The 55,209-nt window shown below is 64.9% G+C and carries 55 protein-coding genes and 4 tRNA genes (1 of these 59 only partly in view); 35 read left to right on the top strand and 24 right to left on the bottom strand.

Annotated features, from left to right (window positions below; genetic code table 11):
• The 3 genes in view from MFF62_RS03865 to MFF62_RS03855 are tightly spaced (at most 45 nt apart) and all read left to right on the top strand, a layout consistent with a single transcriptional unit that may run on beyond the window.
• Positions 1-701, top strand: the 3' portion of a protein-coding gene (locus MFF62_RS03865; protein WP_238260287.1) for a DMT family transporter. It extends 211 nt beyond the left edge of the window; the window shows 701 of its 912 coding nt (coding positions 212-912); its start codon lies off the left edge, out of view; the stop codon is at positions 699-701.
• Positions 702-746: 45 nt separating this feature from the next.
• On the top strand, positions 747-1,535 hold the full coding sequence (locus tag MFF62_RS03860; RefSeq protein WP_238260285.1) for an SDR family oxidoreductase: 789 nt from the start codon (positions 747-749) through the stop codon (positions 1,533-1,535).
• Positions 1,535-1,942, top strand: coding sequence for a methylglyoxal synthase (locus MFF62_RS03855; RefSeq protein WP_238260283.1), 408 nt, complete (start codon positions 1,535-1,537; stop codon positions 1,940-1,942). Before MFF62_RS03860 ends, MFF62_RS03855 begins: the two co-directional genes overlap by 1 nt.
• Before the next feature lie 72 nt (positions 1,943-2,014).
• Here the strand turns inward: MFF62_RS03855 and MFF62_RS03850 are convergent, their stop codons facing one another.
• The 6 genes from MFF62_RS03850 to MFF62_RS03825 form a co-directional block, all read right to left on the bottom strand.
• The gene (locus MFF62_RS03850) at positions 2,015-2,308 is read right to left on the bottom strand and encodes a YkvA family protein (protein WP_238260281.1); all 294 of its coding nucleotides are present in this window, start codon (positions 2,306-2,308) and stop codon (positions 2,015-2,017) included.
• 325 nt (positions 2,309-2,633) lie between these two features.
• Positions 2,634-3,776, bottom strand: coding sequence for a BMP family ABC transporter substrate-binding protein (locus tag MFF62_RS03845; RefSeq protein WP_238260279.1), 1,143 nt, complete (start codon positions 3,774-3,776; stop codon positions 2,634-2,636).
• Between the two features lie 99 nt (positions 3,777-3,875).
• On the bottom strand, positions 3,876-4,796 hold the full coding sequence (locus MFF62_RS03840; RefSeq protein WP_238260276.1) for an ABC transporter permease: 921 nt from the start codon (positions 4,794-4,796) through the stop codon (positions 3,876-3,878).
• A 20-nt stretch (positions 4,797-4,816) separates the two neighbouring features.
• Positions 4,817-5,908, bottom strand: a complete 1,092-nt coding sequence (locus MFF62_RS03835; protein WP_238260275.1) for an ABC transporter permease — start codon at positions 5,906-5,908, stop codon at positions 4,817-4,819.
• Complete coding sequence (locus tag MFF62_RS03830) at positions 5,901-7,466, bottom strand: ABC transporter ATP-binding protein (RefSeq protein WP_238260273.1); 1,566 nt, start codon at positions 7,464-7,466, stop codon at positions 5,901-5,903. Before MFF62_RS03830 ends, MFF62_RS03835 begins: the two co-directional genes overlap by 8 nt.
• Before the next feature lie 299 nt (positions 7,467-7,765).
• Positions 7,766-8,671: a pirin family protein gene (locus MFF62_RS03825; protein WP_238260271.1), complete on the bottom strand. Its 906-nt coding sequence runs from the start codon at positions 8,669-8,671 to the stop codon at positions 7,766-7,768.
• Positions 8,672-9,349: 678 nt separating this feature from the next.
• Here MFF62_RS03825 and MFF62_RS03820 point away from each other — a divergent pair.
• The 4 genes from MFF62_RS03820 to MFF62_RS03805 are packed head-to-tail and all read left to right on the top strand — an operon-like array spanning position 9,350 to position 12,894.
• Complete coding sequence (locus tag MFF62_RS03820; protein WP_238260269.1) at positions 9,350-10,063, top strand: ABC transporter permease; 714 nt, start codon at positions 9,350-9,352, stop codon at positions 10,061-10,063.
• An 11-nt stretch (positions 10,064-10,074) separates the two neighbouring features.
• Positions 10,075-11,016, top strand: a complete 942-nt coding sequence (locus tag MFF62_RS03815) for a glycine betaine ABC transporter substrate-binding protein (protein ID WP_238260260.1) — start codon at positions 10,075-10,077, stop codon at positions 11,014-11,016.
• A gap of 10 nt (positions 11,017-11,026) precedes the next feature.
• The gene (locus MFF62_RS03810; RefSeq protein ID WP_238260258.1) at positions 11,027-11,677 is read left to right on the top strand and encodes an ABC transporter permease; all 651 of its coding nucleotides are present in this window, start codon (positions 11,027-11,029) and stop codon (positions 11,675-11,677) included.
• Entirely contained in the window at positions 11,674-12,894 is a 1,221-nt protein-coding gene (locus MFF62_RS03805) for an osmoprotectant ABC transporter ATP-binding protein OsmV (protein WP_238260257.1), read from the top strand. The genes MFF62_RS03810 and MFF62_RS03805 overlap by 4 nt, the downstream gene beginning before the upstream one ends.
• A 66-nt stretch (positions 12,895-12,960) precedes the next feature.
• On the opposite strand, the gene MFF62_RS03800 is transcribed toward MFF62_RS03805, so the two are convergent.
• Positions 12,961-14,538 carry an aldehyde dehydrogenase (NADP(+)) gene (locus tag MFF62_RS03800; protein ID WP_238260254.1) on the bottom strand — a complete coding sequence of 526 codons (1,578 nt, stop codon included), beginning with the start codon at positions 14,536-14,538 and terminating at the stop codon, positions 12,961-12,963.
• 212 nt (positions 14,539-14,750) lie between these two features.
• Positions 14,751-15,500, bottom strand: coding sequence for a FadR/GntR family transcriptional regulator (locus MFF62_RS03795; RefSeq protein ID WP_238260252.1), 750 nt, complete (start codon positions 15,498-15,500; stop codon positions 14,751-14,753).
• Positions 15,501-15,791: 291 nt separating this feature from the next.
• Between MFF62_RS03795 and gudD the strand changes: the two genes are divergently transcribed.
• The 5 genes from gudD to MFF62_RS03770 all read left to right on the top strand — a co-directional run bounded on the left by gudD (position 15,792) and on the right by MFF62_RS03770 (position 20,414).
• Entirely contained in the window at positions 15,792-17,141 is a 1,350-nt protein-coding gene (gudD, locus tag MFF62_RS03790) for a glucarate dehydratase (RefSeq protein ID WP_238260250.1), read from the top strand.
• 167 nt (positions 17,142-17,308) lie between these two features.
• Entirely contained in the window at positions 17,309-18,268 is a 960-nt protein-coding gene (locus tag MFF62_RS03785) for a Bug family tripartite tricarboxylate transporter substrate binding protein (protein WP_238261194.1), read from the top strand.
• A 370-nt stretch (positions 18,269-18,638) separates the two neighbouring features.
• The gene (locus tag MFF62_RS03780; protein ID WP_238261192.1) at positions 18,639-19,277 is read left to right on the top strand and encodes a CsgG/HfaB family protein; all 639 of its coding nucleotides are present in this window, start codon (positions 18,639-18,641) and stop codon (positions 19,275-19,277) included.
• Between the two features lie 58 nt (positions 19,278-19,335).
• Positions 19,336-19,761: a DUF4810 domain-containing protein gene (locus tag MFF62_RS03775; RefSeq protein ID WP_238260248.1), complete on the top strand. Its 426-nt coding sequence runs from the start codon at positions 19,336-19,338 to the stop codon at positions 19,759-19,761.
• The gene (locus MFF62_RS03770; protein WP_238260246.1) at positions 19,758-20,414 is read left to right on the top strand and encodes a DUF799 domain-containing protein; all 657 of its coding nucleotides are present in this window, start codon (positions 19,758-19,760) and stop codon (positions 20,412-20,414) included. The genes MFF62_RS03775 and MFF62_RS03770 overlap by 4 nt, the downstream gene beginning before the upstream one ends.
• Before the next feature lie 111 nt (positions 20,415-20,525).
• Here MFF62_RS03770 and MFF62_RS03765 read toward each other — a convergent pair.
• A tRNA-Ser gene (locus MFF62_RS03765) sits at positions 20,526-20,615 on the bottom strand.
• A 291-nt stretch (positions 20,616-20,906) separates the two neighbouring features.
• On the opposite strand from MFF62_RS03765, the gene MFF62_RS03760 reads away from it, so the two are divergent.
• Positions 20,907-21,437, top strand: a complete 531-nt coding sequence (locus MFF62_RS03760; protein WP_238260245.1) for an outer membrane lipoprotein — start codon at positions 20,907-20,909, stop codon at positions 21,435-21,437.
• An 86-nt stretch (positions 21,438-21,523) separates the two neighbouring features.
• Here MFF62_RS03760 and hemW read toward each other — a convergent pair whose 3' ends face one another.
• The 5 genes from hemW to MFF62_RS03735 all read right to left on the bottom strand — a co-directional run bounded on the left by hemW (position 21,524) and on the right by MFF62_RS03735 (position 26,248).
• Positions 21,524-22,780, bottom strand: coding sequence for a radical SAM family heme chaperone HemW (gene hemW / locus MFF62_RS03755; protein WP_238260244.1), 1,257 nt, complete (start codon positions 22,778-22,780; stop codon positions 21,524-21,526).
• Positions 22,777-23,391, bottom strand: coding sequence for an RdgB/HAM1 family non-canonical purine NTP pyrophosphatase (rdgB, locus tag MFF62_RS03750; protein WP_238260236.1), 615 nt, complete (start codon positions 23,389-23,391; stop codon positions 22,777-22,779). Before rdgB ends, hemW begins: the two co-directional genes overlap by 4 nt.
• Positions 23,392-23,411: 20 nt before the next feature.
• Positions 23,412-24,128, bottom strand: a complete 717-nt coding sequence (rph, locus tag MFF62_RS03745; protein ID WP_238260235.1) for a ribonuclease PH — start codon at positions 24,126-24,128, stop codon at positions 23,412-23,414.
• A gap of 86 nt (positions 24,129-24,214) precedes the next feature.
• Positions 24,215-25,129: a PP2C family protein-serine/threonine phosphatase gene (locus MFF62_RS03740; protein ID WP_238260233.1), complete on the bottom strand. Its 915-nt coding sequence runs from the start codon at positions 25,127-25,129 to the stop codon at positions 24,215-24,217.
• 27 nt (positions 25,130-25,156) lie between these two features.
• Positions 25,157-26,248, bottom strand: coding sequence for a serine/threonine protein kinase (locus MFF62_RS03735; RefSeq protein WP_238260230.1), 1,092 nt, complete (start codon positions 26,246-26,248; stop codon positions 25,157-25,159).
• A gap of 221 nt (positions 26,249-26,469) precedes the next feature.
• Between MFF62_RS03735 and MFF62_RS03730 the strand changes: the two genes are divergently transcribed.
• The 4 genes from MFF62_RS03730 (at position 26,470) to MFF62_RS03715 (ending at position 31,084) form a co-directional block, all read left to right on the top strand.
• Positions 26,470-27,405 (top strand): YicC/YloC family endoribonuclease, encoded by a 936-nt coding sequence (locus MFF62_RS03730; protein ID WP_238260228.1) that lies wholly within the window; start codon positions 26,470-26,472, stop codon positions 27,403-27,405.
• Between the two features lie 4 nt (positions 27,406-27,409).
• Positions 27,410-28,060, top strand: a complete 651-nt coding sequence (gene gmk / locus MFF62_RS03725) for a guanylate kinase (RefSeq protein WP_238260226.1) — start codon at positions 27,410-27,412, stop codon at positions 28,058-28,060.
• A gap of 85 nt (positions 28,061-28,145) precedes the next feature.
• Positions 28,146-28,349 carry a DNA-directed RNA polymerase subunit omega gene (gene rpoZ, locus MFF62_RS03720; protein ID WP_006578656.1) on the top strand — a complete coding sequence of 68 codons (204 nt, stop codon included), beginning with the start codon at positions 28,146-28,148 and terminating at the stop codon, positions 28,347-28,349.
• 314 nt (positions 28,350-28,663) lie between these two features.
• A complete protein-coding gene (locus MFF62_RS03715; RefSeq protein ID WP_238260224.1) occupies positions 28,664-31,084 on the top strand; it encodes a RelA/SpoT family protein in 2,421 nt (806 codons plus the stop codon).
• 58 nt (positions 31,085-31,142) lie between these two features.
• Here the strand turns inward: MFF62_RS03715 and greB are convergent, their stop codons facing one another.
• Positions 31,143-31,700: a transcription elongation factor GreB gene (greB, locus tag MFF62_RS03710; protein ID WP_238260222.1), complete on the bottom strand. Its 558-nt coding sequence runs from the start codon at positions 31,698-31,700 to the stop codon at positions 31,143-31,145.
• Between the two features lie 125 nt (positions 31,701-31,825).
• On the opposite strand from greB, the gene MFF62_RS03705 reads away from it, so the two are divergent.
• From MFF62_RS03705 to MFF62_RS03690, 4 genes are all read left to right on the top strand, one after another.
• Positions 31,826-31,902 (top strand) — tRNA-Arg (locus MFF62_RS03705).
• Between the two features lie 213 nt (positions 31,903-32,115).
• On the top strand, positions 32,116-32,394 hold the full coding sequence (locus MFF62_RS03700; RefSeq protein ID WP_238260213.1) for a hypothetical protein: 279 nt from the start codon (positions 32,116-32,118) through the stop codon (positions 32,392-32,394).
• 164 nt (positions 32,395-32,558) lie between these two features.
• Complete coding sequence (locus tag MFF62_RS03695; protein ID WP_238260211.1) at positions 32,559-32,804, top strand: hypothetical protein; 246 nt, start codon at positions 32,559-32,561, stop codon at positions 32,802-32,804.
• A gap of 123 nt (positions 32,805-32,927) precedes the next feature.
• Positions 32,928-33,004: transfer RNA gene (locus MFF62_RS03690), tRNA-Met, on the top strand.
• Between the two features lie 62 nt (positions 33,005-33,066).
• Here MFF62_RS03690 and MFF62_RS03685 read toward each other — a convergent pair.
• The 3 genes from MFF62_RS03685 to MFF62_RS03675 form a co-directional block, all read right to left on the bottom strand.
• Complete coding sequence (locus tag MFF62_RS03685) at positions 33,067-34,146, bottom strand: retropepsin-like aspartic protease (protein ID WP_238261191.1); 1,080 nt, start codon at positions 34,144-34,146, stop codon at positions 33,067-33,069.
• 166 nt (positions 34,147-34,312) lie between these two features.
• Positions 34,313-34,576, bottom strand: a complete 264-nt coding sequence (locus tag MFF62_RS03680) for a hypothetical protein (RefSeq protein ID WP_238260209.1) — start codon at positions 34,574-34,576, stop codon at positions 34,313-34,315.
• Between the two features lie 48 nt (positions 34,577-34,624).
• Entirely contained in the window at positions 34,625-34,912 is a 288-nt protein-coding gene (locus tag MFF62_RS03675) for a hypothetical protein (RefSeq protein ID WP_238260207.1), read from the bottom strand.
• Between the two features lie 254 nt (positions 34,913-35,166).
• Between MFF62_RS03675 and MFF62_RS03670 the strand changes: the two genes are divergently transcribed.
• The 3 genes from MFF62_RS03670 to lpxO all read left to right on the top strand — a co-directional run bounded on the left by MFF62_RS03670 (position 35,167) and on the right by lpxO (position 37,962).
• The gene (locus MFF62_RS03670) at positions 35,167-36,579 is read left to right on the top strand and encodes a DUF2252 domain-containing protein (RefSeq protein ID WP_238260205.1); all 1,413 of its coding nucleotides are present in this window, start codon (positions 35,167-35,169) and stop codon (positions 36,577-36,579) included.
• 36 nt (positions 36,580-36,615) lie between these two features.
• Positions 36,616-36,927, top strand: a complete 312-nt coding sequence (locus tag MFF62_RS03665; RefSeq protein WP_238260203.1) for a hypothetical protein — start codon at positions 36,616-36,618, stop codon at positions 36,925-36,927.
• Between the two features lie 132 nt (positions 36,928-37,059).
• Positions 37,060-37,962: a lipid A hydroxylase LpxO gene (lpxO, locus tag MFF62_RS03660; protein ID WP_238260201.1), complete on the top strand. Its 903-nt coding sequence runs from the start codon at positions 37,060-37,062 to the stop codon at positions 37,960-37,962.
• Positions 37,963-38,013: 51 nt separating this feature from the next.
• Here the strand turns inward: lpxO and MFF62_RS03655 are convergent, their stop codons facing one another.
• Positions 38,014-39,498 (bottom strand): sensor domain-containing diguanylate cyclase, encoded by a 1,485-nt coding sequence (locus tag MFF62_RS03655; RefSeq protein WP_238260191.1) that lies wholly within the window; start codon positions 39,496-39,498, stop codon positions 38,014-38,016.
• 135 nt (positions 39,499-39,633) lie between these two features.
• Positions 39,634-41,112, bottom strand: a complete 1,479-nt coding sequence (locus MFF62_RS03650; RefSeq protein WP_238260189.1) for an aminotransferase-like domain-containing protein — start codon at positions 41,110-41,112, stop codon at positions 39,634-39,636.
• 179 nt (positions 41,113-41,291) lie between these two features.
• On the opposite strand from MFF62_RS03650, the gene MFF62_RS03645 reads away from it, so the two are divergent.
• From MFF62_RS03645 to MFF62_RS03635, 3 genes are read left to right on the top strand one after another with little or no spacing between them, the layout of a single operon-like run.
• Positions 41,292-41,657, top strand: a complete 366-nt coding sequence (locus MFF62_RS03645; RefSeq protein ID WP_238260187.1) for a hypothetical protein — start codon at positions 41,292-41,294, stop codon at positions 41,655-41,657.
• Positions 41,658-41,667: 10 nt separating this feature from the next.
• On the top strand, positions 41,668-43,290 hold the full coding sequence (locus tag MFF62_RS03640; RefSeq protein ID WP_238260185.1) for an NAD(P)/FAD-dependent oxidoreductase: 1,623 nt from the start codon (positions 41,668-41,670) through the stop codon (positions 43,288-43,290).
• Between the two features lie 2 nt (positions 43,291-43,292).
• Complete coding sequence (locus MFF62_RS03635) at positions 43,293-43,883, top strand: DUF1415 domain-containing protein (protein WP_238260171.1); 591 nt, start codon at positions 43,293-43,295, stop codon at positions 43,881-43,883.
• Between the two features lie 20 nt (positions 43,884-43,903).
• On the opposite strand, the gene MFF62_RS03630 is transcribed toward MFF62_RS03635, so the two are convergent.
• Positions 43,904-44,734, bottom strand: coding sequence for a class I SAM-dependent methyltransferase (locus MFF62_RS03630; protein WP_238260169.1), 831 nt, complete (start codon positions 44,732-44,734; stop codon positions 43,904-43,906).
• Positions 44,735-44,945: 211 nt separating this feature from the next.
• Between MFF62_RS03630 and MFF62_RS03625 the strand changes: the two genes are divergently transcribed.
• Positions 44,946-46,559, top strand: a complete 1,614-nt coding sequence (locus tag MFF62_RS03625; protein ID WP_238260168.1) for a DUF342 domain-containing protein — start codon at positions 44,946-44,948, stop codon at positions 46,557-46,559.
• A gap of 250 nt (positions 46,560-46,809) precedes the next feature.
• Positions 46,810-47,241, top strand: a complete 432-nt coding sequence (locus tag MFF62_RS03620; RefSeq protein ID WP_238260161.1) for a DNA-binding response regulator — start codon at positions 46,810-46,812, stop codon at positions 47,239-47,241.
• Here the strand turns inward: MFF62_RS03620 and MFF62_RS03615 are convergent.
• Positions 47,217-47,711: a hypothetical protein gene (locus MFF62_RS03615; protein ID WP_238260160.1), complete on the bottom strand. Its 495-nt coding sequence runs from the start codon at positions 47,709-47,711 to the stop codon at positions 47,217-47,219. The two genes, MFF62_RS03620 and MFF62_RS03615, sit on opposite strands and share 25 nt — an antisense overlap.
• A gap of 41 nt (positions 47,712-47,752) precedes the next feature.
• Between MFF62_RS03615 and MFF62_RS03610 the strand changes: the two genes are divergently transcribed.
• On the top strand, positions 47,753-48,121 hold the full coding sequence (locus MFF62_RS03610; protein WP_238260158.1) for a hypothetical protein: 369 nt from the start codon (positions 47,753-47,755) through the stop codon (positions 48,119-48,121).
• Between the two features lie 103 nt (positions 48,122-48,224).
• Here the strand turns inward: MFF62_RS03610 and MFF62_RS03605 are convergent.
• Both MFF62_RS03605 and MFF62_RS03600 read right to left on the bottom strand, forming a co-directional pair.
• Positions 48,225-48,300: transfer RNA gene (locus MFF62_RS03605), tRNA-Thr, on the bottom strand.
• A gap of 330 nt (positions 48,301-48,630) precedes the next feature.
• Entirely contained in the window at positions 48,631-49,692 is a 1,062-nt protein-coding gene (locus MFF62_RS03600; RefSeq protein WP_238260156.1) for a porin, read from the bottom strand.
• Positions 49,693-50,378: 686 nt separating this feature from the next.
• Between MFF62_RS03600 and MFF62_RS03595 the strand changes: the two genes are divergently transcribed.
• The 5 genes from MFF62_RS03595 to MFF62_RS03575 all read left to right on the top strand — a co-directional run bounded on the left by MFF62_RS03595 (position 50,379) and on the right by MFF62_RS03575 (position 55,094).
• On the top strand, positions 50,379-51,215 hold the full coding sequence (locus MFF62_RS03595) for an NAD-dependent epimerase/dehydratase family protein (protein ID WP_238260154.1): 837 nt from the start codon (positions 50,379-50,381) through the stop codon (positions 51,213-51,215).
• Between the two features lie 5 nt (positions 51,216-51,220).
• Positions 51,221-52,108, top strand: a complete 888-nt coding sequence (locus MFF62_RS03590) for an SMP-30/gluconolactonase/LRE family protein (RefSeq protein ID WP_238260152.1) — start codon at positions 51,221-51,223, stop codon at positions 52,106-52,108.
• 98 nt (positions 52,109-52,206) lie between these two features.
• Complete coding sequence (locus MFF62_RS03585; protein WP_404990607.1) at positions 52,207-53,199, top strand: TRAP transporter substrate-binding protein; 993 nt, start codon at positions 52,207-52,209, stop codon at positions 53,197-53,199.
• Positions 53,200-53,247: 48 nt separating this feature from the next.
• The gene (locus MFF62_RS03580) at positions 53,248-53,820 is read left to right on the top strand and encodes a TRAP transporter small permease (RefSeq protein ID WP_238260150.1); all 573 of its coding nucleotides are present in this window, start codon (positions 53,248-53,250) and stop codon (positions 53,818-53,820) included.
• Positions 53,811-55,094 carry a TRAP transporter large permease gene (locus tag MFF62_RS03575; protein ID WP_238260148.1) on the top strand — a complete coding sequence of 428 codons (1,284 nt, stop codon included), beginning with the start codon at positions 53,811-53,813 and terminating at the stop codon, positions 55,092-55,094. Before MFF62_RS03580 ends, MFF62_RS03575 begins: the two co-directional genes overlap by 10 nt.
• The last annotated feature ends 115 nt before the right edge of the window (positions 55,095-55,209 follow it).

Here is a 55,209-nt window from a genome sequence, read left to right as displayed (position 1 = left end):
CGCCGCTGTCGTGGGCCGATCGCGGCCGCGTCGTGTTCCTGGGCATCATCGGCTACTACCTGTCGAGTTTTCTCGACTTCCTGGGCCTGCAATACATCACGGCCGGGCTGGAGCGGCTGATCCTGTTCTTGACGCCATCGTTCGTGCTGCTGTTCACGGCGCTGGGCCTGCGCCGGACCATTCACCCCCGCCAGTGGATGTCGCTGGCGCTGGCCTACGCCGGCATCGTGCTGGTGTTCGCGCATGACCTCGACGTCAGCGGCAACCAGGTATGGCTGGGCGGCGCGCTGGTGCTGGCCAGCGCGTTGTCGTATGGTGTGTACCTGATCCTGAGCGGCGAGCTGGTCAAGCGCGTGGGCTCGCTGCGGCTGGTGGCCTACGCGATGTGCGTGTCCACGCTGTGCTGCGTGATCCAGTACGTCGCGCTGGGCCGCCCGCTGGCGGAACTGGCGCAGCCGGCGCCGGTGCTCTGGCTGTCGGTCATCAATGCCGTGTTGTGCACGGTGCTGCCGGTGTCGCTGACGATGATCGCCGTGGCGCGCATCGGGGCGCCGATGGCGTCGCAAGCCGGCATGATCGGACCCGTGTCGACGTTGGCGCTGGCGTTCTGGCTGCTGGGCGAGCCCGTTACCGGCGTGCAACTGGCGGGCAGCGCGCTGGTGCTGGGTGGCATGTACCTGCTGTCGCGCCGCAAGACCTGAAGTACCTCATTCGAACAGAGTCAACCAAGCAAGGAGAGAGAGACCATGGATTTTGGACTGCGCGGTAAGCATGCGCTGGTGTGCGGCGCTAGCAAGGGGCTTGGGTTTGCGTGTGCCGAATCGCTCGCGGCCGAAGGCGTCGACGTGGTGATCGTGGCGCGCGGCGCCGAGGCGCTGGAAAAGGCCGCGGCCGAACTGCGCGCCCGCTATGGCCGTCGCGTGGTGCCCGTGGCCACCGACATCACCACGCCCGAAGGCCGCAAGCTGGCGCTGGACGCCGTGGCCAAGTTGGGCGACCTGGACATCCTGGTGAACAACGCTGGCGGCCCGCCGCCGGGCAATTTCCGCGACTGGGGCCGCGACGAGTGGCTGGCTGCGCTGGACGCCAACATGCTGACGCCGATCGAACTGATCAAGGCCACCATCGACGGCATGATCGCGCGCCGCTGGGGCCGCATCATCAACATCACCAGCGGTGCCGTGAAGGCCCCGATCGACGTGCTGGGCCTGTCGAATGGCGCCCGCTCGGGCCTGACCGGCTTTGTGGCCGGGCTGGCGCGCGAAGTGGCGCAGCACGGCGTGACCGTGAACAACCTGCTGCCGGGGCCGTTCGACACCGACCGTCTGAAGAAGACGATGGAAGGCGGCGCGCAGAAGGCCGGCATCAGCATCGAGGAAATGGCCAAGCGCCGTGCCGCCGCCAACCCGTCGCGCCGCTTCGGCGAGCCGGCCGAGTTTGGCGCGACGTGCGCGTTCCTGTGCAGCAAGCAGGCCGCGTACATGACCGGCCAGAACGTGCTGCTGGACGGCGGCGCCTTCCCGGGGACGTTCTGATGGGTGCAGTCGAGGCGCGGCCGCGCATTGCCCTGATTGCGCACGACCACAAGAAGGACGACATCGTCGCCTTTGCGGGACGGCATCGCGACTTCCTGGCGCGCTGCGAACTGATCGCCACGGGCACCACCGGTGGCCGCATCGCCGCCGAGACCGGCCTCGAAGTCCTGCGCATGCTGTCGGGCCCGTGGGGCGGCGACCTGCAGATCGGCGCGCAACTGGCAGTAGGAGAGATCACGGCCGTGATCTTCCTGCGCGACCCGATGACGCCGCAGCCGCACGAACCGGACATCAACGCGCTGGTACGCGCGTGCGACGTCCACAACGTGCCGTGCGCGACCAACCTGGCCACGGCCGAACTGATGGTCGTGGAACTGGCGCGTCACTGCTTCGAGCCGAAGTTGTAAGTGCTCCATCGCGAAAAGCGCCATAAAAAAACCGCTGCCTCGGCAGCGGTTTTTCTTTTTGCGCGATGGATGTCAGCGGGGTCTGACCGTCGTCGCGGCGGCGCGCATCTCAGCCTGGCGCAGGATGTGAGGCGGCAGGCGCTTCAGGATCAGGTGCACGGCCAGCGGAATGATCACCACGTCGTCGACGATGCCTAAGCCCGCCACCACATCGGGAATCAGATCGATCGGTGAGATCGCGTAGAACAACAGCCCGAACGCGGCCGGCTTGAGCCAGGGCGGCGCATCGGGGTGGCGCAGCGCGTACCAGAACAACCGGCCGTCACGCCGCACCAGCGTCCACAGGGCAGAAAATCGCTTCCACATGATGGGCCTCCTTGGTCACACGTTCAGCAATGCATGAACGAATAGCTTGGGCCGGTGGAGGGAGATTCAAGTTCCCCGTTTTGCTTCCTTGCGATGGTTTCCCCTCTCCTTTGGTTTTCTCCCCTCTCCCTCCGGGAGAGGGGCGGGGGTGAGGGCTGTGCGGTTCAAGCTGAGACAGGTCGCATTTTGAACTGCTGCGCCCTCACCCCCAACCCCTCTCCCGCGATGCGGGAGAGGGGAGCCAAACAGCAGCGGGAGAGGGGAGCCAAACAGCAGCGGGAGAGGGGAGCTTGGAGCGGCGGGAGAGCCGCTCTACCGCGCCGACTTAACCCGGCACGTTCCCTTCCACGCCTTCCACATAGAACTTCACGCCATGCAGGAAGTTGTCGTCGGCCACGGCGCCGCCGGCAACCTGTTCCTTGCCGGTGTTGTCCTTGATCGGACCCTTCCAGATCGGGGCGCTGCCGTCGGCGATGCCCTTCTTGCGCTCTTCGACCAGCGTCTTGACGTCGTCAGGCACCACGGCGTTGAAGCCCTTCAGGTCGATCATGCCTTCCTTGAGGCCCCACCAGATGGTGCTGTTCTTCCACTGGTTGTTCAGCACGTCTTCCACGACCTTGTTGTAGTAGACGCCCCAGGAGATGACCGACGCGGCCAGGTGGGCCTTTTCGCCAAAGCGGCTCATGTCGCTATCCCAGCCGAATGCGTACACGCCTTTTTCCTGCGCGGTCTGCACCACGGCGGCGGAGTCGGTGTTCTGCATCAGCATGTCCACGCCCTGGCCGATCAGCGTGGTGGCAGCCTCGCGTTCCTTGCCCGGATCGAACCACTTGTTGACCCACACCACCTTGACCGTGGCCTTCGGGTTGACCGAGCGCGCGCCCAGCGTGAACGAGTCGATGTTGCGGATCACCTCGGGAATCGGCACCGATGCCACCACGCCCATCTTGCCGCTCTTGCTCATCTTGCCGGCCACCACGCCAGCGAGGTACGCGCCTTCATAGGTGCGCACGTCGTACTGGGCCAGGTTGTCGGCGGTCTTGAAGCCGGTGGCGTGCTCGAACTTGACGTCCGGGAATTCCTTGGCCACCTTCAGCATCGACTCCATGTAGCCGAACGTGGTGCCGAAGATCAGCTTGTTGCCCTGGCTGGCCAGGTCGCGGAACACGCGCTCGGCATCGGCGGCAGACTCGGGCACGTTCTCGACGTACGTGGTCTTCACCTTGTCGCCAAACTTGGCTTCCACGGCCTTGCGGCCCGCGTCGTGGGCAAAGGTCCAGCCGGCGTCGCCGACCGGGCCGATGTAGACAAAGGCTACCTTCAGCGGCTCGGCTGCGGCGGCCGTGGGGGCCGATGCCGGGGCAGCGGTCTCGGCGGGCTTTTCGGCTTCCTTCTTGCCGCAGCCGGCCAGGGCCAGCACGGCGGTGGCGGCCAGGGCTGCCAGCGTGGTCCTGCGTGTCACGATCATTCGATCTCTCCTAGATAAGACGTCTTTGTGATGTTGCCTGGATACTGCTTTCTTGTTTTTGAAGCTTCGGTGATGCGTTCTTAATGCAGTTCGATACGGTCAGGCATTGCCCGGGCGGAACGGCTTGCCCAGCGATGCGGGCATGTTCAGGCGGATCCATGCCGGATTACGCGAGATCAGGGCCAGCACGACGATGGTGGCGGCATACGGCAGCATCGACAGGAATTGCGACGGCACCGATACACCAATGCCCTGCAGGTAGAACTGCAGGATCGTCACGCCGCCAAACAGCCATGCGCCGACCAGCACGCGGCCCGGACGCCAGGTGGCAAAGGTGGTCAGCGCCAGCGCGATCCAGCCGCGCCCGGCCACCAGGTTTTCCACCCACATCGGGGTGTACACCAGCGACAGATACGCGCCGGCCAGCCCGCAGCAGGCGCCGCCGAACAGCAGCGCGCCAAAGCGGATCCATCGCACCGGGTAGCCCAGTGCATGCGCCGATTCAGGCGACTCGCCGATGGCGCGCAGCGTCAGGCCGGCGCGCGTGCGGAACAGGAACCACATGATGGCGGCACACAGCAGCAGGCTGAAGTAGACCATCCAGTGATGCTGGAAGAAGGCCGGCCCGATAAACGGGATGTCGGCCAGGCCGGGAATCGCGCTGGCCTTGGCCGGCATGGCATGGCCCACGAAGCGCTGCGCCATGAACGCGGACAGGCCGGTGCCGAAGATCGACAGCGCCAGGCCAGTAGCTACCTGGTTGGTGGCCAGCACCAGCGCCAGCCACGAGAACAGCGTGGCCATCAGCATGCCGGCGCCGGCGCCGGCGATGAAGCCCAGCAGCGGCGATTGCGTCTGGTAGCCGATCATGAAGCCGAACGCGGCGGCCACCAGCATCATGCCTTCGGCGCCCAGGTTCAGTACGCCCGAGCGTTCGTTGATCAGCAGGCCCAGCGCGGCCAGCAGCAGCGGGGTGCCGGCGTTGATCGCGGTGGCGATCAGGGGAGCAAGTTGTTCCATGTTGTCGTGTGGCTCCGGGCTCAGGCGGCACGCGCGCGCCAGCGCAGGCGGTTGTCGATCAGCGTGTCGCACGCCAGCAGGAAGAACAGCAGCATGCCCTGGAACACCCAGCCCAGTGCCGACGGCATGCCCAGGCGCGACTGCGCCATTTCGCCGCCGATATAGAACAGCGACATCACGATGCCGCCGAACACGGCGCCCACCGGATGCAGGCGGCCCACGAAGGCGACGATGATGGCGGTAAAGCCATAGCCGGGCGAGATCGACGGCAGCAACTGGCCGATCGGGCCGGTCACCTCGAAGGCGCCCGCCAGGCCGGCGAACGCGCCCGAGATCATCAGCGCCGTCCACAGCGCGCTGCGCGACGAGAAGCCGGCGTAGCGCGCGGCCAGCGGCGCCGTGCCGCCTACCTGCAGCCGGAAGCCCGCGAAGCTGCGGAACACGAAGACCGTCATGATCACCACCAGCACCAGCATCACGGCAAAGCCCACGTGCAGGCGCGAACCCGGCAGCAGGTTGGGCAGCAGGAACATTGACGAGAACACCTTCGACTGCGGGAAGTTCATCCCGTTGGGGTCCTTCAGCGGCCCGTTGACCACCCACAGCAGCAACTGCTGGGCGATGTAGGTCAGCATCAGCGACACCAGGATCTCGTTGGCGTTGAAGCGGTCCTTGAGCAGCGCGGTGATCGACGCCCAGAGCATGCCGCCGATACAGCCCGCGATCGACGCCATCACCAGCACGGCCGGGCCGCTCCAGGTGGTGCCCGGGGTATCGAACCAGAGCACGGTGGCACCGGCCAGGATGCCGCCGGCAATCAGCTGGCCGTCGGCGCCGATGTTCCAGACGTTGGCGCGATAGCAGACCGAAAGCCCGAGCGCGCACAGCACCAGCGGCACGGTCTTGAGCAGGACTTCGCCGATGGCGCGCTTGTCCTTGAGTGGATCGAACAGAAAGACCTTGAGGCCCGCCGCCGGATCCTTGCCCAACGCCACGAACAGCAGGGCGCCGAACAGCAGCGTCAGGACCAGTGCGAACACCGGCGAGGCATAGGCCATCCGGCGCGACGGCACGCCGCGCGGCGCGAGTACCACGGGAGACAGGTTAGACATGGCTGGAATTCTCCGTGGCGTGATCGTGCTGGCTGGCCGGTCCGCCTTCCCAGAGGCCGCTCATCCACAGCCCGACTTGCTCGCGCGTGGCCACCTCCACCGGAATCGATGGCGACAGGTGGCCCTTGGCCAGTACATGAAGCCGGTCGCAGATCGCGAACAGTTCGTCGAGTTCTTCCGATACCACCAGGATGGCGCAGCCGGTGGCCTTGAGCGCCAGGATCTCGTTGTGGATCTGCGCGGCGGCGCCGACATCCACGCCCCACGTTGGTTGCGCCACGATCAGCACCTTGGGGCCGGCCTCGATCTCGCGGCCCACGATGAATTTCTGCAGGTTGCCGCCCGAAAGGCTCCGCGCCAGCGCCATCGGGCCGCTGGCCTTGACTCGGAAGCGGTTGATGATACTGGCGGCCAGCCCCTCGGCGGCCTTCGGCGACACCATGCCGCCGTGCACATACGGTGCGGTCTGGTGCGACAGCCAGACGTTCGATGCCAGGCTCATGCCCGGCACCGCGCCCCGGCCCAGCCGTTCCTCGGGCACGAAGGCCAGGCCCGCGCGGCGGCGGCCGCGTGCGTCGAGCCGGCCCACGGGCTTGCCATCCAGGTGTACGGCCGCGCCGCCGCCGCGGGCATCCTCGCCAGACAACGCCGCCAGCAGCTCCTGCTGGCCATTGCCCGACACGCCGGCGATGCCGACGATCTCGCCGGCATGCACGTCCAGCGCGATGCGCTGCAATTCCGTGGCGAACTGGTGCGCGCGCGGCATCGACAGGTCACGCACGGACAGCAGCACCGGCCCGCGTTCGGTGGTCACGCGCGCCTCGCGCGGCGGTTCGCCGCCGATCATCATGCGCGACAGCTCGGCCGCGCTTTGCTGGCGCGGGTCGCAGGTGCCGGTGACCCGGCCCATGCGCATCACAGTGGCCCGGTGGCACAGCGCGCGGATTTCGTCGAGCTTGTGGCTGATATAGAGAATGCTGGTGCCCTCGGCCGCCAGCTGGCGCAGCGTGACGAACAGCGTTTCCACGGCCTGTGGCGTCAGCACCGAGGTGGGTTCGTCCAGGATCAGCAGTTGCGGGTTGGCCAGCAGCGCGCGCACGATCTCCACGCGCTGGCGCTCGCCGACTGACAGCGTATGCACGTGGCGTTGCGGCTCCAGCGGCAAGCCATAGCGCTCGGCCGTGGCGCGGATGCGCTCGGACAGCTGCTTCATGTTGCCGACATCCTTGGGCGGCAGGCCCAGCGCGATGTTCTCGGCCACGGTCAGCGTGTCGAACAGCGAGAAATGCTGGAAGACCATGGCGATGCCCAGGTTGCGGGCGTCGTGCGGGCTGGCGATGGAAACCGGCGCCCCATTGAAGTGCACCTCGCCGGCGTCGGGTCGAACCGCGCCGAAGATGATCTTCATCAGGGTGGACTTGCCGGCGCCGTTTTCGCCAAGGACGGCGTGGATCTCGCCGGGGCCGACGCTCAGGCTGACGTCGTCGTTGGCGGTCACGCCGGGATAGCGCTTGGTGATGTGTGCAAGCGCCAGCCTGGATGGGGTTTGTAATGTCACTGAGGCGGCTCGAATTGTTGTGGCAGCAACGTTCTGTTCAGGCACGTGACAACGGCTGTGCGTGGCGCAGCATCGCCGCGCGGCAAGTCGTCATCATCATGACAGCGTGATGTCCGGAATTTGGAGTGGATTATATAAGTGCGTGGGGTCCGGGCGGACCAGTCTGACCCTCTAGCCGTGCCCCACAACCGATACCGGGAGGTTGCAAGTCGCGTGCCGGCCACACTGCCAAAGAAAAACCGCCGCGCTGCCGGCGAGGGCAGGGCGGCGGTCAGGGTTGACCTTGGTCAGTACGTGTGTCAGGCGGAACTGGCTGGAATCGCCGCGAAACGGCCTTCACGGAAATCGGCCAGCGTCTGGTAGATCTGTTCCTGCGTGTTCATCACGAACGGGCCGTACTGGGCGATGGGCTCGTTCAGAGGCTGTCCGGCGATCAGCAGGAAGCGGGCGTCCTCGTCGGCCGAGACGATCACGCCGTCGGACTGGCCCACGTTGTCCAGCACGCCCATGCGCTGGGCTTCCAGCACCGCGTCCCCCACCTTTACCGTGCCCCGGTACACGTACACGAAGGCGTTATGCCCGGCAGGCAGCGCCTGGGTGAACGACTGGCCGGCCGGCAAATGGACGTCCAGGTACAGCGGCTCGGTGACCGGCCGCGTGACCGCGCCGGCCACGCCGTGCGAAGCGCCGGCCAGCACGCGCACCGTGCCGCCCGAAGGCAGCGCCACGGTGGGAATGTCGGCCGCCGGCATGTCGCGATACCAGGGCGTGGCCATCTTGTCGGCCGCCGGCAGGTTCAGCCAGAGCTGGAAGCCTTCCATCCGGCCATCCTCCTGTTCGGGCAATTCCGAATGCACCACGCCCGATCCGGCCACCATCCACTGGGCGCCGCCGTTTTCCAGCAGGCCCTCGTGGCCGGCGCTGTCGCGATGGCGCATGCGCCCGGCCAGCATGTACGTGATGGTCTCGAAGCCCCGGTGCGGGTGATCTGGGAAGCCGCCGATGTAATCGTCCTTGTTGTCGGTGCCAAAGGCGTCGAGCATCAGGAACGGATCAAGCCGGCGCTGCAGGTTCTGCGTCAGCACGCGCGTCAGCTTGACGCCGGCGCCGTCGGACGTGGCAATGCCGCGCACCACACGGTCCACGGTGCGCGAGCGCTGCACGGTTTCCGTGGCGGTGGCCGGAACGGTGGAAATGCGGGTCATGAGAAATCTCCTGTTGGGGCGGCTGCGAGCTCTTGTTCGTGCCGCCGTGGCTACCCTGCCAATTTAAGGGTTTGGCGCCAAAGCGGTAGAGGTTGAGCCGGCAACAGATCGTTCTGACTGTGGAACGATTGGCAGGATATCTGGGCTATCTGCGCAACGATGCATCTGCCCGAAATTTCCCATCGGAAGCCGTTATTTCGTGGATAGAAATGGTCCGGCTGACATGATCGACGAAGTTGTGTATAATAGCGGTCTCTTTGTCATCCGTTGCCAATAATTGCGCTGGGTCGGCCTGCACCCCGAATCCGCGCAATCCGTTGTCTGGCAACGGCCGATTGACCGGCGGCGCCATACCGAAAGCGCGTTCCAACACGACATCAAGTCGCCGCCACTGGCCAACTCCATCGGACTATTTCCTTTGGGTTGCGCTGCTCCCGCGGGTTTGGGCTGACGCCTGAATCCCATCAGCCGGGTGATCCGCCAGCTTCCACGCTGGTGCCTCACCCAAAAGTCCGTCCGCTGGCAATCGTGCCGGTCATGGCGGCAAGACAATCTGAACCAGGGTTCCGGCGGGCACCCCCATCGACATTTCCGCTGGCCCTTTGTTTTCCGCATCCTGGATGTGGCGATTCGTGCATTTCACGATCGTTGCCGTGGCCGGGGTTGGAGAGGGGAAATATGTCCAAACGAACCATCCGGGCCATGGCCTGGGGTGGCGTCGTTGTCGTCGCGCTGGCCGGCCTGGTCGCGTGGATCGGCGTCGATGTCATCCGCCAGTACCACGACCGACTGCTCTACGACGTGGCCGACCACCTGCGGCTGGTGGCGATCTCGATGGCCATGGCGCTGCTGACCGGCGTGCCGGCCGGCATCGCGCTGAGCCGCCCGTGCATGCACCGCTGGGCCGACCGGCTCATGCAGGTCTTCAACATCGGCAACACCGTGCCGTCGCTGGCGGTGCTGGCCCTGGCGCTGGCCGTGCTGGGCATCGGCGAGCGTCCGGCCATCCTGGCGCTGTGGCTGGCGTCGCTGCTGCCGATCGTGCGCAACACCTACGAAGGGCTGCGCACCGTGTCGCCCGCGCTCAAGGAAGCGGCGCGCGGCATCGGCATGACGCCGTGCCAGCGCCTGGTGCGCGTGGAACTGCCGAACGCGCTGCCCGTGATCCTGGCGGGTGTGCGCATCAGCCTGGTGATCAACGTGGGCACCGTGCCGCTGTCGTTCCTGATCGGCGCGAACAGCCTGGGCGAACTGATCTTCCCGGGCATCTACCTGAACAACCAGCCGTTGCTGCTGCTGGGCGCCGCCGCTACCGCGCTGCTGGCCCTGACGCTGGACGCGCTGTTCGCCACCGCCGGCCACGTCTATCTGCGCCGCCGCGGGCTGGCGTAACGAGGGGTCGTATGAAACTGAAATCCGTGAATCGTCTGGTGGAAGGCCGTGCGTTCTGGCTGTTTGCCGCCGTGGGCGCCGTGCTGGCCGCGCTGCTGTTGAGCTCGGCTCCGGCGCGTGCGCAAGAAGGCGGCGGCCCCGTGCGCGTGGGCGGCAAGAACTTCACCGAACAACTGATCCTGTCGTCGATGACGACGCAATACCTGAAGGCCAAGGGTGTCGACGCCACGCTGACGTCGGGCCTGGGCAGCACGCTGATGCGCCAGGCGATGGAATCGAACCAGCTGGACGTGGTGTGGGACTACACCGGCACCGCGCTGATCGTGTTCAACAAGGTCGAGGAAAAGCTCGACGGCCCGGAAAGCTACAAGCGCGTGAAGGAACTCGACGCCGCGCGCGGACTGGTCTGGCTTGAACCGTCGCGGGTCAACAATACCTACGCGTTCGCCATGCCGAAGGAGCGTGCCGGCGATATCCGCACGCTGTCGGCCTACGCCGAGAAGATGCGCGCCGAAGGCGAGGACAAGAAGCACCCGCTGGCCGTGGACATGGAGTTCGCCGCGCGCCCCGACGGCCTGGAGCCGCTGAAGGCCGCGTACAAGCTGCCGTTCACGCGCAAGGACGTGATCCAGCTCGATCCGGGCCTGGTCTACACCGCGCTCAAGAACAACCAGGTGGACCTGGGCCTGGTCTACACGACCGATGGCCGCGTCAAGGGCTTCGACCTCGTGCTGCTGGAGGACGACCTGCACTACTTCCCGCCGTACAACGCGGTGCCCGTGGTGCGTCGCGCCGTGCTCGACGCCCATCCGGAACTGGAGGGCCTGCTCAACGCGCTGGCGGCCCAGCTCGACAACGCCGCCATGACCGACATGAACTACAAGGTCGACATCGACCAGCAGCCCGTGGACAAGGTGGCCGGCGACTTCCTGCGCGCCCACGGCCTGCTTTGAGGAGCCCCGCATGGATCTGCTGACTTACCTTCACCATAGCTGGCCCACGCTGTTGCGGCTGACTGGCGAGCACCTTGCGCTGGTGGGCTCCGCCGTCGGGCTGGCCATCGTCATCGGCGTGCCGCTGGGCATCCTGATCACGCGCCACCGCTTCCTGGCCACGCCGCTGCTGGCGCTAGCCACCGTGGTGCTGACGCTGCCCTCCATCGCGCTGTTCGGGCTGATGATCCCGATCTTCGCGCGCTTTGGCCACGCGCTGGGCTACGTGCCGGCCGTGACCGCGGTGTTCCTGTACTCGCTGCTGCCGATCATGCGCAATACGTACACCGCGCTGGTCAACGTCGACCCGGGCATCCAGGAAGCAGGGCGCGGCATCGGCATGACCACGTGGCAGCGCATGCGGCTGGTGGACCTGCCGCTGGCCGTGCCCGTGATCCTGGGCGGCGTGCGTACGGCAGTGGTCATGAACATCGGCGTGGCCACCATCGCGGCCATCATCGGCGCCGGTGGCCTGGGCGTGCTGATCCTGCAGGCGATCAGCCAGAGCAATATGAGCAAGCTGGCAGTGGGTGCTGTCCTCGTGAGCCTGCTGGCCATCGTGGCCGACGTCGCGCTGCAGGCCCTGCAGCGTGCGCTGACACCGAAAGGAATCCGACAATGATCGAACTCGACAAACTCACCAAGGCTTTCCCGCAGAAGGACGGCACCGAAGTGCGCGCCGTCAACGAGGTCAGCATGACCGTGCCGCGTGGCGAGATCTGCGTTTTCCTGGGGCCTTCGGGCTGCGGCAAGACCACCACGCTCAAGATGATCAACCGGCTGATCCAGCCGACGTCGGGCACCGTGCGCATCGACGGCGAGGATACGACTGGCATCGATGGCGTGGCGCTGCGCCGCAAGATCGGCTACGTGATCCAGCAGATCGGCCTGTTCCCGAACATGACCATCGAGGAAAACATTATGGTCGTGCCACGCCTGCTGGGCTGGGACAAGAAGCAATGCCGCGAGCGGGCGCGCGAGCTGATCCGCATGGTGCAGCTTGACCCGGACAAGATGCTCAAGCGCTATCCGCGCGAGCTGTCCGGCGGGCAGCAGCAGCGTATTGGCGTGATCCGCGCGCTGGCGGCCGACGCGCCCGTGCTGCTGATGGACGAGCCGTTCGGCGCGGTGGACCCGATCAACCGCGAGAGCATCCAGAACGAGTTTTTCCAGATGCAGCGCCAGCTTGGCAAGACCGTGATCATGGTGTCGCACGACATCGACGAGGCGATCAAGCTGGGCGACAAGGTGGCCGTGTTCCGTGGCGGCCGGCTCGTGCAGTTCGATCACCCGGACGCGCTGCTCGCGCATCCGGCGGATGATTTCGTGCAGGCATTCGTGGGCCACGACAACACGCTCAAGCGTCTGCTGCTGGTGCGTGCGGGCGACGCGGCCACACTGCCGCCGAGCTGCCGTCCCGACATGTCGCTGGCTGACGCCTTCGGCGTGATGGACGATGCCGATGTGCGGCACCTGCCCGTGGTGGACGACGCGCAGCGCGCGCTGGGCTATGTGACGCGTCGCGATGTGCGTAACGCGCTGGCCAAGGGCGGCACCTGCGCCGAGGTCATGCGCCAGTTCACGACGACGGCGGCGTTCGACGAGCACCTGCGCATCGTGCTGTCGCGCATGTACCAGCACAACACGAGCTGGCTGCCCGTGATCGACGGCGATGGCGTCTACCTGGGCGAGGTCACGCAGGAGTCGATTGCCGACTACCTGAGCTCGGGCCGCTCGCGCGGCACGGCGCCAGTGATCCAGCCGCCGGCCAGTTCGCCGGTTGCCACGCTGGCACCGGCCGCTGCGCCGACGCCTGCAAAGGAACGCGCCGCGGCTTGATCCGCGCTGCGCAATAAAAAAAAGGCCACCCTCGGGTGGCCTTTTTCATGGGAGCGCGTCAGCCGATCAGGCGTGGCCGAGCTCGCCGTCCTTCAGGCGCCAGGCCTTGAGCGGATTGCCATCCTTCAGCACTTCCGGCAGCAGGCCGGCCGGCACGTTCTGATAGCAGACCGGGCGCAGGAAGCGATCCAGCGCGGTGGTGCCCACCGACGTGGTGCGCGTATCCGACGTGGCCGGGAACGGGCCGCCGTGAACCATCGCGAAGCAGACTTCCACACCGGTCGGGTAGCCGTTGAACAGGATACGGCCAACCTTGCGTTCCAGCGCCGGCAGCAGCTTGGCGGCAACGGCGTGGTCGCCGGCATCGGCTTGCACCGTGGCCGTGAGCTGGCCTTCCAGGATGCGCGTGACTGCAACCAGTGCGTCGGCGTCCTTGCAGACGACCAGCACGGTCGACGGGCCGAAGACTTCGGCGTGCATGCGGTGGTCGGCCACGAACTTGTCGGCCGAGGTTTCGAAGAACACCGGGCGGGCCTGGTTCGGGCCGGTGGCGTCCACGCCGCAGGCGGCGCGCGTCAGGCCGGAGATTTCCGACAACTGGGCCACACCGCGTTCGAAGGCGGCATGGATGCCCGGCGTCAGCATCGTGGCGGCCGGCTTGCCGGTCAGCGCGGTGTGCGCCGTGGCGCGGAATTTTTCCAGCGCCGGGCCTTCGATGGCCAGCAGCAGGCCCGGGTTCGTGCAGAACTGACCCACGCCCATCACCAGCGAGTCGATCAGGTCACGGGCAATCTGCTCGCCGCGTGCGTTCAGCGCCTCGGGCAGCAGGTACACCGGGTTGATGCTGCTCATTTCCGCGTAGACGGGGATCGGCACCGCGCGGCTGTTGGCCACGTTCATCAGTGCCAGGCCGCCGGCGCGCGAACCCGTGAAGCCCACGGCCTGGATGACCGGATGAGCCACCAGCGCCGTGCCAATGGCGTTGCCCACGCCTTGCACCAGCGAGAACACGCCTTCGGGCAGGCCGGCATCAGCCACGGCCTTCTGGATCACGCGGCCCACCAGCTCGGACGTGCCGGGGTGCGCCGGGTGCGCCTTGGCGACGACCGGGCAACCGGCGGCCAGTGCCGACGCGGTATCGCCACCCGCCACCGAGAAGGCCAGCGGGAAGTTGCTGGCGCCGAACACGGCGACCGGACCCACGGCGATGCGTTGCATGCGCAGGTCGGGGCGCGGCGGCGTACGCTCGGGCAGGGCGCTGTCGAGCGTGGCGCCTTGCCAGCGGCCGTCGCGCAGCACGCGTGCGAATAGACGCAGCTGGCCGGCGGTGCGGCCGCGCTCGCCTTGCAGGCGGGCGATCGGCAGTGCGGTTTCCTGATGCGCGCGCTGGATCAGTTCGTCACCGAGGGCTTCGAGTCCGGTGGCAATCGCTTCCAGGAACGTGGCGCGCTGCTCGGGCGAGGTGGCGCGATAGGTGTCGAAGGCGGCTTCGGCCAGTGCGCAGGCACGGTCCACATCGGCCGCGGTGCTGCCCTGGTAGGCAGGCTCCAGCTTTTCGCCAGTGGCCGGGTTGATGCCATAAAAAGTGTCTTCGGTGCCGCGAGCGGCGGTGGCGCCGATCAGCATTTCGCCAGTCATCGTCATGATCTTGGGTCCTGCGGGAATGTGAAAGGGACGGCCAGAACACCGTCACGCAAGGCAAAAGGCAGCCAAGGGTGGCCGCCGGAGATTGCTGCTGCAGTGAGTCTCGCCCGGGATTTATCGTAGAACAACTTGTCGTAAGACATCATATGACATCGCGGGGCGGCTCGCAACCGCATCGCCCGCACGGGTATCAGTGGGGCGATGCATGGCCGTCAGGCGGGCGTTCCGGCCATGGCCGACGCCTTGCGCAGGCGTTCGCGGCTGTTGGTCAGGTGCATCCGCATCGCGGCCTTTGCGGCTTCCGGATCACGTCGCTCGATCGCATCGAAAATGCTCTCGTGCTCGAAATTCACGCGCTCCAGATACTGCTCGCGCTCGGGCTGGCTCACCTGGAGCCGGCTGCGCGGGATCACCATCGTACCCAGGTGACCCATGATGTCCGTGAAATAGCGGTTGCCGGTGGCGCGCGCAATCGACAGGTGGAATTCGAAGTCGGATGCCACCGCGTCGTTGCCTTCGGCGGCATTGCGCTTCATGTCGTCGAGCGCGCGGCGCATGGCGCGCAGCTGGTCGTCGCTGCGGCGCGTGGCAGCCAGGCTGGCGGCTTCGGCCTCAAGACTAACGCGGAATTCCAGCATCGCCAGCACGTCCATGGCGGTGACCATCGCGGACGGATCGATGCGGAACGGCGACTGGCTCTCGGCAGGGCGGTTCAGCACGAAGGTGCCGATGCCATGGCGCGTTTCCACCATGCCGCTGGCCTGCAGCCGCGACAGCGCTTCGCGCACCACGGTGCGGCTCACGCCAAGCGTGGCCATGATTTCGGATTCGGTCGGGAGCTTGTCGCCCGGCTTGAGCTGGCCCTGCTGGATGCTCTCGGACAGGTTGCCGACCACTTCTTCGGCAAGCGTGCGGCCACGGCGGCGCAGGGGAGCGGGCGAAGTCATCGAAGCGTTGGACATGGCGGGCAGGTGTTGGAACCAATGTGGGGATGACCCTGACGGCGGCATTGTTGACCGCGCAGGTATGCGCTCATTATACTGCGTCATAAGTCATACGACGACCGATAACGCACAGGAACTTGCAGGCGTTCAACCGTTGTGGCAGCACGACAGCAGCGCAAGCACTGGTCGACTAATATATTAGCGTATGAGCAGAAGACAGCAGGGCGCATTTCCGCACATTTTTGGGGGAGCGCGATCCCGGCCGCCTATATCGATACCCGGAACGGGCCAGGACTCGGAGACCATCCAATGAACGCAATTTCCCAAGCCGTGGGCGCGACGCCCGTCGTGACCGAACTGACCGTGGTGCCCGTGGCGGGCCACGACAGCATGCTGATGAACCTGTCGGGTGCGCATGGCCCTTATTTCACCCGCAACATCGTGATCCTCAAGGACAGCGCGGGCAATACCGGTGTGGGCGAAGTGCCCGGCGGCGAAAGTATCCGCCAGACGCTGGAAGACGCCCGTCCGCTGGTGGTGGGGCAGGGCATCGGCCAGTACCTGTCGATCCTGAACCGCGTGCGCGAGCAGTTTGCCAGCCGCGACGCCGGCGGCCGTGGCCTGCAGACGTTCGACCTGCGTATCACGATCCACGCCGTCACCGCGCTGGAAGCCGCGCTGCTGGACCTGCTGGGCAAACACCTGCAGGTGCCCGTGGCCGCGCTGCTGGGCGAAGGCCAGCAGCGCGACGCCGTGGAGATGCTGGGCTACCTGTTCTACGTGGGCGACCGCAACAAGACCACGCTCGGCTACCGCACCGAACCGGGTGCCGACAACGCATGGTTCCGCGTGCGCAACGAAGTGGCCATGGACGCCAAGGGCGTGGTGCGCCTGGCCGAAGCCGCCTACGAGCGCTACGGCTTCAACGACTTCAAGCTCAAGGGCGGCGTGCTGAGCGGCGACGAGGAAATGGAAGCGATTCTCGCGCTGCACGAGCGTTTTCCGAAGGCGCGCGTCACGCTGGATCCGAACGGCGGCTGGCTGCTGAAGGACGCCATCCGCCTGTGCCGCGACAAGCATGGCATCCTGGCCTACGCCGAAGACCCGTGCGGTGCCGAGGACGGTTACTCGGGCCGCGAGATCATGGCCGAATTCCGCGCCGCCACGGGCCTGCCTACTGCCACCAACATGGTAGCCACGGACTGGCGCCAGATGGGCCACGCCGTGCGCCTGCAATCGGTGGACATTCCGCTGGCCGACCCGCATTTCTGGACCATGCAGGGTTCGGTGCGCGTGGCGCAGATGTGCTCGGAATGGGGCCTGACGTGGGGCTCGCATTCGAACAACCACTTCGACATCTCGCTGGCGATGTTCACGCACGTGGCCGCCGCCGCGCCGGGCCGTGTCACCGCCATCGACACGCACTGGATCTGGCAGGACGGCGAACAACTGACGCGCGATCCGCTGAAGATCGAGGGCGGGCTGGTGCAGGTGCCGAAGACCCCGGGCCTGGGCGTGGAACTGGACATGGATGCGCTGGCGCGCGCCAACCGTCTCTATCAGGAAAAGGGCCTTGGCGCGCGAGACGACGCGATCGCCATGCAATTCCTGATCCCGAACTGGAAGTTCAACAACAAGATGCCTTGCATGGTGCGCTGACCGGACGCCGGCAGCCTGCATTACCGCGACGGAACCGCCACGGGGCCGTCGCCCCCAAAGAAACATAAACAGCTTTCGTCATAAGCAGGAGACAACAAATGGTCCACTCGTTCACGGCCGCCCCGCGCGCGCCTTTCGTATCCACATGGCTGCGCCGCATTGGCGGCATGGCCGTCGCGCTGGCGGCCGGCATCACGGTCAGCGGCGCCGCCATCGCATCGGGCACGGCCTGGCCGCAACGCGCGGTTTCCGTCGTGGTGCCGTTCCCGGCCGGCGGGTCCACCGACACCATCGCACGCCTGCTGGCGGCGCCCCTCAACGAGAAGCTGGGCCAGCCGTTCGTGGTGGACAATCGTCCCGGTGCCACCGGCGCGATCGGCGCCACGTTCGTCAAGCGCGCGCCGGCCGATGGCTACACGATGCTCGTCGCATCGATCGGCGTGTTCGCCGTGAATCCGTTCCTGCAGAAGAACCTGCAATACGATCCGGCCAAGGACTTCGACCTGCTGACGGTGGCCGTGCGCGCCCCGAACGTGCTGGTGGCCAATCCGAACTTCCCGGTCAAGTCGCTGCAGGAGCTGGTGGCCTACATGAAGAAGAATCCGGGCAAGGTGTCGTTTGCCAGCTCGGGTGCCGGTTCGTCCGATCACCTGACCGCCGCGCTGTTCTGGCAGAAGAGCGGTACCGAAGGACTGCACGTGCCGTACAAGGGCGGTGCGCCGGCCATCTCCGACCTGCTGGCCGGCCAGGTGGACGTGTCGTTCCAGAATATCAACGCCGTGCTGCAGCACATCCGCACGGGCAAGCTCAAGGCGCTGGCCGTGACCGCCGACAAGCGCTCGTCGGTATTGCCCAACGTGCCGACCATGGTGGAGGGCGGCGTCAAGGACGTGGAAGTCTATTCGTGGCAAGGTGTGGCCGCGCCGAAGGGCCTGCCGGCCGACGTGAAGACCCGCCTGCATGGCGCCATCGTCAGCGCACTGAAGGACGCGGGCATGCAGAAGAAGCTCAACGAGCAGGGCTTCGAGGTGGTGGCCAACACGCCGGAGCAGTTCACCGAGTTCGAGAACCAGGAACTGAAGCGTTGGAAGACGGTGATCGAGCAGGGCAAGATCACGGCGGAATGACCGCCGCGGCCGCGTGAGCGGCATCGCATACGAACACTCCACGGAAGTATTTGGCCCCGCCTCGATGGCGGGGCTTTTTCTTTGGCGCACGCGAAAAGGCATGCCCGACTGAAGTAGGGGACATGCCATTTCTGCCTAAACAATGGCATGACATTTCCGATATCGATCAGGGCGGTAATGGGTGCCAGGTTTCCATGGAAAACTGACAAATTTGATCTGCATCAGTAGAATTTCGCCCTTTTGCTATTGCTGTGGTACAGCGCCATGGTGCATGTTGCCGAGTCGGCAATAGCGCCGAACCTTGACGTTTTCTGGAGGAAGAGAAGTGAGGAATCTGAAGACCTGCTGCGTGGCCGGTATTGTTGCCGCGATGAGCCTGTGCCTGGCCGGCTGCGCGACCGAGTCGTCGACGGCATTGCCGGTGCAGAAGGTGGAAAGCGCGAGCCGTCCCTATACCGGCGTGCGCACCCCCATCGCCGTGGGCAAGTTCGACAACCGCTCGAACTACATGCGCGGCGTGTTCTCGGACGGCATCGACCGCCTGAGTGGCCAGGCCAAGACCAGCCTGGTCACGCATCTGCAGCAGACCAACCGCTTCAACGTGCTCGAGCGTGAAAACCTCGACGAGATCAAGCGCGAAGCCGCCATCAAGAACCAGGCGCAGAAGCTCAAGGGCGCCGACTTCGTGGTGACCGGCGATGTCACCGAATTCGGCCGCAAGGAAGTGGGCGACGTGCAGCTGTTCGGCATCCTGGGCCGTGGCCGCGAGCAGGTGGCCTATGCCAAGGTGAACCTGAACATCGTCAATATCAACACCTCGGAAGTCGTGTACGCCACGCAGGGCGCCGGCGAATACAAGCTGTCGAACCGCGAAGTGATCGGCTTTGGCGGCACGTCGAGCTACGACTCCACGCTCAACGGCAAGGTGATGGACCTGGCCATGCGCGAGGCCGTGAACAACCTGGTCAATGCCATCGAAAGCGGTGCCTGGAAGCCGGTTCAGCAGTAAGCAGCCAGGCAGCAAAGCAGTAGGCAGTCAATCCTTACCAACAAAAGCGAGAAAAACCATGAAGCAATGGGTCACGCTGCGCAATGCGGCGTTTCTGTCGGCGGCCGGCCTTCTGGCCGGGTGTGCAGGTCCGCAACCGATCTACCAGTGGGAGGGCTACCAGGCCCAGGTCTACGAATACTTCAAGGGCGAATCGAAGGAAGCGCAGATCATCGCGCTGGAAAGCGGCCTGCAGAAGATCAAGGCCAAGGGCGGCGTGGTGCCGCCGGGCTATCACGCCCAACTGGGCATGCTCTACCTGGACGCCGGCAAGGGCGATCAGATGGTCAAGGAATTCCAGACCGAAAAGACGCTGTTCCCGGAGGCCACGCCGTACATGGACTTCCTGCTGCGCAACGTGAAGACCGACAAGCAGGTCGACACGAAGGTTGGCGCCAAGGTGGAAGCCAAAGTTGACAATGCCGCTGCAGGGAGCACCAAATGATGCGTCGCGTTCTGACCTATATCGCAACCCTCGGGGCTGTCATGCTGTTCGCCGGTTGCGCGACGCAGAAGCAGATCGACTACGCGGCGTACAAGCAGGCGCGTCCGCGTTCGATCGTCGTGCTGCCGCCGCTCAACGAGTCGCCCGAAGTGAAGGCCACGTACGGCATGCTGTCGCAGGCCACCGTGCCGCTGGCTGAAGCCGGCTACTACGTGCTGCCCGTGGCGCTGGTCGACGAGACCTTCCGCCAGAACGGCCTGACCACGCCTGGCGACATCCACACGGTGCCGGTGCCGAAGCTGCGCGAGATCTTTGGCGCCGACGCGGCGCTCTACGTGACGGTGACCAGCTACGGTTCGCAATACCAGGTGCTGAGCAGCGTGACGAAGGTCACGGCCAACGCGAAGCTGGTGGACCTGAAGTCGGGCAATGACCTGTGGACGGGCTCGGCCACGGCCACCAACGAAAGCTCGGGCAATGCCGGCGGCGGCCTGATCGGCGCGCTGATCGGCGCGGCCATCGCGCAAGCCATGAACCATGCTTTCGACGCCACCTACAAGGTGGCCGAGACGGCCAGCCTGCGCCTGCTGTCCGCGGGGCAGCCGAACGGTCTGCTGTACGGCCCGCGTTCGCCGAAGTATCAATCGGACTGATTTGGACGGACTGATTTCGGTCGAATGAACTGCCGGCTTCGGCCGGCGGCCCAGCAAAAGTGCCGCGGCACCTCTCTCCATTCTGGAGCGGTGCCGCGGCATTTTTTTGTCTGGCGGAAGCGGTGAGATTCGAACTCACGGATGGGTCACCCCATCGGCAGTTTTCAAGACTGCTGCCTTAAACCACTCGGCCACGCTTCCTGTAAGGGTAGATCTCGGGCGTGCTGGCGTGTCATCCGCCATGCCCGGCCGCGCATTATACAAGCATGCCGGGCACGCCGGACAGTGTGATGCTTTTGTCGCGGATGCCGGATCCGTTGTTGACCTGTCCATGATTGCGTCTGACGACGCGTCGGATACTGGCGAAAATGTCGGTGTTTGTCGGACAGCGCGGAACCATGTTGGCACGGTAAGGTTCCTACAGGGGACGACTCGCGGGCGTCTGCCACGAGCGAGTCGGCTTTTCAAACAGTGATTCGAGGAGAATTTCTCATGCAGGAACAACGCAAGGACGCACGGAGGCCGTGGCTGGCCCTTGGTGGCCTGGGCGCCCTGGCGCTGGCCGCCGGCCTGGCCGGTTGCGCGCAGCCCGGCTATGGTGGCTACGGTAACTACAACACGGCGCCGCAGCAGACCGGATATCAGCAGCCCAACACCAACACCTACCAGGCACCGGCCGGATCGGTGTTCACGGGCCGCGTGGAGTCGATCGAGCCGATCCAGACCACGCAGGGCAGTTCGGGCATTCTCGGCACCGTGATCGGCGGTGCGGCGGGCGGCCTGCTTGGCCACCAGGTCGGCGGCGGACGCGGACAGACCGCAGCCACGATCGTGGGCGCCGTGGGTGGTGCCGTGGCCGGCAACCAGATCGAAAAGCGCACCGGCAGCAACACGTCGACCGTCTATCGCGTCAACGTGCGTCTGGACGATGGTCGCGTGGCAACGGTGACGCAGAGCAACGTCGGCAACATGCGCGTGGGCGACCGCGCACGCGTGGCCAACGACATGGCAACGCCGTACTGATCGATCGTCGGTCGATAAAAAAGCGCCACACCTGCGAAGGTGTGGCGCTTTTGTTTTGCCTGTGCGAGAAGCCGTGCCAGTGGCTTTCAGTCCTTCAGGAACATCTCCTGCAGGTCGTTCAGGAAGCGCCGGCCCAGCTCGGTCGGCTTGATCATCGTGGGGTCGGCTTCGAGCAGGCCCTTCTTCTCCGCGGCCGCAAGCTGCTTGCCGATGGTGTGCAAGGGCAGGCCGGTGTAGTCGTGGAAGCTCGATGCCGGCACGCCATCGGTCAGGCGCAGCGCGTTGAGCATGAACTCGAACGGCAGTTCGTCGGCGCTCACCTCGCGGGCTTCCTGCACGGCATTGCCGGACAGCGCCTGTTCCATGTACGTGGCCGGATGTTTGTGGCGCATCTGGCGCAGGATACGGTTCGGGAACGACAACTTGCCGTGCGCGCCGGCACCGATACCCAGGTAATCGCCGAAACGCCAGTAGTTGAGGTTGTGCTTGGCCTCGCGATGCGGGCGGGCGTAGGCCGAGGTCTCGTAGTGCCGAAAACCCGCCTGCGCCGTGCGTGCCTCGATGAGGTCCTGCATTTCGTAGGCGATGTCCTCGTCAGGCAGTGCCGGCGGATACTTGGCGAACAGCGTGTTCGGTTCCAGCGTCAGGTGATAGAGCGACAGGTGCGTGGTGCCGTACGACAGCGCCGACTCCAGGTCGCGCATGCATTCGTCCAGCGTCTGGCCCGGCAGTGCGTACATCAGGTCCAGGTTCACGTTGTCGAAGTGCTTCAACGCGATGTCGATGGCCGCACGTGCTTCGCGCTCGCCGTGGATGCGCCCCAGCGCCTGCAGATGCCGGTCATCGAAGCTCTGGATGCCGATCGACAGCCGGTTGATGCCGCTGGCGCGATAGCTCGCGAACCGCTCGGCCTCGAACGTGCCCGGATTGGCCTCCATCGTGATCTCGGCGTCGGCGTCCAGCGGCAGCAGCGCGCGGATGTCTGACAGCAGCCGGTCCATGCCCGCCGCCGACAGCAGGCTGGGGGTGCCACCACCGATGAAGACCGTATGCACGGGCCGGCCCCAGACCAACGGCAGCGACTGCTCCAGGTCGGCGCGCAGCGCGTCGAGGTAGATGTCCTCGGGGATGTCGTGGCTATCGTTCTTGCCCGGTGCCGCGTGCGAGTTGAAATCGCAATACGGACACTTGCGCACGCACCACGGGATATGGATGTACAGCGAGAGCGGCGGGGAACCAGGCAGGGCGATCTGGCCGGGCTTGAGCCAGAGCTGCTGGTTACCGGCAGGCGATACCGGTGCTGCGGCCGGCTTGCTGCTGCCGGCGGGAATGATCGGGATCATGCGCCAACCCTGAGGCTCGCGGCCTGGAGTCGCGCCACCAGCCCCTGCAGCGCCAGCGCGCGGTGGCTGATGCTGTTTTTCTCGTCGGCGCTCAGCTCGGCGGCGGTCCTGCCGATCTTGGGCAGCAGGAAGTGCGGGTCGTAGCCAAAGCCGCCCGCACCACGCGGTGCGTCGACGACTTCGCCGGCCCAGGTGCCTTCGGCAATGATCGGGCGCGGATCGTCGGCATGGCGCACCAGCACCAGCACGCAGTAGTAATGGGCGTGACGGTTCAGCTTGCCCGCCAGTTGCGAGATCAGGTGCGCGTTGTTGGCGGCGTCGGTCTTCGGCTTGCCTACCATCTGCGCGTAGCGCGCAGAGTAGACGCCGGGGGCGCCATCGAGGGCGTCGACGCAGATGCCCGAGTCGTCAGCCAGCGCGGGCATGCCGGCCAGGCGGCTGGCATGTCGCGCCTTGGTCAACGCGTTCTCGACGAACGTCGCGAACGGCTCCTCGGCTTCGGGAATGCCGAGGTCGCCTTGCGGCACCACGTCGAATCCGAGTGGCGACAGCAGTGCGCTGAATTCGCGAACCTTGCCGGCGTTGTTGGAAGCCAGGATCAGGCGTTGCATCGTCAGTCCCTCCGCGCGTATCAAAGGCCCAGCGCCTGCTTCTGGTGGTGCACGAGATCGGCGATGCCCGCCTCGGCCAGGCGCGTCATCGCGTCCAGGTCGGCGCGGCTGAAGGGAGCGCCCTCGGCCGTGCCCTGCACCTCGACGAAACCGCCGCTGCCGGTCATCACCACGTTCATGTCGGTGTCGCAGGTGCTGTCCTCAGCGTAGTCGAGGTCCAGTACCGGCACGCCGTCGACCATGCCCACCGATACGGCGGCCACGAAGTCGCGGATCGGGCTGGCGGTGATCAGGCCCTTGCCCAGCATGGTGCCGATGGCGTCGTGCGCAGCCACGAAGGCGCCCGTGATGGCCGCCGTGCGCGTGCCGCCGTCGGCCTGCAGCACATCGCAATCGAGGTGGATGGTGTATTCGCCCAGCGCGGCCAGGTCGAACACCGAGCGCATGGCACGGCCGATCAGGCGCTGGATTTCCTGGGTGCGGCCAGTCTGCTTGCCGCGAGCGGCTTCGCGGTCGGAGCGCGTGTGGGTGGCGCGAGGCAGCATGCCGTATTCGGCCGTGACCCAGCCTTCGCCGCTGCCTTTCTTGTGCGGCGGCACCTTGGCCAGCACGCTGGCCGTGCAGAGCACCTTGGTATCGCCAAAGGCACTCAGCACCGAACCTTCGGCGTGGCAGGTGTAGTGACGGGTCAGGCTGATGGGTCGCAGCGCGTCGGCCGCGCGTCCGCTGGGTCGCATGGGGAATCTTTCGTTGGAATCGGGTGAGACCGCGATTCTAACGCCGGCGGGCACATCGTGCGCCCGCCGTCTCCCGCCGGACCCCCTCAGCGCATCAGATTCGAGGTCTTGTCGATGGCCGCGCGGATCTCGGCAATCGACCGTTCGATCTCTTCCTCGGACAGCAGATCGGTCTCGGTGCCCGTGCGCTCAAGGATCGACGTGGTGAACGCGTTTAGCGGCAGGGTATCGGTCAGCACGGCCTCTTCGTTGGTCACCGTGGCGTCGGCTTCCCACATCATCGCGATGGCTGTGGTGTTATCGGCACCTTCGCCAGCGTTGGCCAACGCCTGTTCGATCAGGTCCGGAATGGCATGGACCACCGACAGGTGCGTGACCTTGTCGACGATGACCTTCTCGTCGAGCACGCCCCACAAGCCGTCCGAGCACAGCAGTGCCACGTCGCCCGGCTCCAGCCGCACCGGGCCGCCGATATCGATCAGCGGCAGGTTGGGCGAACCCAGGCAGTTGTAGAGCTTGTTGCGCTCCGGATGGTTGGCCACCTCCATGGGCAGCACACGCTCCTGCTGCAGCAGGTTCTCGATCTTGGAATGATCGCGTGTGCGCGTGAGCAGCGCGGCCTTGCGCATCAGGTAGAAGCGCGAGTCGCCGGCGTGTGCCCAGTGGATCTGGCCATTCTGGATCAGGCAGCAGACCACCGTGGTGCGCGGCACGTCGGCCAGCTTGTTGGCCTCGGCGTAGCGGTGGATCTCGCGGTGGGCCAGCATGACCGTATCCTGCAGGAAATCGGCCGGATTACGGATCGACGGGCGGGCCTGCAACTGGAACTGGCGGGCGAGCGTCTGCAATGCCTGCTGCGCGGCGACTTCGCCAAAGGCGTGGCCGCCCAGGCCGTCGGCCAGGACCATGAGCAGGGCATCGCGCGTAAAGCAATAGCCCATGCGGTCCTGGTTGATCCGGCGGCCGCCTTTCCGGCTTTCCTGGTAGACGGAGAATCGCATTGCGGTAATTCGTGTCGGGTTCGTGCGTTAGTCGCCGCTTCGGCCGGTTTCTTCGGCGTGGACGGGTTTGACGGCGGTCTGCTTGTCGATGGACTTGTCTTCGCGGCGGCGCAGCAATGTCATGAAGCGGCTGGTGGCGTTCATGCGCTCGGTCACCGGCGCGGTCGCGGGGTTGCTCGCGGCCGAGGCGGCCGATTGCTCGCCCAGCGCATTGCTCTGGTCGCGCAACTCCTTCTGCAGCCGGAATACGCTCTGCGGGCGCTCCGACGGCGTCAGGCGCAGGCACCATTCCACCAGGTCCACCAGTCCGTTGGTGTACGTGGCGCGCAGCCGCGTGAAGGATTCGGCCATGCGGTCTTCCTTCTCGCGCTGGTTGGCCTCCTGCGGCGGCATGCCGGCCATGCAGGCATACAGCGTGGCGCCCAGGCTGTAGATGTCGGTCCACGGGCCCAGCTCGGAATGCTTGCCATAGAGTTCGGGCGCCGCGAAGCCGGGGGTGTACATCGGCTGGAAGCGCGCGTTTTCCATGGTCAGGATCTGCCGCGCGGCGCCGAAGTCCAGCAGGATCGGCGATTCGTCTTCGCGCAGGTAGATATTGCCGGGCTTGATGTCCAGGTGCAGCAGTTTGTGAATATGTACTTCGCGCAAGCCGCTCATCAGGTCATGGAATACCTTGCGGATAAAGCGCTCGCGCAGCACCTTGGGCTTGCCTTGCTGCCGGGCCTGCAGGATATGCTCCTGCAGCGTCTTGCCCAGCTCGTAATTCATCACCATGTAGACCGTGGAGTTCTCGCGGAAGAAATTCACCACGCGAACCACGCTCGGGTGCGAAATACGCGCCAGCGACCGGCCTTCCTCGAAGAAATACTTGAGGCCCAGCCGGAACGACGCGGCATTCTCGTCGGGCACGACAGGAATCAGCTCGCCGGGGTTGCGGCGGGCAAGCGAAGACGGCAGGTATTCCTTGATGGCAACCGGAGCACCGGTCTCGTCGGTGGCGAGGTAGACGAAACTGAACCCCCCGCTGGCCAACTTCTTTACAATACGGTAGTTGGCAAGCAGCGTGCCGATAGGGAGCGGCGCGCTCTTGGGTTGGTTGGCGCCCTTGGACTCTGTCATAGGATTCGGGACCTCATTTGCTCCCGGATTCTCCGGTCTAATCGGTCACTTGTAAAGAAATCATTGGCGGGGACTGTTGCCAAATATCCGCGCTTTTTGATTCCCGGTTTCCATTGATTATTCGGGGCGATTTACCGCCTGCCCGGGCGCGCTGGCCGGGCCGTGCCGTACGGTTTCGCCCCGGATCCTGATTTTTCGACTCTTTCGCGAGATTAACGACGATGATCCACAGCATGACAGGCTATGGCCTGGCTACCCGCCAGGCACCGCTGACCAACGCCCAGGGCGAACCCAGCGGCCGCACGGCTTCGGTTTCCGTGGAATTCCGCACTGTCAATTCGCGTTTTCTCGACCTGTTCTTCCGTTCGCCCGAGGAATGCCGCGCCTTTGAGCCGGCGCTGCGCGAAATGCTGATGAGCGACCTGTCGCGCGGCAAGCTCGAATGCCGTATCAACCTGCAGCGCACCGACGCCGGTGGTGCCACGCTGGCGCTGAACCAGGGCCTGCTGGACCAGATCCGCGCGCTCGAAGGCACCGTGGCGGCAACCTTCGCCAACGCGGGCACCATGCGCATGGGCGAGCTGCTGCGCTGGCCGGGCGTGCTGGTGGAGCCCGAGCTGTCGCAGGACGCGTTGCGCGAAGCCGTGCTGGGCGCGGCGCGCGAGGCGCTGACCCAGTTGCTGGAGGCGCGCCGTCGCGAGGGCGCGGCCCTGAAGGCCACCCTGGACGAGCGTATCGATGCCATGCTGGCCATCGTCGAGCGCCTGACGCCGATGATTCCGCAACTGATTGCCCATCACCAGGAAAAACTGACCGAGCGGCTGCAGGAAGCCTTCAACCTGGCCGCGCCGAACGGCATGCCGTCGATGACCCGCGAGGAAGTGGGCGAGCGCATCCGCCAGGAAGCCACGGTTTACGGCATCCGCATCGACATTGCCGAGGAATTGTCGCGCCTGCAGGCCCACCTCAATGAAACGCGACATATTCTGAAGAAGGGCGGCCAGGTGGGCAAGCGACTGGATTTCATGATGCAGGAGCTGAACCGCGAGGCCAACACGCTGGGCTCGAAGGCCGCCGCCAAGGAACTCGCCGATGCCTCGATGGAGCTCAAGCTCCTGATCGAGCAGATGCGCGAACAGATTCAAAACCTCGAATAAGATCATGAGCGAAACGACCCACACCGCCATCGATACCGCCTATCCCGGCAACCTGTTCATGGTGGTGGCACCGTCAGGGGCCGGCAAGTCCACGCTGGTCAATGCGCTGCTGGCGCAGGACCAGTCCATCCGCCTGTCGATCTCGCACACCACGCGCAAGCCGCGTCCGGGCGAGCAGAACGGCCGCGAGTACCACTTCACCACGATCGAGGAATTCCGCGCCGCGCGTGACCGCGGCGAATTCCTGGAGTGGGCCGAGGTGCATGGCAATTACTACGCCACGTCGCGCGTCTGGATCGAGCAGCAGATGGCCCAGGGCAACGACGTGCTGCTGGAAATCGACTGGCAGGGCGCGCAGCAGGTGCACAAGCGCTTTTCCAACGCCATGGAGATCTTCATCCTGCCGCCGTCGCTGACCGCGCTGGAAGATCGCCTCAAGAAACGTGGCCAGGACGAGCCCAACGTGATCGTGCGCCGCCTGCTGGCCGCCGGTAGCGAAATGGCCCATGCCTCGGAGAGCGATTACGTGATCATCAACGAGGTGTTCGAGGACGCGCTGAAGCAGCTGCAGAACGTCGTTCACGCGACCCGTTTGCGCTTTTCGTCGCAAAAGGCGCGTCACGCCGAGCTGTTCATCGAGCTCGGCATTCACTGAAAGCGCGTGCGCCGTCGGAAGGTTCCGGCGGCGTGCTGTAAAATACCGGCCTGTCGAACAGGTTTCATCCCAAGGTGGATTTGATATGGCGCGTATTACCGTCGAAGATTGTCTGAAACACATCCCGAACCGCTTCGAGCTCGCGCTCGCCGCGACTTACCGTGCACGTCAGCTCGTGCAGGGCCACACGCCCAAGGTCGAGGCCAAGGACAAGCCCACCGTGGTGGCGCTGCGCGAAATCGCATCGGGCCAGGTTGGTATCGAGATGCTCAAGAAGGTACCGACCTGATTGCCAGGGCGGTCCCGTGGGTCATTCATGCTTCGCGTGCGTACGCATCCAGCCGCGCATCCGGTTGAATTCCAGGGGCCGCCATGCCTTCGTCGCCCAACGATCCCGCCATTGCTCCCCCGGGCCATCCCGGGACGGGGCAGTCGCGCGCGTTGCCGGCTACGAAGCGCACGCTCGCCACGGCGGCACCAACCGGTGCCGCCGCTTCTTCTGTGGCGCCCGGTGCACCGCTGCCCGGTGCCGTACCGGTTTCCCCAGCTTTGCCTCCGGCGCCGTCCGCGCCTGCCGGTCGTAGGCGTTCCGGACCCTCTCCCGTGACAGCTCGCACCGGTGCTCCCAATCTGCCTGATCCGCTTGGCGACAACGTCGTCGGCGAACGTGCCGTCGTGCCCCCGATCCAGGGCAAGGCGCGCGCGGCGCTGGCCAACGACCTGGTAGCCGAGCCCGTGACGGGAACGGTGCCCGCCACGCCCGGCGGCGACCTGTTCATCGACGCGGTGCTGGCGCAGTCATACCGGCACTTCTTCGGTCCGACGTCGCAGCCGGCGGTGCCGCCCCGGCAACAGGTCATCTCGATCACACGGCTGATGGAGAAGCTGGCGTACCTGAAGCCGGCGGACCAGGCGGTGGTGCGCGAGGCATTCCAGTTCTCGGACGAGGCGCACCTGGGGCAGTACCGGCAGAGTGGTGAGCCGTACATCACGCACCCGGTGGCGGTGGCGGAGCTTTGCGCCGACTGGAAGCTGGACGTGCAGTCCATCATGGCGGCGCTGCTGCATGATGTGATGGAAGACCAGGGCATCACCAAGAGCGAACTGGCCGAGAAATTCGGCCCCAAGGTTGCCGAACTGGTCGATGGCCTGACCAAGCTGGACAAGCTCGAATTCCAGAGCCGCGAGCAGGCGCAGGCGGAAAGCTTCCGCAAGATGCTGCTGGCGATGGCGCGCGATGTGCGGGTAATTCTGGTCAAGCTGGCCGACCGCACGCACAACATGCGCACGCTCGATTTCGTGCCGCCCGAGAAGCGGCGCCGGATCGCGCTGGAAACAATGGAGATCTACGCGCCGATCGCGCACCGGCTGGGTCTCAACACGATTTACCGCGAGCTGCAGGAACTGTCGTTCAAGGTCGGCTCGCCGTTCCGATACGCCACGCTGGAGAAGGCGGTCAAGGCCGCGCGCGGCAACCGACGCGAGGTGGTGCGCCGCATCCTGGAGGCGGCCCAGGCCGCGCTGGCCGATGCCGGTATCGTGGCGGAACTGTCGGGCCGCGAGAAGACGCTGTACAGCATCTATCGCAAGATGCACGACAAGCAGTTGTCGTTCTCGCAGGTGCTCGACGTCTATGGTTTCCGCGTGGTCGTGGAAACGCAGATGCACTGCTACATGGCGATGGGCGCGCTGCATGGGCTGTACAAGCCGATGCCGGGCAAGTTCAAGGACTACATCGCGATTCCGAAGATCAACGGCTACCAGTCGCTGCATACGACGCTGGTGGGCCCGTTTGGCACGCCGGTGGAATTCCAGATCCGCACGCGTGGCATGCACCAGATTGCCGAGGCCGGCGTGGCTGCGCACTGGATGTACAAGCACCAGGCCGACCATGCCAACGACATCCAGCAGCAGGCGCACCAGTGGCTGCAGTCGCTGCTCGATATCCAGAGCCAGACCGGCGATTCGCAGGAATTCCTGGAGCACGTCAAGATCGACCTGTTCCCGGATGCCGTCTATGTGTTCACGCCCAAGGGCCATATCCGCGCGCTGCCGCGCGGTGCCACGGCGCTGGACTTTGCCTATGCGGTGCACAGCGACCTGGGCAACCAGTGCGTGGCGGTCAAGATCAACAACGAGCTGCTGCCGTTGCGCACCGAGCTCAAGAGCGGCGACATCGTCGAGGTGGTGACGGCGCCGTACTCGAAGCCGAACCCGGCATGGCTGGCGTTCGTGCGCACCGGCAAGGCCCGCGCGGCGATCCGGCACTACCTGAAGACCACCAAGCTCGACGAGGCTATCCAGCTCGGCGAGCGTCTGCTGGACCAGTCGGCGCGCCAGCTTGGCATCGAACTGAAGGCGGTACCGCAGTCGGTGTGGGAGCGCATGATCCAGTGGACCGGCAACAAGCTCAAGGAAGACATCTTCGCCGACCTGGCGCTGGGTCGCCGCGTGCCGGCCGTGGTGGCACGCCGCATGGAGATCCTGCTGCAGGAGCTGTCCGGCGACGTGGACAGCGCGCTGCTGGCCGCGGTGCAGACGTTCGCGGGCGAAGAGGCCCCGGCTGTGCCGATCACCGGCGACGAAGGCATGGCGATGATCTTCTCGGCGTGCTGCCGTCCGATTCCCGGCGATTCCATCGTCGGCTATCTGGGCAAGGGCGAAGGGCTGCAGATCCACGTGCAGGATTGCAAGGTGGCCAAGCGGCTGCACAGCAAGGACCCCGAGCACTGGATCGAGGTCATGTGGGCCAAGAAGACGACGCGTGCGTTCGACGTGTCGATCAAGATCATGGTGCGCAACGTGAAGGGTATCGTGGCACGCGTGGCCGCCGACCTGACTTCCGCCGACGCCAACGTGGCGCACGTGGCGATGGAACAGCAACAGCAGGCCGGCCATCAGGAAGCCACTTACATGCAGTTCGTGATCCAGGTACAGAGCCGCCTGCACCTGGCCAACGTCATGCGCGCGCTGCGCCGCAATCCGGACGTGATCCGGATCTTCCGCGACCGCAACGACGGCTGAGGCTCTGGCGCGGCAAGCTAGTTGCCGCGCTGGTTTCGCCAGCCTTGTTTCACCAGCCTTACTTCGCCGGGTATTTCACTTCCAGGATATCGATCTGCTCCACGCCCGCCGGCGTGCGCAGCGGCACCGTATCGCCTTCGCGCGCCTTGATCAGCGCCTTGGCGATCGGCGATATCCAGCTTACGTGGTTGCTGTCGAGATCGACCTCGTCCATGCCGACGATCGTGATCGTGGTTTCTTCCCCGGACTGGCTGGCATAGGTGACCGTGGCGCCGAAGAAGATCTGGTCGTTGTCGCCCTGCAATGAGGGATCGACCACCTCGGCCTTGTCCAGGCGGCGCGTCAGAAAGCGGATGCGCCGATCGATCTCGCGCAGGCGCTTCTTGCCATAGAGGTAGTCGCCGTTCTCCGAGCGGTCGCCATTCGACGCTGCCCACGAGACGATCTGGACGATGTCGGGGCGGGCTACGTCGATCAGGTGCATCAGTTCGTCGCGCAGGCGTTGATAGCCGGCCGCGGTGATGTAGTTCTTGGTGCCGGCGGGCAGCGGTGTGGCGCCCTCGGGAAGATCTTCGTCGTCATCGTTGGACGACTCTTTGACAAAAGCCTTGTTCATGTTCCGGATCACATCGTGAGGCTTCGATTATAGGAAGTTGCGCCGCTCGACCCTCGTCGATTGAAAAAATGCGCACAAGGGGCTTCACAAAACTGAAAACTTCTATATAATCTCTTTTCTCGGTTGCGGCTGTAGCTCAGTTGGATAGAGTACTTGGCTACGAACCAAGGGGTCGTGGGTTCGAATCCTGCCAGCCGCGCCAACCTATACGAGAAAAGGGCTTCCAGATCTGGAAGCCCTTTTTTCATTCCCCCTCCGTTCTTCCCCGCTTTTCCCGCTTTTTCCCCTCCCTTGTTTCCGTTGTGCCTCGTGTTGCGTCTCCTGTCGGCTGTCTATCCTCTATGTGTGGATCGGCGGAACGCTCGCGCATCGTCTGGCTCCAACTGATTTCGTTCGACACCAACGGAGGCAACTCATGCAGCAGGAAGACTGGCGTGTGGAAGGCTATCGCGGATTGGATGCCTACGTATTGGTGACCTCGCATCACGATGCGGTGGCGGGCAGTGTGGGCGATACGCAGACATGGGGCTACGAAGTGCGGGTGGCGCAAGAGGGCATGGATCCATCCGACGCCGGCGACACCGAGCGGCTCGCGAGCGGCGCACATGTCTTTGCCACGCGCCACGCAGCCGAAGTGGCGGCATTCGTCGCGGCCTATGCATTGATCGACAAACTGGTGGGGCCTGCGCGCTGAAGCCTTGATGCTGGCCCAAGTTCCTTGCGCCGCGTGCAATGGCTCATATCAGGCCTCATTGATTTTTGCTTGACCCAGATCATTCGTGGATCGGGGCATGACTCCTAGTCTTGAACTGAGGCGCGCCGCCGTGCGTGCCAGCAGCAGAACAAGGAGCACGTGCCATGAGCGAATACGATGGGTTCAAGATTGTCTACGAAGTGATCGTCCTGCCCAGGGACAAGTGGGCCATCCTGATCGAGATCATTCGGCGCGAGGACGGTGAGGTGCTCATTGCTCGCCACAATCCATTTCCGCAGCAGCCGTTCGATACCAAGCTCGAAGCGCTGGATCACGTGAATCGCTATGTGGCGCAGACAGTGAGGAACATCGAGGCCGAAGCAGCCCGAAACTTGCGGCGTCGCGCATAGCGTGCGATGGTCGAGTGCATTGCGCACCGAGGCCCCCAGGCACACGCCGGGGGCCTTTTCTTATGCATGGTGCATAAAAGCTTGCACGATGCCCCGGATTGCTGCATAATCTCTTTCTTCAGACGCGGGGTGGAGCAGTCTGGCAGCTCGTCGGGCTCATAACCCGAAGGTCGCAGGTTCAAATCCTGCCCCCGCAACCAGGTTTTCGAAAAGGGCCACACATACGTGTGGCCCTTTTTGTTTTCCGCGTTTCCTTCGCGCTTCAGCGCGGCCCGATGGACCAGCGGTCAGGCTGGATCGCTACGTGAAAGCGTGACAGGTACGACTGGCCCAGCAGGCCGTCGATTCCGTTTCCAAGATCCCCATTCGTCCGAATGATGACGGCCACGTCGGTGGTTTTCATCTTGCCCACTGACACGCTGTCGGCCTGGGTCAGGATGTCGGAGTGCCGGCCATTCGCGCTTTCCATGGTGACCGCGCGGCCCGTGTTCGGCACGCCAGCGCGTCGGGCAAATCCTTGATTCAGTGCCACGTAGCTCGCGCCCGTATCCACCACGAATTTGCCCTCATGCCCGTTGATCGTCGCCCTGACGAGAATGACGCCGCTGGTCTTGCGCGCGAATGATTCCGCAGTCGGCGCGACCCTTGCCTCGCAATGGCCAGCTTCCGTGTACCGATCCAGTTCCGCCTTCGCTTGCGGTGACGCGCGGCGCGCGGGATCGTAATCGATCCATGCTGTGAGCAACGCCGCGGCCTTGCACGGTTCGCCGAGGCCAGACTGCGCCTCCGCTGCGCCGACAAACACCGACGATGTCAGTCGCGACGGCGCCGAACTCGACTTGATGATGGCCTCGTAGTCGGCCAGCGCCGCGGCATGTTGCTTTTGGGCGCCAAGCACTTGCGCGCGCGCCAGCAATGCCACGTCGGAGCCGGGCGACAGTTCCAGCAGCCTGTCGGCGGTCTGCCTGGCTGTCTCCAGATCACCGATTGATCGCAGTACGGGAATGGCCTCGAGCAGGAAGCCATTCGGTGCGTCACATTGTTTTGGGAATTCGGTCAGCAACGTCGCGGCTTCACGCCGCAGCTGGCTGGCCAGCAGTGCGTGAGAGAGTTTCCAGGCGGCTTGCTTGTCGCACGGTTCGCGCTTGAGGGCGTCGAGCTGTGTCACGAGCTCGCGATTCTTGAAAGCCTCGCGCGACATCTCGGCAAGCCGGTACCGGGTCAGGATGTCCTTGTACTCGTCGGTGCGGTCCGGCCCTCGTATCACCGCGTAGATGGTTCCGAATACGAGGCCGGCAGCCACGATCGTGGCGATGAGAATCCTGATCGCTGCGCGATGCATGTTCACGTGGACGGCGCGGAGTACCGTCAGGCCAGAAGGGCCTTAATGGTCACGTAAAGCGCATGTGATGTCTATCGCTTTAGCGCGAATGCCACAGCGAAAAACGCCCCTCCTGATGGGGGAGGGGCGTCGGACAAATCAGTGTCTGGAAAGAGGGCCGGGAAGGTCAGGCCTTGATCAGCGATGCCGCGCGCTGGAACGTATCGCGGACCTGGGGTTGGCCTTCACGCTCGGCCGCTTCGGCGCGGGCTTTGAGGCGCGATGTCAGGACGGCGAGGTTACCGCCCGAGCCACACGCACGCGCGGCCTCATTCATCAGTTGCGTCAGTTCCTGGTTCACATCGGCACCGTCGAAGGCGCTGACGGACAACGCCGAGATGCGCTCCAGAAAGCTGTTGACCAGTGCTTCATCATGTTGCGGTTCGGGCATGGTGGCTCCTTGGCGAACAATACGAACACTGAAAGAAGATCGTCGCGACTACAGGCGCGGCGGCAATTGGGGCGGGTTGGCGATGCGCCGGGCAGGCTGCAGTGCGCGTGTGGGCCACAGCACATAGTTGGTATGCGGGTCCATCGGCTTCCCGAAATAGGACACCCACACCTGAACGCCGTGTTCGGTCTCGGAAACAATGGCGGCCACTGCACGGGCCGCGACGGACGGGGACTTCAGCAGTTCGCCCAGCGCTTCGACGCCCTGGACCACATGATGCTTTACCCCTTTGAACCATACGTATTGACGCATGGCAGCAAGAAATCGCTTGGTCATGAATGTTGCTCTTCTCGTTGGCAATGCGAAATTGAGACCACAGCTTACACGGTTAGTTGTGACGCTTTTGTAGGCCGGCGTCTGATTTTTATCAGACGTTTGCAGAAGTGATCGACGCGTTGTATGTGGTGCCTCAGTCCTTCGACGCACCAATGCGCGGCACCAAATTGACAAGCTGTTGTACTTGTCTTAGCGTGGTTGCACATGCTGCACAAAATCTGACGTGTCCTGGGCCCGACGGGCGTGGAGGCGATGTGGGAATCGTGGCAGAGCTGGAAGAGCGGGTAGAGCAAGGCAAGGCCTTGCGGCAGAAGGTGCCGCGACGCGCACACGAATCGATCGGCAATGTCGACCGAGACCCCATTCGCCTGCTGGCCGAGAGTAGCGCCGGACGTGTGGCGCGACTGATTCCGCTGCGCTACGGACGGATGATTGCGTCGCCCTTCGCGTTTTTTCGTGGCAGCGCCATCCTGCAGGCCCACGACCTGGCGGGAACCCCCAACTCCGGCATCATTCATCAGATCTGCGGCGATTGCCACCTGTCGAATTTTGGCGGATTCGCCACGCCCGAGCGTGCGCTGCTATTCGATCTGAATGACTTCGACGAAACCAGTCCAGGCCCCTGGGAATGGGACCTGAAGCGTCTGGTGGCCAGTTTCCTGGTGGCGGCGCGCCATCTGCGCCATGACGCCGACGTGGCCGACAACCTCGTCTTCGAAGTGGTCACGAGCTACCGCAACCGCATGGCCGAGTATGCGGAGATGGGCATCCTGGAGACCTGGTACGACCGCATCACGTTCGAGCGGCTGCTCGAGACCTCGAGCGAGCCCGAGATCCAGAAACGTATCCGTCGCGCCATGGAGCGTGCGGCCGAGCGTACGCACGAATCGCTGTTGCCCAAGCTGTCCGAGTTCGAGGGCGATCGCTGGCGCATTCTCGACGCACCACCGGCGGTGTTCCACGTGCGCGGCGCGCAGACGCTGTTCGATCCGGGCGATGACTGGATCGGCGTCGACAATCCGCGCGCTATCGTGGAAAAGTGCTTTGGCGATTACGTGTCGACGCTGGCCCCGGATCGCCGCGAGTTGCTGTCGCATTTCAAGCTCCACGACATGGCGTTCAAGGTGGTGGGTGTGGGCAGTGTTGGCACGCGCTGCATGGTCCAGTTGATGATCGACAGCCATGGCAAGCCGCTCTTCCTGCAGGTGAAGGAAGCCACGAAGTCGGTGGTGGCGCGTTACTTCAAGTCGCCGGCGGTGACGCACGAAGGACGCCGCGTGGTGGAAGGGCAGCGCCTGATGCAGGCCGCCAGCGACCTGTTCCTGGGCTGGTCCAAGGGTCCGTTCGGCCGCCACTTCTATATCCGCCAGCTTCGCGACATGAAATTTTCGGCCGACATCGAACTGATGGACACCAACATGCTGGCCGCCTACGGCCGGGTGTGCGGCTGGGTGCTGGCCCGCGCCCATGCCAAGGCCGGCGGCCTGGCGGCCGAAATCAGCGGCTACCTGGGTACCAGCGACCGCATGGCCGAATCGATGATCAGCTACGCGAACGCCTATGCCGACCAGGTGGAGCGCGACTACGACACCTTCGTGAGCGCATGCCGCGCGGGGCGGGTAGAGGCGCGCACCGATGCCGACATGGCCGCCGATTTCAACGTATGACAGATTGACCCGACCGCATCTTCCAGGAGCGTGCCCATGACCGAAGATATGCTGCTGCAACTGATGGTGGAGGTGGAAAAGGCCGACCCCATCGACTACGCCAATCTGCCTTTCGACGACGAGAAGCTGCGCGCAGTGGCCTGCAAGCTGATTGCCGAGCGGTCTACCGAACTGGAGTCCTCGGGACTATCGCAGGAAGCGTTGCTGGCCACGCTCTGGGCGTCCACGGCCAAGCTCGTGCTGGAAAACATCGTGCTCAATGCGCGGTTGCTGACGTTGCAGGGCAAGGCAGAGGATGCGAGTGTGCTGATCGACCGGATCTCCCGCCGCTCGCGCGGACAATCCTGAACGCAAACTGTCAAGCGACCCACGCATCACACCATGCGTGGACGTCGCCGATTGGCTAAAATACTGCGTTTTCCGCCCGGGGCCTTCGATTGCAGGCAGACAGGGGCGGTGTATGTCCTGGAGGAATTTCGGGTGATCAAATGGATAATCGTCGCGGCCTACCTGGGTGCCATCCTGTATGTGCACTTCCGCGGCAAGGTAAGGCTGCCGCTCATGCGTCAGATGCTGGACCACTCGGCGCTGGTGGCTCCGGTGAACTGCTTCATGTACATGTTCTCGGGTGTGCCGCGCACGCCGTACATCCCGGTCGACCGCTTTCCTGAACTGGAAAAGCTGCGCGCCGCGTGGCCGCAAATTCGCGACGAGGGCCTGGCGCTGATCGCGATGCGCAAGATCAAGGCCGCCGACAAGAACGACGACGCCGGTTTCAACTCTTTCTTCAAGTACGGCTGGAAGCGGTTCTACCTGAAGTGGTACGAAGCCCAGCATCCGTCCGCCGAAACGCTGTGCCCGAACACGGTGGCGCTGCTGCGCGACATGCCGTCGGTGAAGGCGGCGATGTTCGCCGAGCTGCCGCCGGGCGGCAAGCTCAATCCGCACCGCGACCCGTTTGCCGGTTCGCTGCGTTACCACCTGGGCCTGTCCACGCCGAACGACGACCGCTGCTTCATCGAAGTGGATGGCGAGCGCCATAGCTGGCGCGACGGGCAGGGCGTGGTGTTCGACGAAACGTATCTGCACTGGGCCGAGAACCGCAGCGAGACCGATCGCCTGATCCTGTTCTGCGACATCGAACGTCCGATGCGCTTTGGCTGGGCCAAGGCGGTCAATCACTGGATGGGCCGCAAGGTCATGACGGCCGCCAGCTCGCCGAACGACGAGAACGACCAGACCGGTGCCATCAACAAGCTGTTCCGCTTCGTATGGCTGGGCGGCCAGTATCGCCGCCGCTTCAAGGCGTGGAACAAGAAGGTGTACTACGTGACGAAGTTCGGCCTGATCATCGGCGGCGTCGCGCTGATCGTGTTCCTCTGATCAGGCGCTTGCCGCAGTGACCCTCTCCCGCAACGGGAGAGGATTCGTTCCTCACGCCGCGCCGGACTCCCGGCGCCGCTCATTCCCCAGTTCCTCGTAATGCGCGCGCTTGGCCTCGTACATGCGCTGGTCGGCGGCCTTGACCGTGTCGGTCAGGCGGTCGCCCTGGGTGCAGGTGGCCGCGCCAATCGAGAAGGACAGCCGCGTGCCGGGATAGAACTGGTTGTTGAGTCCCACCACCTCCTGGATCTGCTCCACCACCACCGCGGCGCCGCGCTCGTCGCGTCCAGGTAGCAGCACCATGAACTCGTCGCCGCCGATGCGCGCGATGCATGCCTGCTCGCCCACCGCCTTCTTGAGCACCTCGCCCGTGCGGCGCAGCAGCGCATCGCCGTCGCCGTGGCCGAACTGGTCGTTGACGGCCTTCAGGCCGTTCAGGTCCACCGCCACCACGCTGACCGGCCACGGACCCTTGCGGCCCAGCCGCGCCAGTTCGTCTTCGTAGTAGGCGCGGTTGTAGAGCTTGGTCAGCACGTCGTGCTTGCCCAGGAATTCCACGTACGCTTCGGCCTTCTTGCGGGCGGTGATGTCGGTCAGCGACACCAGCACCTGGTCCCAGTCGGCCTCGCGGCCCGGAAACACCGACCACTGCATGAACACGTCGACGGAACGCCCGTCCAGCGCGTAGTTGATGACTTCGCGTTGCTGCCAGAGCTTTTCGTGCCAGAGGTCGATAAGCTGCTCGGCAAAGTGGATGCGCATGTCGTCGCGGAACACGTCGCCCAGGCGCGACAGCAGGATCTCCTTGCTGGGCGCGCCGAACATGGTCAGCGTCTGCTGGTTGATGTCGAGCACGCGGATTTCCTGCATGCAGCGCGATACGAAATCGGGATGCACGTTCAGGAACGTGCGGAAATCGGTGATGCCGGCCGCGCGCACTTCGTCCAGCAGCATCTTCACCACGCTGAAGTCTTCCACCCACAGCGACACCGGTGAATGTTCGAACAGCCCCACCGCATATTGCTGGGCGCGCCGCAGGTCACGCTCGGTCCGCACGCGCGCGGTGATGTCCTCGATCGACAGCAGCACGCGCGACCAGTCGGTCTCATGGCCGGGTATTACGTTTGCTTCCAGCCGGATGTCCAGCCGCTCGCCTTCCAGCGTGTAGTTGACGGTCTGGCTGGAAAAGTGCCGGCCGCCGTCCCACAGCTGGCCAAGCTCTTCCACGTGCTGGTCGAACATGTCGTCGCGGAACACGATGTCGAGGTTGGCGATCAGGTCCCCCAGGTCGCGGGCGCGGAACAGATCAAGCGTGCGCTGGTTGACGTCGAGCACGCGGATCAGCGCGGAGCAGCGCGCCACCTCGGCGGGGTTGTCGCGCAGGTAGCGGCGCAGGTCGGTCACGCCATCGGCCCGTAGCTGCTCGAACGCCTGGCGCACCGCGCTGAAGTCTTCCAGCCAGAGCGACACGGGTGCCAGCTGGAACAGGGTCCGATAGTCGTTGTCGAGCCGCGTGGCGGCGGGTGCGTGCCCCAAGTTTTTCTCCCTTTTGTGATCGATGGCTTGCCGCGCAATAGGATAGGCGAGCGGGCGCCGCTTGGGGGAGAAATCTGGGTGCGCCAGACGGGCGTTTGGCGCGCGCGCCACGCGCCGCGTGGGATCGGCGGCCGCTCAGGCCGCCAGGCGGCGTGCCGCGGCGGCCACGGTGTCCAGCGCGCGCTCCAGCTCGGGGGTACGCGGGCTTCCGCAGTTCAGGCGCAGGAAGTGGTTGAACCGGTTCGAGTTCGAGAACATCGCGCCGGGCATCACGCGGATGCCTTCAGCAATGGCGTGCTCGAAAACCGCCTCGGACGATACGCCACCGGGCATTTCCACCCAGAGGTGCAGCCCGCCGCGCTGCAGCGTCAGCCGCGTGCCGGTGGGGAACGTGGCGGCCACCTTCTGGGCCACCCATTCGCGCTGCACGCGCAACTGCGTGCGCAACCGGCGCAGGTGGCGGTCAAAGGCGCCCGTGCCCATGTATTCCGCCACGGCGATCTGCGTCAGCATCTCGTTGGGCCGCGACAGGCCGAATTTCAGCATCTCCACGCGCGCCTGCCACTTGCCGGCCGTGATCCAGCCCAGCCGCATGCCGGGCGCCAGCACCTTGTGCAGCGAGGCGCAGTAGATCACGGTGCCCGTGGTGTCCCAGGCCTTGGCGGCCGCCAGCGGCGCCTCGTCGTCGAACGTGGCCGAGCAGCAATCGTCCTCGATCATCGCGATGCCGCGCGCGGCGCACCACGCCACCAGGCGCTGCTTGTGCGCGTCGGGCATGACGCAGCCCAGCGGGTTCTGCAGGTTTGGCACTACGCATACGGCCTTGATGTTGGCGTAGGTCTGCGCGGCCAGTTCCAGCGCTTCCAGCGAGATGCCGGTTTGCGGGCTGCACGGGATTTCCAGTGCGCGCATGCCCAGGCTTTCCAGGATCTGCAGCAGCCCGTAGTAGGTGGGAGATTCCACCGCGATGACGTCGCCCGGGCCGGCCACCGCGCGCAGGGCCAGCGTCAGCGCTTCGGTGGCGCCATGGGTGACGACGATGTCATCGGGCGACACGTTGATGCGCGAGCGCAGCGAGTGACGCGCCAGCGCGGCCCGGAATGCCGGGTGGCCATCGGAATCGACCGATGTGCCAAACAGATCGGGGTGATTGCGCAGCGCGCGCACGGCGGCAGTGCGCAGCGCATCGGTCGGGTAGAGCTCCGGCGCCCCGCACGCGCCGCCAAGGTTGACCCGGTGATGCTTGCTGCGCGCCAGGATGGCCGAGATGCGCTGGTGGATGCCCACGTACTGGGCCGGGTCCGGCAGGCCCGGCACCGGCTCCTCAATCGGCGCCAGGGCCGGCCGTGCCGGCGTGCAGACGAAGTAGCCCGAGCGCGGCCGGGCTTCCAGCAAGCCGGCTGCCTCCAGTTCGCGGCAGGCCTGCAGCGCGGTGGACAGGCTCACGGCATGCAGGCCCATCAACGCCCGCACCGACGGCATGCGATCACCGGGCGTCAGCGTGCCCGCCGAGATCGCCTGGCGATAGTGGCCCGCCAGCTGCTGGTAGAGCGGGCCGGACACGGCGGCGGCCGTGGAAGCGGAGCGGGCGGAGGTGGGAGCGATGGCGGTCATGGCGGCATCATCGCGCGGGCGCGACGGGCGGAACAGATACAGATAGTACGCCGCTGTATCGTAACAGCGCGAAACTTTCGCATCTGTTCTGGTGGTGGCCAGAAAGCCTTGTGCCTGTTGGGGCGGAGGGCCGGCCGATACGCTGGAGGCACGATTCTCATCACCGAAGGAGTGCCGCCATGCCATCCCCCGACACGATTTCCGGCCAGGCCCGGGTTGTCAGCATTGCTACCGGACAGTGCTTCAATGTGCACTTGACACGCGGTGCCGCCGTACATGTTTCGCAGGGCACGGTGACGGTGCTGGCCGCGCCGGGCTGGCTGGGCGAACAGGTCTGGCGGGTGCCGCAGCACCTGCATGGCGGCGGGGTCTGCGTGGTCGAGGCGGCCGGTTGGCATCATCTTGTGGCGCAATCGCCGGCCGAGCTGCGCATCGTGGCGCCGGCAGTGCGCCCGGGGCTGTGGTCGCTGATAAAATCGCGGCTCGGCCGTTCTGGCCTCCTGCTGGGCGAATCCCGGCCACCAGACATCCAGGCCGCAGAATAATCGGTACCCCATGCTACGTCTCAGTGAAGTCAAACTGCCGCTCGACCATGCCGAGAGCGACCTCGAAGCTGCTGTTCGCAGCCATCTCGCACAAATCGGTGTCAAGGGCGACGGCCTTGTCGGATTCACGGTGTTCCGCCGCGCGCACGATGCACGCAAGCGCGACGACATCAAGCTGACCTACATCATCGACATCGAGGTCAAGGACGAGGCCGCTGCGCTCAAGCGCATGCAGCGCAAGCCGAACTGGAGCGTCACGCCGGACATGGCGTACCACTTCGTGGCGAAGGCGCCCGAAGGCGGCCCGAAGTCGCGTCCGGTCGTGATCGGCCTGGGGCCTTGCGGGCTGCTGGCGGGCCTGCTGCTGGCGCAGATGGGCTTTCGCCCGATCATCCTCGAACGTGGCAAGGAAGTGCGCGAGCGCACCAAGGACACGTTCGGGCTGTGGCGCAAGAGCGTGCTGAATCCCGAGTCGAACGTGCAGTTTGGCGAAGGCGGCGCGGGCACGTTCTCGGACGGCAAGCTGTACAGCCAGATCAAGGACCCGAAGCACTACGGCCGCAAGGTGCTGGAGGAGTTCGTGCGTGCTGGCGCGCCCGAGGACATCCTGTTCAAGGCGCGTCCACATATCGGCACGTTCCGCCTGGTGAGCATGGTCGAGAAGATGCGCGCCGAGATGCTGGAACTGGGCGCCGAGATCCGCTTCGACACGCGCGTGGACGATATCGACATTGACAACGGCCAGGTGCGCGGCCTGAAGCTGTCGAACGGCGACTACCTGCCGTGCGACCACGTGATCCTGGCCGTGGGCCACAGCGCGCGCGATACCTTCCACATGCTGCACGACCGTGGCGTGTTCATGGAGGCCAAGCCGTTCTCGCTGGGTTTCCGCATCGAACATCCGCAGGGCCTGATCAACCGCAGCCGCTTTGGCAAGTTTGCCGGCAACAAGCTGCTGGGCGCGGCCGACTACAAGGTGGTGCACCACGCCAGCAATGGCCGTGCCGTGTACAGTTTCTGCATGTGCCCGGGTGGCACCGTGGTGGCCGCGGCGTCGGAGCCGGGCCGGCTGGTGACCAACGGCATGAGCCAGTACTACCGCGCGGAGCGCAATGCCAACGCGGGCATCGTGGTGGGCATCACACCCGACGAGGACTTTCCGGGCGGCCCGCTGGCGGGCATCGCATTCCAGCGCAAGTGGGAAGAGCGCGCGTTCGAACTGGGCGGCAGCGACTATCGCGCGCCGGGCCAGCTCGTCGGCGATTTCATCGCGGGGCGGGCCTCCACGGCGCTGGGCTCGGTCGAGCCGTCGTACAAGCCGGGCGTGACGCCCACCGACCTGAGCACGTCGCTGCCCGGTTACGTGATTGATGCCATTCGCGAGGCGCTGCCTGAACTCGACAAGAAGATTGCCGGGTTTGCCATGCACGAAGCGGTGCTGACCGGCGTGGAGACGCGCACGTCGTCGCCGCTGCGCATTCGCCGCAATCGCGACGACTACCAGAGCATCAACGTGCGCGGCCTGTATCCGGCCGGCGAGGGCGCGGGCTACGCGGGCGGCATCTACTCGGCGGCCATCGACGGCATCGAGGTGGCCGAAGCGGTGGCAAAGCACATCGCCAACGGACAGTGACGATGACCGACGCCGGCACGCCCCACAACCCCATTACGGCGGAAGAACGCGACCGCATCGTTGCCGACGTGCGCCATTGGCTCACGCGCGCCGTGATCGGCCTGAACCTGTGTCCGTTCGCCAAGAGCGTGCATGTGAAGGGGCAGGTGCGGTACGTGGTGAGCGAGGCCGGTGACGAAGAGGCGCTGCTGGACGACCTGGAGCGCGAGCTTGCGCTACTGGCCGAAGCCGACCCGGAGCAGGTGGACACCGCGCTGCTGATCGTGCCGCAGGCGCTGGCGGACTTCCTGGCCTACAACGACTTCCTGTACTTCGCGGACCGCATGCTGGGCAGCTTGCGGCTGGAAGGCACGCTGCAGATCGCGAGCTTCCATCCGCAGTACCAGTTCGAAGGAACCGGGCCAGACGATATCGAGAACTACACGAATCGTGCACCGTATCCGATCCTGCATCTGCTGCGCGAGGACAGCATCGCGCGCGCGGCCGAGGCGTTTCCCGAGGCCGAGGATATCTACGAGCGGAACATGGAGACGCTGCGCAGCTTGGGCCATGCCGGCTGGCTGCGCTGGATGGCCGGCAAGAGCGATCTCTAAGCCGGCGCAGGGCCTTCGGTTCAGGCGGGCGTGAAGAAGCGCTCGCGCAACTCTTCCAGGCCCACCGACTCCAGCACCTGCTGCAGCCGCTCGGCCGGACGCCGGCGCGGCAGATCCTTGAACTGGGCGATGATCAGTTCGTTCTTCATCGAGTGTTCCCAGCCCACCAGTTCCGTCACACTGACCTGGTAGCCGTGCGCTTCCAGCTGCAGGCAACGCAGCACGTTGGTCAGCTGGCTGCCGAATTCGCGCGTATGCAGCGGATGGCGCCAGATCTCCGTCATCGGATTGCCGGCCAGCTGGCGGCCCTTGTGCTTGCGCAGCACGGTGGCCACCTCGGCCTGGCAGCACGGCACCAGCACGATGTGCTGCGCCTGCTTGGCCAGCGCGAAGCGGATAGCGTCGTCGGTGGCCGTGTTGCAGGCGTGCAGGGCGGTGACGACGTCCACGGACGGCGGCAGCGCCGGCGACGTGATCGAGTCCGCCACGGACAGGTTCAGGAACGACATCCCCGGAAAACCCAGACGCTTGGCCAGCGCCTGCGAGCTGGTCACCAGCTCTTCGCGCGTCTCGATGCCGAAGATGTGCGAATCGTCCTTCAGGTCCTTGAAGAACAGGTCGTAGAGGATGAAGCCCAGGTACGACTTGCCCGCGCCGTGATCCACCAGCGACACCGCGCCGCGGGCGTCCTTTACTTCGCGCAACAGCGGCTCGATGAACTGGAACAGGTGGTACACCTGCTTGAGCTTGCGGCGGCTGTCCTGGTTCATCTTGCCGTCGCGCGTCAGAATGTGGAGCTCCTTGAGCAATTCGACGGACTGGCCGGGACGGACTTCGTGGTTGCTGGACATCGGCGGTAATGGGGCGCTGCTTGAAAGGGCGTCAGTTTACCGAAATTGGCGCCACCCCACCTTTGTGGGCTAAAGCTCACTCCTGGATTTGCCGTTAAACCTTCGATCACGACAGGCAGAGTTGGCGCAGGTACGGCCGTCCAAGCGGAAGGACCCGGGGCACGAACCCCAGCCGGCATGGCGCCATGCGATAACGAGAAGGCGGGGAGCCATGAACGCGGACGTGGGATTGCGGCTGGAAATGAACCAGCCCGGAGATCAGGTGAGAGCCTGTTTCGCACCGGAAACCGGACGGCTGCCGCCGGACCGGGCGGCACTGGAGGCATCGCTGGCCGAGCACGGCTGGCAGGGCGCGCGCCTGGACCAGGCCGCCGTGAACGGATTCCTGACGCAGTGCCAGATGACCGACCGCGAAATCGATGCGGTGATCGGCACCGTGCTCGACGGCGCTTTCGAACTGGAGATCTCCGGCGACAAGCTGCAGTTGCTGCTGACGCTGATGCCGCCCGAAGGTGGGCGTGCCATCGAGGAAAGCGATATTGCCGCAGCGGCAACGTCGATGGGCGTGGTGGCGCTGCTCGACTCCGCCGCGATCCGCGTGGCGCTGGAAGCGGGTAGCTGCGAGGCCCGCGAGATCGCCCGTGGCGTGGCGCCCGTGCAGGGCGATGCCGCGCGCTTCGACAGCCTGGTGCAGCAGAAGCGGCCCGAGCAGGCCGAAAACGAGGACGAACGCGTGGACCTGCGCGACCTCGGCAACCTGCTGCTGGTGAATCCCGGCACTGCCCTGATGCGCCGCACGCCGGCCAGGTCGGGCAGGGACGGCATGGATATCCTGGGCAAGCCGATCGCGGCCGAAGCCGTGGTGGATACGCTGTATGCGTCGGACCTGACCGGGGTGGCCGCCGACCCCAACGATCCCAACCTGCTGCTTGCTGTCATCGCCGGTTCGCCGCGCGTGCTGCCCAACGGGGTGATCGTCAGCCCGGTGGTCGATGTCGACGCCGTGGACCTGCATTCGGGCAATGTCACTTTTGATGGCTCGCTGCGCGTGTCGGGCGACATCCGCACGGGCATGTCGGTGCGCGTGACTGGCGACGTGGTCGTGCAGGGCACGATCGAGGCGGCCCATGTGGAGGCGGGCGGCGATGTCATCGTCAAGGGCGGCATCATCGGCAAGGCCGATTCCGCCCACGGTGGGGATCCGAACGAAGTGGCCAGCGTGCGCAGCAAGGGCACTGTCCACGCACGCTACATCCAGAACGCCATCGTCGAGGCGGCCACCGAGGTGGTGGTCGACAGCGGCATCCGGCAAAGCGATGTATCGGCGGGCGAGCGTGTGGTGGTGGGCACGCCGACGTCGCAAGGCAGCATCAGCGGTGGCCGTACGCGCGCGCTGCAATCGGTCAGCGTGGCCGCGCTGGGCGCCCCGGCGGGCACTGCCACGGTCGTGCAGGTTGGCCTGAACCCGTTCGCGGACGAGCAGAAGGCCGATCTGGAGGCGCAGCGCCGCAAGGTGCTGGACGACCAGGCCAAGCTGCAGCAACTGGTGGCGTTCTTCGCCAAGCATCCCGAGCGCGCCACGGGCGACGTGCGCGAGAAGGCGCGGGCGACGATGTACAAGATCAACCGCGACCTGTTCGAACTCGACACGGAAATCGCCAGGCTGGCCGAACAGATCAAGCCGTCCGACGATGCCGTGATCGTGGCCGGACGCCGCATTCATGGTGGCGTGACGCTGCAGGTGGGGCACAAGGTGCTGAAGGTCATGGAAGACAAGACCGGCGGCCAGGTGCGCGTGATCGAAGACCGCATCACGGTGACCTGAGCGGGCGCCGGCGTGTGACGGCACCTGCCGTCACGTTACGGCGTGTGGGTGACGTGTTACGTCACCCGTAACATGCGTGCCGCCGGCCTGTAGCGCCCCGGCCACTGTGGCTCGCGGCCGCGAATCCCCCAAGGCACAAGGGTTTGCGGCCAGAGTGGCCATGTCCGCCGGGCGCGGCATGCGCCAGAAAGTGTCTGGCACGACGTTTGCAGAATCCCTCGCATTAAAACGCAAGACGGGGAGACTGGAAATGACCGCGATCGTGATCGAAGAACAGCCGCTGGTGCGCCTGGGCCTGCAGCGCCTGCTTGAACGGATGCCGGGCATTGGCGCCGTGCACGCCATCGACCCCGCTGGCATTGCCACGCTGGATCCGGGTATCGACGCCTCGATGGCCGTCTACGGCATGTCCGGGGACGCCAGCGACAACTGGCACCTGCTGCGCCGCCTGCACCACCGTCTGCCCCATCTGCGCATCCTGCTGCTTTCCGACAACATGTGGCTGAGCGTGTCGTCGTCGCCGCTGGCGTGCGGCGTGGTCGAGCATCTGCCCAAGTCGGCGTCGATCGAGCGCATGGAGTCGGCCATCCTGCGGATGCTGGATGGCGAGGGCTTTGTGCCGCTGCATGGCAGCGCGGCTGATCGCACGCAATTCATTCACCGTTCCCGCATTGCGCTGTAGCAAGCAATCTGATCATTCGGCAGCCCAACGTTGAGACGAATCTGATTTGCCTGACCCGACGGCTTTTCGGGTGGCATTGTGCATAGAATTTCCGTCATCCAATGTGGATATCTGATCGACAAGGAGAGACGATGATGGAAATGATGCTGAACCATGTGCCCCACCCATCGGTGGTATCGCCGTTGCGCCGTGATGCGACGGCCGGCAGTCAGGAAGGCATTGCGGAGGTTGGCACCCCGATGGATGCCGCCACGCTCGAAGCCGCGCATCTCGATGCAGCGGACGAACTGCTGGGCCGGCATGGATTGTCGCTGACGGATTGCCGGGTATCGCGCGAGTGTGTCGGGATCGATGCGGAAGGCGATGCCGTGCTGTACGTGGTCCACGTCGGCGAGGGTATCGATACCTACGCGCTCAACGAGGCGCTGACTGCGTTGCAGTTGGCGCGCGGGCTCCAGCCGTCGGCGCAACTCGATGTCGTGTTCCAGCCAGGAGCGTCGGCGAACGCGAGATGCTTCGTTGCGCGGCCGTCATCGCCGAGGCCGCGCACGGCGAAGCCAATTTCCGATCGGCCATCAGCCGCAGTTACTACGCGGCCTACCACGCCGCGCACGCGTGGCATCGCGCATTGCCGGTGCCAGGCAGTGCGGGCTTCCGTCGGACCGGCAGGCACGAGACACTCGTCAATCAGCTCTACCATCCCGGCGTGCGTCGCGAACACCCCGGCTACTGGCGATCGATCGCGCTGGCCAGGATGCTCAACCGGGGCAGGGTGCTGCGTTTGCAGGCCGACTATCGTACCGACGCCAATATCGATCGTGCGCAGATGATGGGGGCGGTGACCAACGCGTCGATGATCGTCAGTCAGTGCGGCAGATGAGGGTGGGGATGTGGCAGGTCAGCGCCCAGGGCCCGAGGCTGAAAGCAGGGTGCACAAAGCAAAAAGGGCAACCCCAGCGGGTTGCCCTTTTTACTCAAGTGAATGGTGCCGGAGATAGGAGTCGAACCTACGACCTTCGCATTACGAATGCGCTGCTCTACCAACTGAGCTACACCGGCGAAACCTAGACTTGCAAAACCTTTTCTATCGCTTACAGCTTCGATTCCTGCTTGCGCCGCTGTTTTGCTGCGTTTGCATCGAATCGGATAGAGCACGAAATAATATCAGCGAGTTCCGGACTTGTGAAGCCCCTTGTGCGGATTTTTTGCAGATCCTGCAGCGGTAGGGCTGTTCCGGCCTCGCTGTCGCGCCGGGCCTGTGCTGCGACAACAGGCGTAAGGATCGCACGACGCAGGCGCGCGGCATCAAGCAAAAAGGGGGCGAAGCCGCCCCCTTTTTGCGATTGACCGAGAACGGTCAGTTCGTCAGCGCATCGATGGACCTGCGCCTTAGAACTTGTGACGCAGGCCGGCCATCACGCCCACGCGGCTGCCGTGGCCATAGAACGGCGTCTGGAACGTGGGCTGTGCGCCCAGCGTGCGCCATGCGTCGTTCAGCGTTGTGTAGTCGGCTTCCAGGTAGACGTCGGTACGCTTGCTGAATGCGTAGTCGAGCATCATCGATCCGGTGAAGCGATTGCCCGAATCCGCGCCGTGCTTCAGATGGTCGTAGGTGCCCATCGCGATCAGCGACCAGGCCGCGTTGAACGCGTACTTGGCGCCGAGGTAGCCGGCCTGGTTCTTGTAGCCGGCGTTGTCGACGTTGCTGTTCGTGTAGCCGAGGTAGATCGTGGCCGGACCGGCAGTGTACGTGCCGCCCAGCGTCCAGACCTTCTGGTCGCTGTTAGGCACGGTCACGCCGTAGTAGCTCGTGGTGTCCTTCATGATCTGGTAACCGCCGGCCACCATGAACGGGCCCGCAGCGTACGTCAGGCTGCCGCCAGTCGACGAGGACCGCGCCACGCTGCCAGGTTGCTCGCCAAACGCATGCTGTGCGGCGATGGTGAAGCCGCCGAACTTGCCGGCGTACTTGATCATGTTGTCCTGACGCACGCCACCGGTGTAGTTGCCGCCCTGGAAGCCGACGATGGCCAGGTTGGCCAGCGCCATTGCGTCGTAGCTGGCAATGACTTCGTGGATCACCGTGAACTGGCGGCCCAGCGTGACCGTGCCGAAGTCGCCTTGCAGGCCGACGTAAGCCTTGCGGCCGAACAGGCGGTTGCCCTGCAGGCTCTGGCCGGCGTCCGGCGAGAAGCCCGATTCGAGCACGAACAGCGCCTGGTATCCGCGTCCCAGATCTTCCACGCCATAGAGGCCCCAGCGGCTGCCGGTCAACACGCCGTCAGTCATCTGCAGCTTAGCGTTACCGGCGGCATTTTCATTGGTGGTGTAGCGGATCGTGGTGTCGACAATGCCGTAAAGCGTGACATTCGACTGCGCCTGGGCCGGTGCTGCGGCGCTCATGGCGGCTAGGGCTGCTGTGGTGATGAAGGGCGCAAGGGCTCGCTTCATGGTGTTGGTCTCCATCCTGGCTCGTTATTACGTTTTTGTTGCGGAAGAACCGGTGCCGCATGCTTTTCGACTTCTGTTGCCGAATGCGGGTCGGCGTGGGGCATTGCCTGCACCGGTGTGCATGGGAGGCGCACCGGGAAGCGATTCCCAGGCGCCGGGGCACGCAGATCAAATCGATTGGGAAAGGCAATCGATGTGATCTGATGTCCTATGACATCGTACCTTACAGAAAAATAACGGAGCAAGACATACGACGAGACATTGGGTGGATGAGCAACAGTGGAAGTAAAAATCTAGGCGCGACAAAACGCGTGAAAATCGCCAGGTCACCGCGCTAAGTATTTGCTTAAATCGCAGTGCAACAAATAAATGTCAGTTTGGTGTAAGTTATTTAAATTCCACGAAATCCGTTTGTGGTGGCCGATTTCGCAGAGATTATGCCCGGCGACGATATGAAGTTTCAAACGCTAACTCACTCAAATGAGTGAGAAAAATCCGCACGGCAGCAATTAACGTCTGCATGTCTGCAACTTAAAACTTCTAGGGAATTTACTTAGGCTGCCTCACCTTGACCGAAGTGGGGCGGGCGATTAGATTCCAGTGGCGTTGTATGACGACAGATCAATAACACCCAATTCAGTCAATGCGCGCTTTGTTTTCATAACGCGCGCCGGCAGCCCGACACCATGTCTCAGACCTTCAAAGACCCGCTCGACGGCGTCAACACCCGTTGCCACCGCATTCTCCTGACCGGCGCCGCCGGCAATCTCGGCAAAGTCCTGCGTGACCGGCTGAAGCGTTATGCCGATGTCGTGCGCGTCTCTGACATCGCCAGCCTCGGCGAGGCAGGGGAACAGGAAGAAGTGGTCGCCTGCGACCTGTCCGATCCCAAGGCCGTGCATGCGCTGGTGGAAGGCGTCGATGCGATCGTGCACCTGGGCGGCGTGTCGGTGGAGCGCCCGTTCGAGGAAATCCTGCCCGCCAATATCCAGGGTACGTACAACCTCTATGAAGCGGCCCGCCGTCACGGCGTGCGCCGCATCGTGTTTGCCAGCTCGAACCACGTCATTGGCTATTACAAGCAGGGCGAAGTGCTGGACGCCGATACGCCGGCCCGGCCCGATGGCTACTACGGCGTCAGCAAGGCGTTTGGCGAGCAGCTGGCCAGCTTCTACAGCGACCGGTACGGCATCGACACCGTGGCGCTGCGCATCGGCTCGTCGTTCCCGGAAGCCAAGGATCGCCGCATGATGGTGACCTGGCTCGGCTATGACGACCTGGAGCAACTGATCAAGCGCGCGATCTTCGTGCCGAACGTCGGCTTCCTGATCGTCTACGGCGCGTCGGCTAACCGCGACAGCTGGTGGGACAACAGCAAGGCCGCGCAGCTGGGCTTCCGGCCGGTGGAGTCGTCGGAGCAGTTCCGCGCCAAGGTGGAATCGGTGCCGCCGCTGCCCGCCGATGACCCGGCAGGCTGGTACCAGGGCGGGGCCTTCGTCAAGGCTGGCCCGTTCGGGGACTGAGCGCGATGTCCGGCACCTTCGAACGGATTGGCGACATGCGCTGCGGCGTGGGCGAAAGCCCCGTCTGGCACGCTGGCGAAGCCGCGCTCTACTGGACCGATATTCCCAACCGCACGCTGTGGCGCCATGACCCGGCAAGCGGGCGCACTGACCACTGGGCCGTGCCGGAGATGGCCGGTTGCATGGCAATGGCCGCCGACGGCGGCTGGCTGCTGGCGATGGAAACCGGCATCTTCCGCATCGGCTCGCTGGTTGTCGGGCAGCCTGCACCGGCGCCGCAACGCGTGGCCACCGTGCAGCATGCACGCGACGGCATGCGCTTCAACGATGGCCGCTGCGACCGCCAGGGCCGCTTCTGGGCCGGCACGATGGTGATGGACATGTCGCTGGCCGCCACCGACGGCAAGCTCTATCGCTTCGATGCGCGTACTGGCGCGCTCGATGTGATCCGCGACGAAATGATCACGCCCAACGGGCTGGCCTTCAGCCCCGACGGCCGCACGATGTACGTGTCCGATTCGCATCCGGCTCGCCAGGCCGTGTGGGCCTATGACTACGACACCGATAGCGGCACGCCGACCAACGCGCGGGTGTTCATCGACATGAATGCCTACCCGGGCCGCCCCGATGGTGCCGCTGTCGACGCCGACGGCTGCTACTGGATCTGCGGCAACGACGCCGGCCAGGTGCACCGCTTCACGCCCGACGGCCGCCTGGACCGCAGCCTGGCCGTGCCATTCGCCAAGCCCGCGATGTGTGCGTTCGGCGGCAGTGGGCTCGACACGCTCTACGTGACGTCGATCCGCACGGACGACACCGACCCGCTGTCTGGCGCCGTGGTGGCCTTGCGCCCCGGTGTCACCGGCACGCCGGAGCCGGTGCTGCGCGACTGACGCAATTCTCTAGGACGGCGCGCCGAGCCAGGCGTGCCGGGCAATGTGCTGGCTTGAATCACCAAGAATTAACTCAGATAACAATGGAGGCAAGACACATGTTTCAAAAACCGTTCGCACGTACCCGCCTGGGTACCCTGATGGCCGCACTTGCTACCGCCGTGGCGCTGCCGGTCGGCGTGCACGCCGCGGAATTCCGGTCCGCCGACATCCATCCCGACGACTACCCCACCGTGCAGGCCGTGCGCTACATGGGCGACCTGCTCAAGCAGCGCTCCAACGGCAAGATGTCGGTCAAGGTGTTCGCGCAGGGCTCGCTGGGCAGCGAGAAGGACGCGATCGAACAGACCAAGATCGGCGCGCTGTCGATGGTGCGCGTGAACTCGGCCGCGATGAACAACATCTGCGAAGCCACCATCGTGCCGACGATGCCGTTCCTGTTCCGCTCCACCGAACACATGCGCCATGTGCTGGACGGCCAGGTTGGCGAGGACATCCTGAAGTCGTGCGAGAAGAACGGCTTCATCGGCCTGGCCTGGTACGACAGCGGATCGCGCTCGATGTACACCACCAAGCGCCCGATCAAGACGCTGGCCGATGCCAAGGGCATGAAGATCCGCGTGCAGCAGTCGGACCTGTGGGTGTCGCTGCTCGAAGCCATGCACGCCAATGCCACGCCGATGCCGTGGGGCGAGGTGTACACCGCGCTGAAGACCGGCCTGGTGGACGGCGCCGAGAACAACTGGCCCAGCTATGAAAGCTCGCGCCAGTTCGAGGTGGCCAAGTACTACTCGCTGACCGAGCACTCGATGGCGCCTGAAATGCTGATGTTCTCGAAGGTGGCGTGGGATCGCCTGTCCAAGGAAGACCAGGCGATGGTGCGCCAGGCCGCCAAGGATTCGGTGCCGTACATGCGCAAGCTGTGGGACGAACGCGAGCAGAAGTCGCGCAAGCTCGTCGAGGCGTCGGGCGTGCAGATCATCCAGGTGGACAAGACATCGTTCCAGTCCGCGATGAAGCCGGTGTACGACCGCTTCATCACCAGCGCACAGATGAAGGACCTGGTGCGCCGCACGCAGGAAACGAAGTAACGCCAGTCGCGCCGCAGCGCGTCGCAGTCAGTTCGCAGGGAATTCATCATGCTTTCGCCATCCCCTACGCCGGCCACGCCGGCGGAGGGCGTGCGCGGTGACGCCGCCGAGGCGCCCGCCGTGCACGCCAACTTCTACACCCGTTTCTGTGCCACGCTGGCCCGTGCCTGCCTGGGCCTTGGCGTATTCGGCCTGGTGCTGCTGGTCATCGCGGTGCTCTACCAGGTCTTTGGCCGCTACGTTCTCAACGACACCCCCACCTGGGCCGAATCGATCGCCATGCTGCTGGTGCTGTACGTGACCATGCTGGGCACGGCGGTGGGCGTGCGCGACGCGGGCCATATCGGCCTGGAGTCGCTGCTCATCCTGTTGCCCGACCATCTGCGCACCAAGCTCGAGATCCTGATCCACGTGCTGGTGGGCGTCTTCGGTGTGGTCATGGCATACAACTGCGCGTTCCTGGCGCACTCGGTGGCCGACTACAAGCTGCCGACGCTGGGTATTTCCGAAGGCTGGCGCTATCTGCCGCCCGTCATCTCGGGCGTGCTGATCGTGCTGTTTTCGATCGAACACATCATTGCAGTGCTGAAAGGCACGGAAGTGGAGCCGGCATGGCACTGATCATTCTTACTGTCTGCTTTTTCGGCTTCCTGATCCTGGGCGTGCCGGTGGCTTTCGCCATCGGCCTGTCGGCGGTGGCCACGATCCTGTACGAAGGGCTGCCGCTGGCGGTGGTGTTCCAGCAGATGACGTCGGGCATGAACGCGTTCTCGTTCCTGGCCATTCCGTTCTTCATCTTCGCCGGGGAACTGATGCTCTACGGCGGCATTGCCGACCGCATCGTCAACTTTGCCAAGTCGATGGCCGGCCATGTGCGCGGCGGGCTGGGCATGTCGAACGTGGTGGCATGCACGCTGTTCGGCGGCGTGTCGGGGTCGCCAGTGGCCGATGTGTCGGCCATGGGCGCGGTGATGATCCCGATGATGAAGCGCGAGGGCTATCACGCGGACTACGCGGTCAACGTGACCACGCACGCGGCACTGGTGGGCGCGCTGATGCCGACCAGCCACAACATGATCATCTACACGCTGGCGGCCGGCGGCAAGGTGTCGATCGCCGCGCTGATCCTGGCCGGCGTGCTGCCCGCGCTGATCCTGACGATCTGCAACCTGGCCGCCGCGTACTTCGTGGCGCGCAGCCGTGGCTATCCGTCGGGCAAGTTCCCGGGCTGGGATATCGTGGGTCACTCGCTGGCCGCCGCACTGCCGGGTCTGTTCGTCGTGGTGCTGATCCTGGCCGGCATCTTGTCGGGCGTGTTCACGGCCACCGAGTCGGCCGCCGTGGCGGTGCTTTATGCGCTGACGCTGACGGTGTTCCTGTATCGCTCGCTGACGAAGGAACAGTTCATCAAGGCTGCCGCCAAGGCCGTGAAGACCACGGGCGTGGTGCTGCTGCTGATTGGCATCTCGGCCACGTTCGGCTACATGATCAGCCTCTATGGCGTGGCCGAACTGACCGGGCAGTTCCTGAGCTCGGTGTCGACCAGCCCGTGGGTGATCTTCCTGATGGTGAACGTGATGCTGTTCGTCCTGGGCACCTTCCTGGACATGGCCGCCACCATCCTGATCTGCACGCCGATCTTCCTGCCGATCTGCATGCACTACGGCATGAGCCCGGTGCAGTTTGGCATGCTGATGCTGATCAACTGCGCGCTGGGTCTGAACACCCCGCCGGTGGGCACCACGCAGTTCGTTGGTTGCGCGATCGGTGGTGTGTCGGTGGGGCAGGTGATGCGCACGATCTGGCCGTTCTACGGCGCGCTGGTGGCGGCGCTGCTGCTGGTGACGTATGTGCCGGCGTTCTCGCTGTGGCTGCCGGAAGTGCTGCTGAAGTAAGCAGGCGGCTCATCGCTGCGCCTGGTTTTCTCCCCTCTCCCTCCGGGAGAGGGGCCGGGGGTGAGGGCCCGGCGGTTCAAATTGCGAACTGTCGGCAAGCAGAGCCTCGGGGGGG

The organism is Cupriavidus pauculus (assembly GCF_022179805.1).
In the GTDB taxonomy this organism is placed as follows: Bacteria; Pseudomonadota; Gammaproteobacteria; order Burkholderiales; family Burkholderiaceae; genus Cupriavidus; species Cupriavidus pauculus_E.
The sequence above is the reverse complement of the archived record's forward strand: the minus strand, read 5'-3'. Positions and strand labels throughout refer to the sequence as shown.

Bases quoted from the DNA above. Each gene is read 5' to 3' on its own strand.
- MFF62_RS03820 (WP_238260269.1), top strand. From the start codon at position 9,350: ATGTCCAAACGAACCATCCGGGCCATGGCCTGGGGTGGCGTCGTTGTC.
- MFF62_RS03810 (WP_238260258.1), top strand. From the start codon at position 11,027: ATGGATCTGCTGACTTACCTTCACCATAGCTGGCCCACGCTGTTGCGG.
- MFF62_RS03840 (WP_238260276.1), bottom strand. From the start codon at position 4,796: ATGGAACAACTTGCTCCCCTGATCGCCACCGCGATCAACGCCGGCACC.
- MFF62_RS03700 (WP_238260213.1), top strand. From the start codon at position 32,116: ATGCAGCAGGAAGACTGGCGTGTGGAAGGCTATCGCGGATTGGATGCC.
- rph (WP_238260235.1), bottom strand. From the start codon at position 24,128: ATGCGACCCAGCGGACGCGCGGCCGACGCGCTGCGACCCATCAGCCTG.
- MFF62_RS03775 (WP_238260248.1), top strand. From the start codon at position 19,336: ATGAAGCAATGGGTCACGCTGCGCAATGCGGCGTTTCTGTCGGCGGCC.
- MFF62_RS03695 (WP_238260211.1), top strand. From the start codon at position 32,559: ATGAGCGAATACGATGGGTTCAAGATTGTCTACGAAGTGATCGTCCTG.
- MFF62_RS03630 (WP_238260169.1), bottom strand. From the start codon at position 44,734: ATGTCCAGCAACCACGAAGTCCGTCCCGGCCAGTCCGTCGAATTGCTC.
- MFF62_RS03850 (WP_238260281.1), bottom strand. From the start codon at position 2,308: ATGTGGAAGCGATTTTCTGCCCTGTGGACGCTGGTGCGGCGTGACGGC.
- rdgB (WP_238260236.1), bottom strand. From the start codon at position 23,391: ATGCAACGCCTGATCCTGGCTTCCAACAACGCCGGCAAGGTTCGCGAA.
- MFF62_RS03635 (WP_238260171.1), top strand. From the start codon at position 43,293: ATGACCGACGCCGGCACGCCCCACAACCCCATTACGGCGGAAGAACGC.
- MFF62_RS03575 (WP_238260148.1), top strand. From the start codon at position 53,811: ATGGCACTGATCATTCTTACTGTCTGCTTTTTCGGCTTCCTGATCCTG.
- MFF62_RS03735 (WP_238260230.1), bottom strand. From the start codon at position 26,248: ATGACAGAGTCCAAGGGCGCCAACCAACCCAAGAGCGCGCCGCTCCCT.
- MFF62_RS03835 (WP_238260275.1), bottom strand. From the start codon at position 5,908: ATGTCTAACCTGTCTCCCGTGGTACTCGCGCCGCGCGGCGTGCCGTCG.
- gmk (WP_238260226.1), top strand. From the start codon at position 27,410: ATGAGCGAAACGACCCACACCGCCATCGATACCGCCTATCCCGGCAAC.
- MFF62_RS03740 (WP_238260233.1), bottom strand. From the start codon at position 25,129: ATGCGATTCTCCGTCTACCAGGAAAGCCGGAAAGGCGGCCGCCGGATC.
- MFF62_RS03675 (WP_238260207.1), bottom strand. From the start codon at position 34,912: ATGACCAAGCGATTTCTTGCTGCCATGCGTCAATACGTATGGTTCAAA.
- MFF62_RS03860 (WP_238260285.1), top strand. From the start codon at position 747: ATGGATTTTGGACTGCGCGGTAAGCATGCGCTGGTGTGCGGCGCTAGC.
- MFF62_RS03665 (WP_238260203.1), top strand. From the start codon at position 36,616: ATGACCGAAGATATGCTGCTGCAACTGATGGTGGAGGTGGAAAAGGCC.
- MFF62_RS03825 (WP_238260271.1), bottom strand. From the start codon at position 8,671: ATGACCCGCATTTCCACCGTTCCGGCCACCGCCACGGAAACCGTGCAG.
- MFF62_RS03590 (WP_238260152.1), top strand. From the start codon at position 51,221: ATGTCCGGCACCTTCGAACGGATTGGCGACATGCGCTGCGGCGTGGGC.
- MFF62_RS03785 (WP_238261194.1), top strand. From the start codon at position 17,309: ATGGCCGTCGCGCTGGCGGCCGGCATCACGGTCAGCGGCGCCGCCATC.
- MFF62_RS03855 (WP_238260283.1), top strand. From the start codon at position 1,535: ATGGGTGCAGTCGAGGCGCGGCCGCGCATTGCCCTGATTGCGCACGAC.
- MFF62_RS03640 (WP_238260185.1), top strand. From the start codon at position 41,668: ATGCTACGTCTCAGTGAAGTCAAACTGCCGCTCGACCATGCCGAGAGC.
- MFF62_RS03685 (WP_238261191.1), bottom strand. From the start codon at position 34,146: ATGCATCGCGCAGCGATCAGGATTCTCATCGCCACGATCGTGGCTGCC.
- MFF62_RS03610 (WP_238260158.1), top strand. From the start codon at position 47,753: ATGCTTCGTTGCGCGGCCGTCATCGCCGAGGCCGCGCACGGCGAAGCC.
- MFF62_RS03805 (WP_238260257.1), top strand. From the start codon at position 11,674: ATGATCGAACTCGACAAACTCACCAAGGCTTTCCCGCAGAAGGACGGC.
- hemW (WP_238260244.1), bottom strand. From the start codon at position 22,780: ATGATCCCGATCATTCCCGCCGGCAGCAGCAAGCCGGCCGCAGCACCG.
- MFF62_RS03795 (WP_238260252.1), bottom strand. From the start codon at position 15,500: ATGTCCAACGCTTCGATGACTTCGCCCGCTCCCCTGCGCCGCCGTGGC.
- gudD (WP_238260250.1), top strand. From the start codon at position 15,792: ATGAACGCAATTTCCCAAGCCGTGGGCGCGACGCCCGTCGTGACCGAA.
- MFF62_RS03760 (WP_238260245.1), top strand. From the start codon at position 20,907: ATGCAGGAACAACGCAAGGACGCACGGAGGCCGTGGCTGGCCCTTGGT.
- MFF62_RS03815 (WP_238260260.1), top strand. From the start codon at position 10,075: ATGAAACTGAAATCCGTGAATCGTCTGGTGGAAGGCCGTGCGTTCTGG.
- MFF62_RS03580 (WP_238260150.1), top strand. From the start codon at position 53,248: ATGCTTTCGCCATCCCCTACGCCGGCCACGCCGGCGGAGGGCGTGCGC.
- MFF62_RS03585 (WP_404990607.1), top strand. From the start codon at position 52,207: ATGTTTCAAAAACCGTTCGCACGTACCCGCCTGGGTACCCTGATGGCC.
- MFF62_RS03770 (WP_238260246.1), top strand. From the start codon at position 19,758: ATGATGCGTCGCGTTCTGACCTATATCGCAACCCTCGGGGCTGTCATG.
- MFF62_RS03680 (WP_238260209.1), bottom strand. From the start codon at position 34,576: ATGCCCGAACCGCAACATGATGAAGCACTGGTCAACAGCTTTCTGGAG.
- MFF62_RS03620 (WP_238260161.1), top strand. From the start codon at position 46,810: ATGACCGCGATCGTGATCGAAGAACAGCCGCTGGTGCGCCTGGGCCTG.
- MFF62_RS03625 (WP_238260168.1), top strand. From the start codon at position 44,946: ATGAACGCGGACGTGGGATTGCGGCTGGAAATGAACCAGCCCGGAGAT.
- MFF62_RS03600 (WP_238260156.1), bottom strand. From the start codon at position 49,692: ATGAAGCGAGCCCTTGCGCCCTTCATCACCACAGCAGCCCTAGCCGCC.
- MFF62_RS03845 (WP_238260279.1), bottom strand. From the start codon at position 3,776: ATGATCGTGACACGCAGGACCACGCTGGCAGCCCTGGCCGCCACCGCC.
- MFF62_RS03730 (WP_238260228.1), top strand. From the start codon at position 26,470: ATGATCCACAGCATGACAGGCTATGGCCTGGCTACCCGCCAGGCACCG.
- rpoZ (WP_006578656.1), top strand. From the start codon at position 28,146: ATGGCGCGTATTACCGTCGAAGATTGTCTGAAACACATCCCGAACCGC.
- greB (WP_238260222.1), bottom strand. From the start codon at position 31,700: ATGAACAAGGCTTTTGTCAAAGAGTCGTCCAACGATGACGACGAAGAT.
- MFF62_RS03800 (WP_238260254.1), bottom strand. From the start codon at position 14,538: ATGACGATGACTGGCGAAATGCTGATCGGCGCCACCGCCGCTCGCGGC.
- MFF62_RS03650 (WP_238260189.1), bottom strand. From the start codon at position 41,112: ATGACCGCCATCGCTCCCACCTCCGCCCGCTCCGCTTCCACGGCCGCC.
- MFF62_RS03595 (WP_238260154.1), top strand. From the start codon at position 50,379: ATGTCTCAGACCTTCAAAGACCCGCTCGACGGCGTCAACACCCGTTGC.
- MFF62_RS03645 (WP_238260187.1), top strand. From the start codon at position 41,292: ATGCCATCCCCCGACACGATTTCCGGCCAGGCCCGGGTTGTCAGCATT.
- MFF62_RS03780 (WP_238261192.1), top strand. From the start codon at position 18,639: ATGAGCCTGTGCCTGGCCGGCTGCGCGACCGAGTCGTCGACGGCATTG.